The sequence below is a fragment of the Paracoccus sanguinis genome (assembly GCF_900106665.1).
Classification (GTDB): Bacteria; Pseudomonadota; Alphaproteobacteria; order Rhodobacterales; family Rhodobacteraceae; genus Paracoccus; species Paracoccus panacisoli.
The window spans coordinates 1-56,300 of sequence record NZ_FNNA01000006.1; the positions used below are offsets into that span (position 1 = coordinate 1).

Below are 56,300 nucleotides of genomic sequence, written 5' to 3' on the forward strand. Positions count from 1 at the left end.
CTTCGACAACGACGTCGAGGCGCTGACCGAGATCCGCCGGCTCTTCGACTTCCTGCCGCTGTCGAACCGCGACAAGGCCCCGACCCGGCCCTTCTTCGACGACCCGGCGCGGATCGAGGCGTCGCTCGACACGCTGATCCCCGACAACCCGAACCAGCCCTACGACATGAAGGAGCTGATCGCGAAGATCGCCGACGAGGGCGATTTCTACGAGATCCAGAAGGATTTCGCCGGCAACATCATCATCGGCTTCGTGCGGATCGAGGGGCAGACGGTCGGCGTCGTCGCCAACCAGCCGATGGTGCTGGCGGGCGTCCTCGACATCGACTCGAGCCGCAAGGCGGCACGCTTCGTGCGGTTCTGCGATGCCTTCAACATCCCGATCCTGACGCTGGTGGACGTCCCCGGCTTCCTGCCCGGCACGGCGCAGGAATACGGCGGGGTCATCAAGCACGGCGCGAAACTGCTGTTCGCCTATGGCGAGGCGACCGTGCCGAAGGTCACGGTGATCACCCGCAAGGCCTATGGAGGGGCCTATGACGTCATGGCCTCGAAGCACCTGCGCGGCGATTTCAACTATGCCTGGCCCACCGCCGAGATCGCGGTGATGGGGGCCAAGGGCGCGGTCGAGATCCTCTATCGCAGCGAGCTGGGCGACAAGGACCGGATCGCCGAGCGGACCAAGGACTATGAGGACCGCTTCGCCAACCCCTTCGTGGCGGCCGAGAAGGGCTTCATCGACGAGGTGATCCAGCCGCGCTCGACCCGCCGCCGGGTGGCCCGCGCCTTTGCCAGCCTGCGCAACAAGCAGCTGACCAACCCGTGGAAGAAGCACGACAACATCCCGCTGTGACCTGACCCGCCCCGACCGCTCTCACCCGAGGCTTCCCTGCGCGCCCTGATCCCGATGACCGTGACGCTGTTTCTTGCCCAGGCGGCCGCCCCCGTGGCGGTCGGCGCCCCCGCCGACGCCGCGCATGAGCGCGTCGAGGTGCCGTCGGGCGCCGAGGTCTGGCTGCAGGAAGAGATCACCGACCGGGTGCCGGGCATGGGCCTCGTGGCGCGGTTCCGCTTCGTCATGCCGGCGCTCGAGGACGTGGTGCCGGCGGTCGATCCGGCCGACCTCGCCGACCATCTGCCGGCCGACATGGTCGAGGGGATGCAGGACACGCGCCCGCTGAGCCCGGCCGAGCAGGCCGAGCTTGACGCGGCACTGGGGGATCTGGTGATCGAGGCGGTCCCCGACCAGGGCCACGGCGCCGGCGCCGGCGATCCGGCGTGGGGCGGCGCGGGGTCCAGCGGCATCTCGATCACCCCTGTCCTGCCGGGCGACGGGGGCGAGATCGACGCGCCGCTGCCGTCGGAGCTCGCGGCCCCCGACGCGGCCCTGCCGGGCGGCGACGGGGCGGCGGACGAGGCGGGCGGCGATCTGGCCGCCGTCGCGGGCGAGCCGGGGGCGATGGACGGTCCGGTGTTGCCGGCCGCACCGGACCTTCTGATGCAAGACCCGGTGCACCGCGACATCCAGTTCCTGTGCGAGAACTACGCCCTGCCGCGGCTCAAGGCGATGAACCCGCGGCCGACGCAGATCGTGATCTCGATGGCCTCGGCCCCGAGCCCCTTCGGCAGCTTCGACCCCGCCATCGTCCAGCTGTTCGAGGGGTTCAGCGTCCCCCGCGACCGCGAGGCCTGCGTGTGGGAGCCGATGTGATGCGCCCGTCCCCTGCCCCCTGCCCCCGCCGCTGCCCCAACCGCGTGGTCGGCCGGATCGACGATGATGCAAGCCTGCCACAGCCCGCGCCCCGCGCGGCGTGGCCCCGCTGTCGGCGACGCGCGGGCGCGGTTAGCATGCCGCGTCGGCCGCAGGTCGCGGTCACGACAGGCAACAGCCGGGGCACCCAAGCCCCGCATCACAGGAGCAGTCCATGTCCAAGAAACTCGTCCTTCTGCTGGCAGCCACCGCAGCCACCAGCGTCCTGGCCGCCTGCCAGCCGCAGCCCACGACCACCACGGTCGTCCAGCCGACCGCCGTCACCCCCGAGCCCGTGTTCCAGGGCAAGTACGGCCGCAACTGAGGCCGTCCGGCGCGGGCCATCGGGTCCGCGCCACCCCCACACCCCGGCGCCGCTGCGCCCCCTCGGCGAGGGCGCGCCATGCTGAAACACCGCGGCTTTCCCGGCCGGCTGCCGTCGTCGGACCTGCAGTTCGTCATCCGCCGCGCCAACAACAAGGGCGCGACCAAGCTGATCGCGCGCGAACGCTTCCGTGACCGCTCGCCGCTCGACCGGCGCGCCGACACGGCCTTCCTCGCCGCCCTCATCGAACATTTCGGCGACGAGCCGTTCGAGCGCGGCAACCTCGACGCGGGCCGGCTGTCCTGGCTGCTGGGGCGTGAGGTCGTCGCGGTCGGCAAGCTCGACCCGACCAGCTACGAGCAGCTCCTCCGCGTCGACCTGAAGAAGGCCGAGGCAAGCTTCCCCGAGCTCTTCGCCCCCGACACGCCCCCCGACTTCGGCTGGGACGACGACGATTTCGACGACGAGGACGATGCATGACCGTCGTCCCGCCCCGCGCCCCCGCCTGCCCGATGCCCGCTCACCCGACCCGCGCGGGCGGGATGTGCGGCTTCCCGCTGCTCGCGGTGGCTTCACCGGGTTGTCAGTTTGACGCCGGTTGCGCCCGTGACATAGTGTGCCGGAACATCAAACCGGCCCGCCAACGGGCCCAGCAGACAGGCAGATCATCATGCAGAAGTCTCTCTTCCGCCTTGCGGGCGTCGTCGTCGTGTCGGTGGCTCTCTCGGCCTGCGCCCAGCAGGGCGGCTATGGCTACAACACCGGCCTCGCGCCTGACGTGCAGCGCGCGGCGGGCGGCGCCCTCGCCGGGGCCGTCGTCGCCAAGGCCGTCGACGGCAACGTCGCGACCGGTGCGCTCATCGGCGGTGCCGCCGGTGCGCTGTGCGACGACGCCGGCGTGTGCGTCCAGTAATCGGGACGAAGCCCGCCGCGGCCTCGGCCCTGACCCTCGCGCCCGGTCCCGGTCCTGCCGGGCCGACGCGGGGGTTCACCTGATCCAACCTGCCGGTTCCATCTGGGATGCGTTCCGCGGACCCGGCCTCGAACAGAAAGACATCTCATGTCCAAGACCCTTCTTCTCGCCGGCATCTCGGCCGCCCTGCTGGCCGGCTGCACCCAGAACATCCAGCCGACCGACATGGACCGCGCCCTCATCGGCGCCGGCACCGGTGCGGTCATCGCCGACATCTCGGGCAAATCCGTCGCCAAGGGCGCCGCGATCGGCGCTGTCGGCGGCGCGCTCTGCGACGACGTGCGGCTCTGCCAATAACACCGGCCCGCGCGCCGGCTGCCTTTGCAGCGGCGCGGCCGACCTGACCTGCGCGTCGGATGCCGTCCGCGCCCTGCCACGCCGTCCCGGTCCCAGCGACCGGGGCGGCGTCTTTCGTTCGTTCTCGCGCCATCGTGGGGCCTAGATGTTCAAGAAGATCCTGATCGCCAACCGCGGGGAAATCGCCTGCCGCGTCATCAAGACCGCGCGCAAGATGGGGATCGCCACCGTCGCCGTCTATTCCGACGCGGACCGCAATGCGCTGCACGTGCGGATGGCGGACGAGGCGGTCCACATCGGCCCCTCGCCGGCCAACCAGTCCTACATCGTGATCGACAAGATCATGGACGCGATCCGCCAGACGGGCGCCGAAGCCGTCCATCCGGGATACGGTTTCCTCAGCGAAAACATGAAGTTCGCCGAGGCTCTTGAGAAAGAGGGTGTGGTCTTCATCGGCCCGCCGTCGGGCGCAATCGAGGCGATGGGCGACAAGATCACCTCGAAGAAGATCGCGCAGGAGGCCGGCGTCTCGACCGTACCGGGCTACATGGGGCTGATCGCGGACGCCGACGAGGCGGTGCGAATCTCGACCGAGATCGGCTATCCGGTGATGATCAAGGCTTCGGCCGGCGGCGGCGGCAAGGGGATGCGGATCGCCTGGAACGACCAGGAGGCGCGCGAAGGCTTCGAGTCCTCGCGCAACGAGGCCGCGAACAGCTTCGGCGACGACCGCATCTTCATCGAGAAGTTCGTCACCCAGCCGCGCCACATCGAGATCCAGGTGCTGGCCGACACCCACGGCAACTGCGTCTACCTGCACGAGCGCGAATGCTCGATCCAGCGCCGCAACCAGAAGGTCATCGAAGAGGCGCCCTCGCCCTTCCTCGACGCCGCCACCCGCAAGGCGATGGGCGAGCAGGCCTGCGCGCTGGCCAAGGCCGTGGGTTATGCCTCGGCCGGCACGGTCGAGTTCATCGTCGACGCGAACAAGAACTTCTACTTCCTTGAAATGAATACCCGTTTGCAGGTCGAGCATCCGGTGACCGAGCTCATCACCGGGGTCGATCTGGTCGAACAGATGATCCGCGTCGCGGCGGGCGAGACGCTGCCCTTCACCCAAGACGATCTGACCATCACCGGCTGGGCGATCGAGAGCCGGCTCTATGCCGAGGACCCCTATCGCAACTTCCTGCCCTCGATCGGCCGTCTGACCCGTTACCGCCCGCCGGTCGAGACCGCGGCCGGGCCGCTGCAGGCGGCGGACAAGTGGGTGCCCGCCCAGCCCGGCGACGAACCGCCCGCCGCCGCCACCGGGGTCCGCAACGACACCGGCGTCTACGAGGGTGGCGAGATCTCGGTGTTCTACGACCCGATGATCGCCAAGCTCTGCACCTGGGCGCCCGATCGCGCGCAGGCCATCGAGGCGATGCGCACCGCGCTCGACGGGTTCGAGGTTGAGGGGATCGGCCACAACCTGCCCTTCCTCAGCGCCGTGATGGACCACCCGCGCTTCGTCTCGGGCGACATCTCGACGGCCTTCATCGCCGAGGAATACCCTGAGGGGTTCCAGGGCGCGACGCTTTCCGAGCCCGAGCTCGAGCGGGTGGCGGCCGCCGCTGCCGCGATGCACCGCGTCGCCGAGATCCGGCGCACCCGGATCACCGGGCGGCTCGACAACCACGAACGCCACGTGGGCGAGAACTGGGTGGTGACGCTCGACGGGCGCGAGTTCCCGGTGCGGGTGACGGCGGACAAGGCCGGCTCGACCGTGCGCGTCAACGGGCGCGACCTGCGGGTGGAAAGCGACTGGCTGCCCGGGCAGTCGCTGGCGCGCATCCAGGTCGACGGCGCGCCGCTGGCGCTCAAGGTGGACCGCATCCCGGCCGGGCTGCGGCTCAGGACGCGAGGCGCCAACCTCAAGACCCACGTGCGCCGTCCCCGCACCGCCGAGCTCGCCCGGCTGATGCCCGAGAAGCTGCCGCCCGACACGTCGAAGTTCCTGCTCTGCCCGATGCCGGGGCTGGTGGTGAAGATCAACGTGGCCGAGGGCGACGAGGTGCAGGAGGGTCAGGCGCTGGCCACCGTCGAGGCGATGAAGATGGAGAACATCCTGCGCGCCGAGCGCCGCGGCACGGTGAAATCGGTCAACGCCGCGCCGGGCGAGAGCCTCAAGGTCGATGACGTGATCATGGAGTTCGAATGAGCGCCTGCGCGCCATGGAGCCTGCACTGGCGTCCGACGGCGCCGCGCCCGGCGGCATGAGCCTCGGCGCCACCCTTCTGGCGCCCCAGCCGCTGGCGGCGATGATCGCCGGCGGTTTCCTGGCGCTGGGGTGGGTGTTCACCCATGCGCTGACGCTGAGGCGCGACCGCGCCCAGCGGGCCGAGCGGGTGCGCGACGTGCAGGGCGCGCTCTATGCCGAGATCCGGGTCTATACCGACACGCTCGAATCCCAGCGGCTCGAGGTCTACGGGGCCGAGGTTGAGGCCCAGATCGTGAGCCAGCCGGGGTTCTTTCCGGTGATCCCGACCGAGAACAACGACCGCGTCTTTGCCGCCATCGTGGACGAGATCCACGTGCTGCCCTTCGCCGTGGTCGATCCGGTGGTGCGCTACTACAACCAGCTGTCGGTGATCGGCGCGATGATCGCCGACCTGCGGGCGCTCGACCTTGCGCGCGTGGGCCCTGAGCGGGCGGCGCGGATGTATCGCCACTACATCGAGATGAAGGTCGAGGCGATCGACCTCGGCAGCGCCGCCAAGCTGTTCCTGCACACCCACCTGACCGGCGGCAACGCCGCCGTGGCCGAGCTGGTCGCGGCGCGTGAAAAAGCCCGGCTCGTCGAGACGAAAGCCGGGCTGCAAGCATGGGTCGCGGCGCATGGCGCCACTGAGGCTGTCAGCGACGCGCGTAGCCCGGCATCGGGCCGGTCCGGCCGGTGATGGGCGGGGGATTGTAGGATGTGGTGTCCATCGCGAGCCTCCCTTGGTGGTCCTGCCGCAGATATAACCTGCCGGGGCGCGATTTTCAATCCGCCTCGGGCGCGGCGCGGCTGCGGCTGCGCCTACGGCATCACGCCCATGCGCCCGATCTCTTGCCGGCGCAGCGGGAACTTGTCGATGGCGCGGACGATCTCGCGCACGTCCCAGGGGCTGGGCTTGCGCTGCTTCACCTGCCCGTCCTTGTCGATCACCAACAGCGAGAAGCCGTTCGGCTTCAGCCGCTGGCGCCACACCGTCGCATCGGCGGGGTCGCTGTCGGCGACGACCACCACGTCGCGCTCGATCAGCGGGCCGGCCTGCGTCTCCAGCGCCACCATCTGCGCGGTGAAGGCCGGGTCGGCGGGGGTGTCGGCGAAGACGACCACCACCCGGCGGCGGAACAGCAGCTCTTCGGGCGTGATGTCGCGGGCGAGCAGGTATTCCAGCTCGACCGTGCGGTCGGGCAGCGGCACCCGGCGCGGCTCGGCCGTCCCGAGCGGCGCGTCATGCGCCGGCCGCGCTGGCGGCGCCCGCTCGACCTGCACCGGCGCGGGCGGGGGCGTGGGGGCGCCCATGGCCCAGGCACCCGCGCCGCACACCGCCACCCCACAGGCCAGCAGCGCCGGACCGGCCGCTGCGACACTCCGCGCGACCCTGCCGCGCCCCAGAAAATCCCGTATCATACCCCGGAATATAGCGACCGCGTTCGCAACGGAAAGGACCGAGCCATGACCCAAGCCAATCTCGACCAGTGGCGCGCGCTGGCCAGCAAGGAACTGAAGGGCGCCGATCCCGACAGCCTGAACTGGGAGACGCTGGAAGGCATCACCGTCAAACCGCTCTATACCGAGGCCGACACCGCGGACCTGCCGCACATGGGCAGCCTGCCGGGGATGGAGCCGTTCACCCGCGGGCCGCGGGCGACGATGTATGCCGGCCGGCCGTGGACGATCCGGCAGTACGCGGGCTTTTCCACCGCCGAGGAATCGAACGCCTTCTACCGCCGCAACCTTGCCGCCGGGCAGCAGGGCGTCTCGGTCGCCTTCGACCTCGCCACCCACCGCGGCTATGACAGCGACCACCCGCGGGTCGAGGGCGACGTGGGCAAGGCCGGCGTCGCCATCGACAGCGTCGAGGACATGAAGATCCTGTTCGACGGCATCCCGCTCGACAAGGTGTCGGTCTCGATGACCATGAACGGCGCGGTGATCCCGATCCTCGCCAACTTCATCGTCGCGGGCGAGGAACAGGGCCACAGCCGCGCGGTGCTGTCGGGGACCATCCAGAACGACATCCTCAAGGAGTTCATGGTCCGCAACACCTACATCTACCCGCCCGAGCCCTCGATGCGGATCATCGCCGACATCATCGGCTACACCGCGGCCGAGATGCCCAAGTTCAACTCGATCTCGATCTCGGGCTACCACATGCAGGAGGCCGGGGCGAACCTCGTGCAGGAGCTGGCCTACACGCTGGCCGACGGCCGCGAATACGTCCGCGCCGCGATTGCCGCGGGCATGGACGTGGACGCCTTTGCGGGTCGGCTGTCGTTCTTCTTCGCCATCGGCATGAACTTCTTCATGGAGATCGCCAAGCTGCGCGCCGCGCGCCTGCTGTGGCACCGCATCATGACCGAGTTCGGCGCCAAGAAGCAGTCGAGCCTGATGCTGCGCACCCACTGCCAGACCTCGGGCGTCAGCCTGACCGAGCTCGACCCGTACAACAACGTGATCCGCACGGCCTACGAGGCGATGAGCGCGGCGCTCGGCGGCACCCAGTCGCTGCACACCAACGCGCTGGACGAGGCGATTGCGCTGCCCACCGACTTCTCGGCCCGGATCGCCCGCAACACCCAGCTGATCCTGCAAGAGGAAACCGGGATCACCCATGTCGTCGATCCGCTGGCCGGGTCCTACTACATCGAATCGCTGACCGCCGAACTCGCCGACAAGGCCTGGGCGATCATCGAGGAGGTCGAGGCGATGGGCGGCATGACCAAGGCCGTCGCCACCGGCCAGCCCAAGCTGCGGATCGAGGAGACCGCAGCCCGCCGCCAGGCGATGATCGACCGCGGCGACGAGGTGATCGTGGGGGTCAACAAGTACCGCAAGGACAAGGAAGACCCGATCGACATCCTCGACATCGACAACATGAAGGTGCGGGCGTCGCAGATCGCCCGGCTCGAGACCATCCGCGCCACCCGCGACCAGGCCGCCTGCGACGCGGCGCTGGCCGAGGTCGAGCGGCGCGCCCGCGAGGGCGGCAACCTGCTGGAAGCCGCGGTCGAGGCGGCCCGCGCGCGGGCCAGCGTGGGAGAGATCAGCATGGCGATGGAGCAGGTCTTCGGTCGCCACCGCGCGGAGGTGAAGACATTGGCAGGGGTCTATGGCGCGGCCTACGAGGGCGACGAAGGCTTCGCCCACATCCAGAAGGACGTTGAGGCCTTCGCCGAGGCCGAGGGCCGTCGGCCCCGCATGATGGTCGTCAAGATGGGCCAGGACGGCCACGACCGCGGCGCCAAGGTCATCGCCACCGCCTTCGCCGACATCGGCTTCGACGTCGACGTGGGCCCGCTGTTCCAGACCCCCGAGGAAGCCGCGCAGGACGCCATCGACAACGACGTCCACATCGTCGGCATCTCGTCGCAGGCGGCCGGTCACAAGACGCTCGCCCCCAAGCTGATCGCGGCGCTGAAGGCGCAGGGGGCCGAGGACATCATCGTGATCTGCGGCGGCGTGATCCCGCAGCAGGACTACGCCTTCCTGCGCGACGCCGGCGTGGCCGCGATCTTCGGCCCCGGCACCAACATCCCCGCCGCGGCGCGCGAGATCATGGAGATCGTGCGCGCCAAACGGGCGGCGTGAGGGGCGCCGCCGTGGGCGCAGGCTTCGACATACTCGTCCACTCGGACTGGGGCGCCCTGCCCGCCGCGCGCTGGTCGGCGGTGGCGGCCCGCGCGGGTGACGGCTGGCGGGTCGTGCTGCTCGAGCCGGCCGGCGACCTCGCGGTGCGGTTGCCGGCGCTGAGCGCCACGGGCCGGGTGCTGGCCGGGTTCGACTTTCCCATCGGGGTGCCGGCCAGCTACGGCGCGCTGACGGGGCTCGACGGGTTCGAGGATCTGCTGGCCCGGATCGGCCGCGGCGCATGGGCCGACTGGGGCCTCGTCTGCCAAGAGGCCGGGCAGATCGCGATCCACCGGCCCTTCTATCCCCAGACCGGCGGCGTGAAGGGTACGGTGAAGAAAGCGCATCTGGAAACCGGCCTCGGCCTCACCCTCGCCGACCTTCGCCGCGGGTGCGAGGCGGGCGGCGGGGAGATCCTCTTCTGGACGCTTGGTCCGAAATCCGTCGGCAAGGCCGCAATCCACGGGCTCGAGTCCACGGTGCAGCCGCTCTGCGCTGAAGGCGCGCGCCTCTGGCCCTTCCACGGAACGCTCGCCGATCTGGCCTCGACCCGGCTGGTGCTGGCCGAGACCTATCCGGCGCTGTCCTATGCCTCGATCTGCGGGACGAAGATGGTCGACAAGGGCAATGCCCTGTCTCTGCGCCGGCTCACGGACAAGGTGATGGAATCCTGCGCCCGGCTCGGGGTCGAGCTGCCCGACCCGGTGGCGGCGCGCATCACCGCCGGCTTCGAGGTGAGCGCAGGCAGCGCCAAGGCCAACAGCGACGAGTTCGACGCCCTGATCGGCCTGCTCGGCATGATCGAGGCGCTCGGACGACCCGAGGTGATCACGCATGAGCCCGGCCCCGATGCGGTGCACTGGGAGGGCTGGATGTTGAACGGCGTGGCCTAGCCCGCTTGCCCCTTCCCCCCACCCCATGCCACCACTCCGCCCATGACCGCGGACGTCAAACAGATCATCTGCATCAAGTGGGGCACCAAGTTCGGCCCCGAATATCCCAACCGCCTGCGGGCGATGATCGCGCGCAACATCACGCCGCCGTTCCGGCTGATCTGCTTCACCGATGACGGCGCCGGGCTGCATCCCGACATCGCGGTGCGGCCCCTGCCCGATTTCGACTATCAGGCGCCGACCAACACCATCGGCAAATGGCCGAAGTCGCGGCTCTGGGGAGATCTGGGCGACATCACCGGGACGGTGCTGTTTCTCGACCTCGACGTGGTGATCGTGGGCTCGCTCGACGATTTCTTCCGTTTCGGCGATCCGGGCGACACGGTGCTGGCGACCAACCCCGCCCGGATCAAGCCGTTCGAGACGCTGGGCCAGACCTCGGTCTACCGGATGCGGGTCGGCACCCTCGCCCCGTTGCAGCGGATCTTCGCCGCCGATCCGCAGGGGATCGCCGACGAGTACCGGTTCGAGCAGCGCTTCGTCACCCGCCGCGCGCCGGGCGGGGTGCGGTTCTGGCCCAAGGGCTGGGTCGTGCATTTCCGCAGCGACTGCGTGCCGGGGATGCCGGCGCGCTACTGGCGCGAACCGCGCATCCCGGCGGGCGCGCGGATCGTGATCTTCGCCGGCAGCCTCAACCCCCCCGACGCCATCGCCGGACGGTGGAGCGAGGAGGACACCCCCCGCGACCCCGCCGACCACCTGCGCGCCGCCTTCGACGGGCGCCGGCGCGAGGGGCTGTCGCGGCACCTGCGCCACTACATCAGGCCAACCGGATGGGTCGAGCGGCTGTGGCGCGAATAGACGGCGATCCCTCGGTCTGGCACCCGCTGCCGCCCGACCTCGCGGCCGAACTCGGCTGGACGGTGGCGAGCTTCGGCCATCTCGAGGACATGCTGAAACGCGCGATCTTCGCGCTCGACCGCGACCGTCTGGCGGGCGGTATCCGCGAGCGCGACTTCCGCGACTGGCTGCGCCGGATGGATCACGTCGCCGCCGATTCGCTCGGCACGCTGATCGAGCGGCTGGAGCGGGTGCTGGGACGCGGCCCCCACCCCGCGCCGCAGCGCGACCTGATCGCGCAGATGGAGGAGATCAAGGACTGGCGCAACCTGCTCTGCCACGCCGTCTGGCGCCCGGCCGCGGGCGGCTGGCGGCCGGTCTTCGCCAACACCAGGGGCGAGCTTTACGAGGGCACGATCGACACCGCCGACCTCGCCGCGATCCGCGCCATGACGCTCGACGCCGCGCGGCGGGCGGGGCGGCTGATCGAGGGGCTGGACGAGGGCAGCGGGGCGTCGGACTGATGGGAGAAGCCGGGTGATGGGGGGACTGCGGGCGCTCGACCTGCCGCCGGTGTGGCTGGCGCTCTTCGCGCTCGCGGCCTGGGGGCTGGGGCGGCTCGCCCCGTACACCGCGCTCGCCCCGCTCGGCTGGGGGCTGGTCGCGCTGGGGGCTGGGCTGATGATCGCCGCCGCCTGGACGATGACCCGGCGCGGCGCGACGCTGCACCCGGGCCGCCCGCCCACGGCGCTCGTCACCCACGGGGTCTACGCCCGCTCGCGCAACCCGATCTACCTCGCCGACGCGATCATCCTCGCCGGGCTCTGCCTCATCTGGCAGCCGCTCGCCGCGCTGGTGCTGGTGCCGGCGTTCGCGGCCGTCATCACGCGCCGCTTCATCCGCCGCGAAGAGGCGTGGCTGGCCGCCCGCGACCCGGACGCCTTCGCCGCCTGGGCGGCGCGCACCCGGCGCTGGCTCTGAGCCGCCGCGCCTCCAGTGGGCCGCCTCCCCCGCCCCGATCCGCGACACGCGGCCCGATTGCCTTCCCCCCCGCGGCCGGGCTAACACCGCCCCGACCCGAAAGCAGAGGCACGCCATGTCCGACACCTCCCCCCCGGCCCCGCTGCGGCTTGGCATCGCCGGGCTCGGCACCGTCGGCATCGGCGTCGTCAAGATCATCCAGGCCCACACGGACCTGCTGTCGGCCCGCGCCGGGCGGCCGGTCGTCATCACCGCGATCTCGGCCCGCGACCGGCAGAAGAACCGGGACGCGGACCTGTCGGCCTATGCCTGGGTCGATCAGGCGACCGAGCTGGCCACCCGCGACGACGTGGACGTGGTGGTGGAACTGGTCGGCGGCGAGAACGGGATCGCCAAGGAGACGATCGAGCTGGCGCTCGACAACGGCAAGGACGTGGTGACGGCCAACAAGGCGCTGCTCGCCGTCCACGGCCAGGCGCTGGCCGAGCGGGCCGAGGCGAACGGCCGGCTGATCCGCTTCGAGGCCGCGGTCGCGGGCGGCATCCCGGTGATCAAGACCATCACCGAAAGCCTCGCCGGGAACCGCATCCGCCGGGTGATGGGGGTGATGAACGGCACCTGCAACTATATCCTGACCCGGATGCAGTCCGCCGGCCTGCCCTACGAGACGGTGTTCGAGGAGGCCCGCAGCCTCGGCTATCTCGAGGCCGACCCGACGCTCGACGTGGGCGGCATCGACGCAAGCCACAAGCTCGCCATCCTCGCCACGCTGGCCTTCGGCACCCGCGTGGCCTTTGACGGGGTCGAGATCGAGGGGATCGAGCGGGTCTCGATCGATGACATCAACCGCGCCGCCGACATGGGCTATCGCATCAAGCTGCTGGGCGTCGCGCAGATGACCGGGCGGGGCCTCGAACAGCGGATGTCGCCCTGCCTCGTGCCCTGTGACAGCCCGCTGGGCCAGCTCGAGGGCGGCACCAACATGGTGGTGATCGAGGGCGACGCCGTGGGCCAGATCGTCCTGCGCGGTGCCGGTGCCGGCGAAGGGCCGACCGCGAGCGCGGTCATGTCCGACATCATCGAGATCGCCCGCGGCGTGCGGATGCCGGTGTTCGGCCAGCCCGCCACCACGCTCGGCTCGCCCCAGCCGGCCCGCACCGCGGTCCCGGCGGCCTATTACCTGCGCCTGACGCTGGCCGACAAGCCGGGGGCGCTGGCCAAGGTGGCGAGCGTGCTGGGAGACGCGGGCATCTCGATCGACCGGATGCGCCAGTATGGCCACCACGCGGGCGAGGCGCCGGTGCTGATCGTCACCCACAAGACCACGCCCGAGGCCATCGATCACGCCATGCAGGTGCTGCCGAAGACCGGCGTCATCACCGGCGATCCGGTCGAGCTGCGCATCGAAGAGGTCTGAGCGGGCCTCAGCGCCCCTCGACCGCCGGCAGCAGGTGGCGCAGCCCCTGCGTGACGTCGGTCCGGACCGCGAGCCGCAGCCCCGGCTCGTCCCCCGCCCTGAGCGCTGCGAGGATGATGCGGTGGTGCCGCGGCGCCTCGTTGCGGCGCATCTTCTGATAGACCGCCCGCATGGTCGGGCCGAGTTGCAGCCAGATCGTCTCGAGCATCGCCAGCATGGCCGGGGCCTGCGCGCGCAGGTAGAGCGTGCGGTGGAAGTCGAGGTTGGCGCGGATATAGCCCACCGCGTCGTGCCCCTGCGCCGCCTCGCCGATGGCCGCGTTGATCGCCGCCAGCCGGTCGATCAGCGCAAAATGCGCCCGCGGCAGGGCGCGGGCGGCGAGTTCCGGCTCGATCAGCGCGCGCAGCGCCGCCAGCTCCTCGATCCGCTCGACCGACAGCTCGGGCGTCGCGACCCGCCCCGAGGCCGAGAGCGACAGCGCCCCTTCGGCGACCAGCCGCCGCACCGCCTCGCGCGCGGGGGTCATGCTGACCCGGCTTTCGGCGGCGATCCCGCGCAGCGTCAGCGGCTTGCCGGGCGGCAGCTCGCCCAGCATGATCCGGGTCCTGAGCGCGCGATACAGGCGCTCATGCGCGGCGGGCAGGCTGGGCGTGGCGGGGGCTGAGGCCATGATCGTCGGTTGTGATCACAGCCGCGGCGCCTGTCAATCGCCCGCCGCGGGACCGGCGCGAAACTGCCAGCGATGCAGCCCCGCGCCGTTCTGCCGCAGCCAGCAGCGGTGGGTCTCATAGTCCGGGCAGAGGCCCCGGACCGCCGCCCAGAACCGCGGCGAGTGATCCATGTGGGCGAGATGCGCGACCTCGTGCGCGGCGACGTAGTCGAGCACCTCGGGCGGCGCCATCGCCAGACGCCAGCTGTACATGAGCCGCCCATCGGCCGTGCAGCTTCCCCAGCGCGAGCGCGTGTCGCGCAGCACGAGCGCGCGGAAGCCCCGCCCCAGCGCCGCCGCATGGCGGTCGCTCGCGGCGGCGAGCCGCGCCTGCGCCAGCGCCCTAAGGAACCCCGCCGCCGCCGGCCCCGCCGGCCGCGCCGCGGGCAGCAGCAGCGCCGCGCCCTCGGCGACGGGGCGCCGCACCGCGGCGGGGGTCAGGACCAGCGCCCGCCCCTCGACCGGCAGCGCGGCGCCGAACGCGGCCACCGTCGGCGGCACGACCGTCGCCAGCGCCCCGCGCAGCCAGTCGCGGCGGCTGGTGAGGAAGGCCAGCGCCTCGGCCTCGCGCACGCCCGGCGGCAGGGTCAGCGTCACCGACCCGTCCCGGCGCGCAACCCTGAGCGTCATCCGCCGCGCCCGCGCGGTGCGGCGCAGCGTGACCTCGGTCCCGTCGAGCGCGATGATCCCGGCCACGCCGCCTCTCCCCCCGCCCCCGAAAGCCTTTGACACCCCCTGTGGGCTGTGGCAGGGGAGGCCGGATTTACCTGACCTTTGGCGAAAAGAGAACACCATGCCCAAAGAGGAATGGGGCACCAAGCGTCTGTGCCCCGTCTGCGCCGCGCGATTCTATGACCTTGGCAACGACCCCATGACCTGCCCGGCCTGCGGCAACAGTTTCTCGGTCGAGAGCCTGGCGACCGCGCGCACCCGCTCGATGATCGCCGAGAAGGCGGCCAGCCGCGACGCCGGCGACGATGACGTGATCGACGACGATCTGGACGACGCGAGCGACGCGGGCGATCTGGACGACGATCTGCTGGACGACGACGACGATGACGGCGACGTGTCGCTGGACGACATCGCCGACGTGGCCGAGCCCGAAGAGGACTGAGCCGAGGGCGCCGCATCGGCGCCCGACCCGGCCCTGAGCAAAGCCCCCTGTGCGGGGGCTTTTTTCGTTTCGGGCCAGCCGTTTGGCGGCGGGTTCGAGAAACTTGGCTGCGCCGTTCTTTTTCCGCTTGCAGCGCTCCGCGCCTGCCCCTATACGACCCCCCACGCGGGCGGCAGGTGCTGCTGCCCGGACCTCCGGTGGGGCCATAGCTCAGTTGGTAGAGCGCTTGAATGGCATTCAAGAGGTCAGGGGTTCGACTCCCCTTGGCTCCACCAATTCTCCCTGATCCGTTGGGTTCTAGAGCGGCCGTAACCGTCGAAGCGGCCCGTCAGGCCCTTCCTGCGTAGGCCAGACGGACCGCCACGCCTCCCCCTCAGCTCCGGCGCAGCCGCTCGGCCCAGCTTTCCTTGTCGGGGCCGCGGAAGTCCTCGACCGAGTTGAAGTTGCGCTGCGCGAGGTAGTGCATCTCCTTGCTCAGGCGCGCGTCCCATTCGCGCGTGGCCCGCGCGCGCAGCAGCGCCATCTGTTCGAGCAGCTCGGCGCCACCGGGGAGGCCCTCGACGTAGCGGTGGAAATACCGCGACTGGGTCTCGGCATACTCACGGGCGGCGGCGGGCTCGCGGGCGTTCAGCTGCGCCATGACCCGGAGAATCTGCCCCATCCACGCCCCGGCCGCGCCGAGCGAAAGGTCGGCGTCGCGCGGCTGGTCCGTGTTCTCGCGCGCCTCCGCGAAGGTCAGGCGGGCGTGGGCGGCCAGCGGCGCCATCGCCGCCCCGGTCGCGGCATCGCGGCCGTGCAGCGTCAGCGCCAGCTTTAGCTGCTCGCCGGGCCGGCCCGGGGGGAGGGTCAGGGCGATGAACACGTCGCGCGGCTTGCCGCGCAAAAGCGCGCCCATCGGGATCTCGACCCCGTTGCGGGCGCGGCGCGCCGTGGTGGCGCCGAGCGCCTCGGCCATCACCCCGGGGGGCAGGTCGAGCGTCAGCACGAGCGCATCCGCCGCGGTCTGCGCCGAGGCATCGACCTCGGCCGCCAGCACCGTTTCGATCTCGTCGCATTCCTCGGCGTCGAGCAGGCGGCCGCCCCCGGCCTCGGCAATGCTGCCGAGCAGCTGCTCGTCGTAGCCGTCGCCGATCCCCAGCGCCGAGGTGGTCACGCCCCGGGCCAGCAGTTCCTGCGCATGGCGGGCGAGCTCACTTGCCCCGACCACGCCCGCGTTCGCATGGCCGTCGGACAGGATGACGATCCGCGTCGCCTGCCCCGTCCGCGACGGCGACTCGGTCGCCGCGATCACGGCCTGGAACCACCCTTCCGAGAGGTTGGTGTTCCCCCCCGCCTCCATCGCTGCGATCACGCGCCGGGCGTCGCGCCGGCCGGCCTCGTCCATCTCGACCCCGGCGAGGCGCACGGTGGCGTCGCTGGCGAAGGACACGAGGGTCAGGCGGTCCTCTGCCCCGAGGCCGTCGAGCGCCCCGATCGCGGCCCGGCGGGCGGCGTCGATGCGGCCGCCGCTCATCGAACCGCTGGTGTCCAGGGCGAGCCCGAGGTTCATCGGCGGGCGGGCGACAGGGGTGGCCGCGGGGGGCGCGGTGACTCGCACCCGCAGGTAGCGGCGCGAGTCGCCCCGGTCCCAGACGAGCTGGCGGTCCAGGGCGGCGGTCATGGTGAGATCACTGGTCATGCGGCGGCTCCTTGAGGCTGCTGCGGATGAGGTCCGCGATGCGGTCGAACTGCAGCCGCACGGCGGGCGGCAGCTCGCCCGAGACGTGCAGCTCGACGTCGGGGTTGATGGTGAAGACGGTGACGGTGCGGGTCGGCGTGCGCCGGCCCGGGGCGTTGGGCAGCGCCTCGGACGACGGCTGCGCGCGGGTGTTGGCCGGGACGCGGGCCAGCCGGTTCGGGGCGTCTGGCGAGGGGCGCGGTGCGGAGGGGGCCGCGATCGAGCGCAGGTAGGCCGCGGCAGAGTTCAGCGGCCCGGGCTGGGGCGTGAGCAGGGCGGCCTGCGCCTCGATCTCGGCCTCGCTCATGGTCCACAGCCGGCGGCGGATGTCGGTGAGGCTGGCCCGGTCGAGTTCGCGCATGGCGCGGATCGCACGGGCGCGGGCCAGGTTTTCGGGCGGGTAGCCCGCCCCCCGTCCCTGCCGGAGCGGTGGCAGCAGCAGGTCCTGCGCCAGCCACGAGCGCAGGGTCCGGATCTCGACGCCCGCGGCGTCCGAGATGTCCTGCAGCGAGATTTCAGGGGTGTCTGCCATGACGGCAGAATTAGATCATACATCTTGTCATGTCAAGATGTATAATTTTGGACTGCGCATGGCAGATCGGCCCGTGGCGGGCCGGTGCCATCGGGCGCACCGTGCATGGCATAGGCGCGCACCCAGCGCGCGCCGCCGCAGGCAAGGCTCAGGCGCTCAGGCGAGCGCAGCCGCGAACACCTCGATCAGACGGGTCTTGAGGATCTTCCCCGTGGGCGCCGCCGGCAGGCTGTCGGCGCAGACGATCCGCGAGGGGCGCTTGTAGGGCGACAGCCGCGCGGCGACGAAGGCCGACAGCTCCGCCTCGCCCACCGCGCCGGGGGCGGCGAGCTGGCAGAAGGCCAGCACCTCCTCGTTCCCGCCGGGCAGGCTGCGGCCGATCACCGCCGACTGGACCACGGCCGGGTGCTCGTTCAGCGCCGCCTCGACCTCGGGGGGATAGACGTTGAAGCCGCCGCGGATGATCAGCTCGCGCGAGCGCCCGGCGATGTGCAGGTTGCCGGCCGCGTCGATCCGCCCGAGGTCGCCCGAGCAAAGGAACCCGTCGGCGTCAAAAAGCGCGGCGGTCGCCTCGGCGTTGCGGAAGTAGCCGGGGGTGACGTGCGGGCCGCGGGTCTGGATCTCGCCCACCCCGTCCGGGCCCGGATCGCGCAGCCGCAGCTCGACCCCCGGTAGCGGCGGGCCGACGCTCACGTCCGGGACGCCCGGCGGGTTGACGGTCAGCGTGACCCCGGCGGTCGTCTCGGTCATGCCGTAGCCGTTCTGCAGCGCGACGCCGTAGAAGGCCTCGGCCCGCCGCTTCCACTCGGGGTCGAGCGGCGCGGCCCCCGACGAGACGTAGCGCAGCCGCCCGCCCGGAGCGTGCGTCAGGCCGCGGGCCGCCGCCTCGGCCATGATCAGCGCGTGCATCTGCGGCACCGCGGGCAGCACCGTGGCGCCGGCAGCCAACGCGTCGAGCACGTCACCGGCCGAGAACCGCGGCGCCAGCCGCAGCTCGGCCCCGGCGATCAGGCCGGCCAGCATCATCGAGGTCAGGCCGAACACATGGGTCATCGGCAGCACGCCGAGGATGATGTCCTGCGGCCCCAGCTCGCGCATCCGCGCCGACGAATTGCCGCCGAACATCAGGTTCGCGTGGGTCAGCATCACCCCCTTGGGCGTGCCCGTCGTCCCGGTGGTGTAGAGGATCACGGCGACGTCCGGGGTCTCGGGCGGGGCCGGATCGGCGGGGGGCGTCGCGGCCAGCGCGAGCGCGCCGAGCGGCGTCGGCCACGCCTCGGCGCCGAGGCGGGCGGCGTGCTCGGCCGCGGCGGGCGAGACGTTCGTCAGGAACACCGTCAGCCGCGGGTCGGCGTGGGCGCGGATGCGGTCGAGCTCGGGCCCGGTCATGCGGGCGTTGACCGGCACCGCGACCGCCCCGAACCGCGAGGCGGCCAGCACCAGCCCGATCATCGCTGCGGCGTTCTCGGACAGGATCAGCAGCCGGTCGCCGGGGCCGAGCCCGCGGGCGGCGAGCGCCCCGGCCATCTCGGCCACCGCGGCGTCGAGGTCGGCGAACGAGATGCGGCGGCCGTCGTGATCGACGAGGGCGGTCGCCTCGGGGCGGGCGGCGGCCTGGGTGTCGAGGACGCTGTGGATCGGGGTCATCGGATCTCCTCGGTCCGTTCAGGCCTCGGGGCGGGCGCCTTGGCGCGGGTGAAGACGCCCGAGGCGGTGGCGAGCAGGGTGCCGTCGTCGGCGACCAGCTCGGCGGCGGCAAAGACGATGCGCGCGCCCTGGCGGACGATCCGGCCGGTCGCGGTGACGCCGCCGGGGCGGCCGGCGGCGACGAAGTCGGTGTTGAGCGAGAGGGTCAGGAACGGCACCCGGCCGGTGTCGTCCACCGTCAGGCTCGCCGTCGCGCCGCAGGCGTTGTCGAGCAGCATCGCCGCGATCCCGCCGTGCAGCACGCCCGAGCGGTTCAGGTGGCGGTCATCCACCACCAGCCGGCAGCGCGCCCGCCCGTCGCCCTCGCCCACGTCGAGCGTATAGCCGAGCAGGCGCTGCGCCCCCGTCTCGTCGCGGATCAGCCGGCTCATGCGGCGTCCGGGGTGGCGTCGGGGGCGGCGTCCGGGGCGGCGTCCGCGGCCGACAGCGCGATGAACCGCTCGAGATGGTGGTCGCTGTCGCCGAAGCGCGCGTCGGCGGCGATCAGGCGGCGCGCCAGGGGGGCGGCGTCGTATTCCTCGGTCATGCCGATGCCGCCGTGCAGCTGGATCATCTCTTCGGCCACCCGTCGCGCCACCCGGCCGACCAGCGACTTGGTGGCGGCGACGTGACGCGCGCGGTCGGGCGCGTCGAGATGGGCGGCGAGGTTCCACGTCGCCGAGCGCGCCTGCTCGACCTCGACCAGCAGGTCGGCCATGCGGTGCTGGATCGCCTGGAAGCTGCCGATCGGGCGGCCGAACTGCTTGCGGGTCCGCAGGTAGTCGGCGGTCAGGTCGACCGCACGCTCCATCCCGCCCAGCGCGTCGGCGCAGGTGGCGAGGATCGCGGCGGCCATCGGCCAGTCCAGCAGCGACGCATCCCCCAGCCGGCGGGCCGGCACGCCGTCCAGCGTCACCTCGGCCGCGCGCCCGCCGTCCATCAGCGGATAGCCCCGCATCGAGAGCCCCGGCGCCTCGGCCGCGACGAGCCACAGCCCGTCCGTCGCGCTGACTATCAGGTGGGTGGCGTCCTCGGCCCCCGCGACCAGCGACTTGGCGCCGCTCAGCCGGTCGGCCTCGGCCCGCGTCGCGCCGGTGCCGTGGTCGTAGCGCTGCCCCGGCTCGCCCAGGGCCACGGCGATGCGCGCGGTCCCGGCGCCCGCAGCCTCGGCCAGCTCACCCTCGCCGGCCGCGGCCAGCACGCCTGCGCCCAGCACCACGCTGTCGAGCAGCGGCGACACCGCGCCCGCGCGCCCCAGCGTGCGGAACACCGCGAGGATGTCGCGCCCCGTGCCGCCAAAGCCGCCCGCGGCCTCGTCCATCAGCGCCGCCCCGGCGCCGAGCTCATAGACGGCCGCCGTGTCCCCGCCCCGTTCGAGCGTCCGGGCCAGGCTTTCGCCCAGCATCTGCTGTTCTTCGGTGAAGTCGAAATCCATCATGCGTCCCCGTCACAGCCCCAGCAGGGACTTGGCGATGATCCCCCGCTGAATTTCGTTCGAGCCGCCGTAGATCGACAGCTTGCGGTTGTTGAGATAGGCACGCCCCGCCGCTGCCGCCTCGGGCGGGCCGGGGGGCGTCTCGTCGTTGGCGCCCTCGAGCCCCTCGGAGGGGAAGGCCAGTGCCCACGGCCCCACCGCGCGGCGGGCGAGGTCGTTGATCGCCTGCCGGATCTGGGTGCCCTTGAGCTTCAGCATCGAGCTTTCCGCCCCCGGTGCCTGTCCTGCCGCCGCCTGCGCGAGCATCCGCAGGTTGGTGGTGGCCATCGCCATCAGCTCGATCTCGACCTCGGCGATGCGGGCGGCGAACAGCGGGTTCTCGCTGAGCGGGCGGCCGTTGGCCACCTGCGCCCGCGCGATCCGCTTGAGCGCGGCGAGGCTCGCCGTGGCGAAGCCGACGCCGGCGATGTTCGTCCTTTCATGCGTCAGCAGGTACTTGGCGTAGGTCCAGCCCTTGTTCTCTTCGCCGACGAGGTTCTCGACCGGCACGCGCACCTCGTCGAAGAACACCTCGTTCACCTCTGGGGTGCCGTCCAGAAGGACGATGGGCCGCACGGTGATCCCGGGCGAGGTCATGTCGATCAGAAGGAAGCTGATCCCCTCCTGCGCCTTCGCGGCCGGGTCGGTCCGCACGAGGCAGAAGATCCAGTTGGCGTGCTGGCCGAGCGTGGTCCAGGTCTTCTGGCCGTTGACGATGTAGTGGTCGCCGTCCCGCACCGCGGTGGTGCGAACCGAGGCGAGGTCGGAGCCCGCCCCCGGCTCGGAATAGCCCTGGCACCACCAGTCGGTGCCGTCGAGGATGCGCGGCAGGAACCGCTGCTGCTGCGCCTCGGACCCGAACTTCTGCAGCACCGGCCCCAGCATGGCGATACCGAAGGGCAGCACCCGCGGGGCGTGGGCGAGCGCGCTCTCCTCCTCGAAGATGTGGCGCTGGATCGCGGTCCAGCCGGCGCCGCCGAAGCGGGTCGGCCAGTTGCCGGCCAGCCACCCCTTTTCCTGAAGGGTTGCGTGCCACTGCTCGGTCTCGGCCTTGGTCAGCTCGCGGTTCAGCCGCACCTTGTCGGCCAGATGCGCGGGCAGGCGGTCCTTGAGGAACTGCCGCACCTCGGCGCGGAACGCCTCGTCCTCGGGCGCAAGCGTCATGGTCATGGGCGTCTCCTTCAGAAAATCTCGATGAGGCCCGCGGCCCCCTGGCCGCCGCCGACGCACATCGTCACGACGCCCCATTTCGCCCCGCGCCTGCGGCCCTCGAGCAGGATGTGGCCCGCCTGGCGGGCGCCGGTCATGCCGAACGGGTGGCCGATGGCGATCGAGCCGCCGTTGACGTTGTAGCGTTCGGGGTCGATCCCCAGCCGGTCGCGGCAATAGAGCGCCTGGCTGGCGAAGGCCTCGTTCAGCTCCCACAGGTCGATGTCGTCGACGGAAAGCCCGGCGCGTTCGAGCAGCCGGGGGACGGCAAAGACCGGGCCGATACCCATCTCGTCGGGCTCGCAGCCCGCGACCGCGAAGCCGCGGAAGGCGCCGAGCGGGGTCGCGCCCTCGCGGGCCGCAGTCTCGGCCTCCATCACCACCAGCGCGGCGGCGCCGTCCGAGAGCTGACTGGCGTTGCCGGCGGTGACGAACTGCCCCTCGCCGCGCACCGGGGTCAGCGCCGCCAGCCCCTCGCGCGTGGTCGAGGGGCGGTTGCACTCGTCGGCGGCGAAGGTCACGCGCTCTTCGCGCGTCTCGCCCGACGCCTTGTCGGTGACGGCGCGCGTCACCTCGATCGGCACGATCTCGTCGGCGAAGAGCCCGGCCTCTTGTGCCGCGGCGATGTGCTGCTGGCTGCGCAGCGCATAGTCGTCCTGGTCGTCGCGGCTGACGCCGTAGCGGGCGGCGACGATGTCGGCGGTCTCGATCATCGGCAGGTAGAGGTCGGGCCGGTGCTCTTCCAGCCACGCCTCGCGCGAGTTCCGCGGCGGCGGCTGGACGAGGCTGATCGATTCGAGCCCGCCGGCGAGGATCGCCTTCGCCCCCTCGACGCGGACCATCTGCGCGGCCATCGCCAGCGCCTGCAGCCCCGAGGCGCAGAAGCGGTTCACGGTCGTGCCCGCGACGCTGACCGGCAGCCCGGCGCGCAGCACGATCTGGCGGGCGATGTTGCCGCCGGTGACGTATTCCGGGTAGCCGCAGCCCCAGATGCTGTCCTCGATCAGCGCCGGGTCGATGCCCGCGCGCGCGACCGCGATGCCGGCAACATGGCCGCCCATCGTGGCCCCGTGGGTGAGGTTCAGCGTGCCGCGTCCGGCCTTGCCGATGCCGGTGCGGGCGGTGGCGACGATGACGGCGTCCTTCATGCGGTGTCCTTTCCATGATCGGCGAAGCGGCCGCCGGTGTCGGCAAGCCGCCTGAGCAGCGGCGCCACTTGCCAGAAATGCGGGTCGTCCTCGGCGTAGCGGGCGATGTCGGCGGCGATGCGGTCCAGCCCCTGCGCGTCGGCCCAGTGCATCGGCCCGCCGAGCGCGCGGGGGAAGCCGTAGCCGTGCAGCAGCACCACGTCGATGTCGCCGGCGCGGGCGGCGATCCCCTCGTCGAGGATGCGGGCGCCCTCGTTGACCATCGCGGCCATGTAGCGCGCCTGGATCTCGTCCTGCGAGAACGGGCGCGGTGTGATCCCCAGCTCGTCGCGCACGTCCTTGAGCAGCGCCCCCATCTCGGGGTCCGGGCGGCCCTGCGGCGAGGTGTCGTCGTAGATGTAGTAGCCGCGCCCGGTCTTGCGCCCGAGCCGGCGGGACTCGGCCAGCCGGTCGGCGAAGACCGGCACCCGCTCGGCGGGGTGGCGGGTCGGGGCCTTCCGCTGCCGGGTGGCGTAGCCGATGTCGAGCCCGGCGAGGTCGCCGACCTGATAGGGCCCCATCGGGAAGCCCAGCTCGACGATGGCGGCGTCGATCTCGTAAGGCGAGGCGCCGTCCAGCACCATGTGGTCGGCGGCGGCGCGATAGACCGAGAGCATCCGGTTGCCGATGAACCCGTCGCAGACGCCCGCGCGGACGGCGATCTTCCCCATCCGCTTGGCGAGCGCAAAGCCCGTCGCGGCGACCTCGGGGGCGGTCGCGTCGGCGATGACGATCTCGAGCAGCCGCATGACGTTCGCGGGCGAGAAGAAATGCAGCCCCAGCACGTCCTGCGGGCGCCTCGTCGCCGCCGCGATCTCGTTCACGTCGAGATACGAGGTGTTGGTGGCCAGCACCGCGCCCGGCCGGCAGACGCCGTCGAGCGTGGCAAAGACCTCGCGCTTCAGCGCCATGTCCTCATAGACCGCCTCGATCACCAGATCGGCCTCGGAGAGTGCGGCGTAATCGGTGGCGGTGCGGAAGCGGTCTTTCAGCATCGCATCGCGGTCGGCGGCGGTCAGCTTGCCACGCTTGACCGCGCCGTCCTGCATCCGTGCGAGCCCCTCGGCGGCGCGGGTCGCGGCGTCGGCGTCCCGCTCGATCAGCGTCACGTCGAGCCCGGCCGAGAGCGCCGCGGCGGCGATCCCCTGCCCCATCGTGCCGCCGCCGATCACGCCGATGCGGTCGACGGCACGCGGAGTCACGCCCTTCAGGTCGGGCTGCTGCGCCGCCTGCCGCTCGGCGAAGAAGGCGTGGATGAGGGCGGCGCGCTGCGGCGTCTCCATCAGTTCGAGGAAGATGCGCCGCTCGAGCGCCATCCCCTCGTCGAAGGGCAGCGCGAGCCCCTCGGCCACCGCCTCGAGCGCCCGGCCGGGCGCCACCTGCCCGCGGGCGCTGCGGGCGAGCTTGGCGCGCAGGGTGGCGAGTTGGGCGGCGTCCACCGCGGGCGCGGGCTCGGCCGAGAGCCTTCGCGGCGCGGTGCCGGCCTCAAGCAGCGCCCGGGCCGCGGCGATCCCTGCCGCGCGAGGGTCGGTCTCGTCCGCCAGCCTGTCGATCAGCCCGAGCGTCAGCGCCTCGTCGGCGCCGATCTGGCGGCCGGAGGTCATCAGCTCGACCGCCGGCGCGACCCCGATGGCCCGCGGCAGCCGCTGGGTGCCGCCGGCGCCGGGGATCAGGCCCAGCGTCACCTCGGGCAGCCCGATCCGCGTGCCGGGCACCGCGACGCGGGCGTGGGCGCCGAGCGCGAGTTCCAGCCCGCCGCCCAGCACCGTGCCGTGCAGCGCCGCGACCACGGGCTTCGGGGCCGCTTCGAGCGCGGCGATCACCTCGGGCAGGTAGGGCGGCACCGGGGGCTTGCCGAACTCGCTGATGTCGGCCCCGGCGACGAAGGTGCGCCCGGCGCAGAACAGCACCGCGGCGCGGGCCTCGGCGTCGGCCTCGAACGCCGCGACCGCGTCGGTCAGCCCCTGCCGCACGGCGGCCGAGAGGGCGTTCACCGGCGGGTTGTCGATCTGGATGAACCCGAGGTCGCCCTCGCGGCTGTAGGTCACTGCACTCATGTCGTCGTCCTCGTCATGGTGGGCGGCTGGCCGGTCAGCCGTTCGAGCGTCTGGACCGCCTCGGCGAGCTTCGGCCCCACCTCGGCCTGCATCCGCGCGGCCTCGGCCGCATCTGGCAGGGCGCCGCAGGTGAAGACCACCGGCTCGGCCAGCTCGGCGGCACGGAACGGCGCCGAGACGGCGTTGTAGGGCGCGGGTCCGCCCGGCCCCCCCTCGGTGTAAACGAAGCCGCGGGCCAGCAGTTCGGCCTGCGCCCGGCCCCGGGTCGCGGCCAGGTCGCCGAGGGGCGCGGCCTCGCCCACGGGGAAGTCGGCCAGGACCCGCGCCAGCTCGTCCTCGGTCGCCGCCGCGATCCACGCCCGCGCCGACGAGAACCCGCGCAGCGACACGGGCTGCCCGACCTCGAGCCAGATCGAGGCCACGCGGCTCGGCCGCCAGGTGCGGATCAGCACCAGCCGCGGCCCGTCGCGCACCGCCAGCACCACCAGCGTGCCGGTGTCCTCGGCCAACCGCGTCATCAGGTCCACGGCGGGGGTGAGGAAGCTCAGCGACGCCGCCGCCACCTGCCCCACCGCCACGAGCGTCGGGCCGGGGCGGAAGCGGTCGTCGCGCTCGGACTGGACGAGGTAGCCGAGCTGCCCCAGCGTCCACGTCAGCCGCGAAACGGTGGACTTGGGCAGTCCCGCGCGCTGTGCGATCTCGGCGTTGCTCAGCCCGTCGTCACCGATGCGGAAGGCGCGCAGCACCGACAGGCCACGGGCCAGCGTGGTGGCGAAGCGGGGGTCGTCGTCGGGTCTGAGCATGGCCGTATCCTCTCGCTCACATCGCGTTGGGGATGACGAGCGAGATCCACGGTATCAGCACCAGGAGCGCCAGCACCACGAGATCCATGGCGAGGAAGCGCATCACCCCGGCGAAGATCGTGTCCACGCTGATCCCGCGCCCGGCGACGTTGCCGATGACGAAGACGTTGAGCCCCACCGGCGGCGTGATCAGCCCGATCTCGAGCAGCTTGACCACGATCACCCCGAACCAGATCAGGTTCATGTCCATCCCCTGGATCAGCGGGATGACGAACGGCAGCGTCAGCACGATGATCCCGATCGGGTCGAGGAACATCCCGAGGAACAGGTAGAGCACGACGATCGCGGCCATCAGCATGAGCGGCGGCAGCCCGGCGTCGGCGATCCACCCCGAGACCATCCCGGCCGAGCCGGTCAGCGCCACGAACGAGACGAAGATCTTGGCGCAGGCGGCGATGAGGAAGATGGCCGAGGTCTGCAGCAGGCTCTCGCGCACCGCCGACCACAGCGTGGCGAGCGTCAGGCGGCGCTGGCCGAAGCCGATGGCGACGGTCAGCACGACGCTGACGGCGGCGGCCTCGGTCGCGGTGAAGAACCCGCCGTAGATGCCGCCGATGATCGCCGCGAACAGCACCAGAGCCGGCCAGGCCGAGATCGCGGCGGCCAACCGGGCGCCGCGCGGCATCGGCGTCGGGTCGATCGGCGCGGCCGAGGGGTCGCGGCCCACCCACCACAGGATGACGATGATGTAGCCCGCGAGCGTCAAGAGCCCCGGCAGGATGCCGGCGAGGAACAGCTTGCCGATCGAGGTCTCGGTGAAGATGCCATAGAGGATGAAGAGCACCGAGGGCGGGATGAGCGACCCCAGCGTGCCGCCTGCCGCGACCGAGGCGGTGGCGAGCCGCGGGTTATAGCCCAGCCGCAGCATCTCGGGGACGCAGATGCGGCCCATCGTCGAGGCACAGGCGATGGACGAGCCCGAGATGGCCGAGAAGCCCGCGCAGCCCATGACCGAGGCGATCCCCACGCCGCCCGGCACCCGCCGCATCCAGACGTTCGCGGCGTCATAGATCCGCGTGGTGATGCCCGCGTGATAGGCGATGTTGCCCAGCGCGATGAACAGCGGGATCATCGACAGATCGTACGAGTGGATCAGCTCGAAGAAGCTGTTGACCACCAGCGAGGTCGTCGGGTTGATCGCCCGCTCGGGCGCGAAGCTGCCCGACCGGAAGGCGTAGACGAGGAACGTGCCGATGGTGGCGGTGCCGGCGAGCACGAAGGCGATCGGCACGCGCAGCGCCAGCAGCAGGATGACGAGGCCGAAGGCCACAAGTCCGATGGTCGATGCGTCCATGTCAGACGGCCTCCTCTTCGTCGTGGCGCTGTTCGGTGACGGTGCCGGTGCGGCGCAGCTCGGTCAGGTCGGCCAGCGCCACCTGCGCCAGACGCACCCACATGGCGATCAGCCCGAGCAGAAAGACCAGCCGCATCGGCCAGCGCGGCACGCCCAGCTGTCCGTCGTAGAACTCGCCCGAGGTCCAGGTCGCGTTGAGGTCGCGGGCCGAGGCGTAGATCAGCGGCAGCACCGCGATCAGCGCCACCACCCAGCCCATGACGATCAGCCGTCCGCGCCAGGCGGGCGACATCCGGTCGGTCAGGAAGGTGACGGAGATATGGGCGCGGTGCGCCGTCGCTGCCGCGAGCGGCAGCATGATGGTCGGGATCATCAGCTCGCGCACGAGGATAACCACGTCGGGCAAGGTGCGATGGGCGAATGTCCGCATCGCCACGTCGGTGGCGATCAGCGCGGTCAGCAGGAAGACCGACACCACCGCAAGTTCCAGCATGATCCGTTCGATGGCCTTCATGGCAGGCTCCTCTGCCGCTTCTCGGGTCGGAAGATCGGGTCCGGCGCGCCGGCCCGCGCAGGGCGGGCCACGGGGGCCGGACGGCGCCCTGCCGCGGTCAGGCGGCGGCAGGGGCCGATGGCGCGGGGCCCGTCGGGCGGGCCCCGGTCACGCGGTCAGCGGCTCACTTGGGTGCCCAGGGGTAGCCCTTCTCGTCGCGCAGTTTGGTGTATTCTTCGATCCCGGCCTTGTAGGACTCGACCATGCCCTTGCCGTCGAGGCCCGCGGCGTCGGCGCGCGCGATCCAGTCGTCGATGTACTTCTGCCCGCCCTCGACCAGCCGGGCGCGGTCGGCCTCGGGCAGGACGATGATCTCCTTGCCGCCGTCGCGCAGGATCTGGACCGATTCCTCGTTCGCGGCGCCGAGGATGCGGCCGAACTCGTCGGCGAGCCCCTCGCCCGCGGTCATCAGCGCGGTCTGGTTCTCGGGCGAGAGCGCATCGAAGCTCTGCTTGTTCATCAGGATGCCGAGGGCGCCGATCTGGCCCCAGTCAAGCTCGGTGTAGCTGGTGAACACCTCGTCCAGCTTCAGCGCCTTGACGAGATAGGGATAGGTCTGGGTGCAGTCGATCAGCCCGGTCTCGAGCCCCTGGTAGGCCTCGTAGACGCTCATGTCGACGGGGGTGGCGCCGAGGTCGGCGAAGACCTTGCCATAGACGCCCACGCCGCGGACCTTCAGCCCCTTGAGGTCGTCGAGCGTCTTGATGCTCTTGCCCTTGCAGCCGACCTGCACGGCCGAGGTGGTGTAGGTGCCGACATAGACGAGGTTCTGCTTGGCGAGGTTCTCGCGCACCTTCTCGTCGGTGCGCATGATCCGGTCGACGGCCTTCATGCCCACCCACGGGTCGGTGTTCGGGATCGGCAGGTCGGCCAGGCCATAGGCGATCATGTCGGCCGGGAAATAGACGCCGATGACGCTGCCGAGGTCGGCCACGCCGTCGCGCAGCGACTGCACCGCGGCCTTGTCGGAAAACAGTGCGCCGCCCCAGTTCACGTCGATCTTGAGATCGCCGTTCGAGAGCTTGCCGACCTGATCGACGAACCACTGGGTGCCCTCGGCGCGCACGCCGCGGTTCGGCCCGGCCTCGCCGTAGATCAGGGTCGTTTGGGCGCTCGCCCAGCCGGCGGTCGCGCAGAGCGCCCCGGCGAGAATCGTCGCGTGAAGCTTGTTCATGATGAAGTCCTCCCTGTTCCGTTCTATGGCACAGTGTTCCATTCAGTGGAACATTAAAAATGACGTGGCGGCATTTTCGTGGTTTGTTTACGCGCGCCCTGCCGCGCCCAGAGGGCCGGCACCCGGCACCATCACAGCCCTCGCCCCACTCACGAACCGCGGTCCCGCCCTACTCCGCGGCAGCCCCGACCCCCCCTCCCCCGCCAGATTGCAGCGTTAACGCTAACGCGTTACACCTCGATGACCCCGCACCCGGCCGGAGGAGCCGCGCATGACCCTTCACCCCGTCATCGACCGCGTCACCGACCGCATCCGCGCACGCTCGGCCGAGAGCCGCGCCGCCTATCTCGCCCGCCTCGCCCGCGCCGCCGAAGAGGGGCCGCGGCGGGCGCATCTGTCCTGCGGGAACCAGGCGCACGCCTATGCGGCGATGCCCGACAAGGCCGACCTCGCGCTGACCGCGCGCCCGAACCTGGGGATCGTCACCGCCTACAACGACATGCTGTCGGCCCATCAGCCCTACGAGCGCTTCCCCGACCTGATCCGCCGCGCCGCCCACGCCGCCGGCGCCACAGCGCAGGTCGCGGGCGGGGTGCCGGCCATGTGCGACGGGGTCACCCAGGGCCGCGCGGGGATGGAGCTGTCGCTGTTTTCCCGCGACGTGATCGCGCTCGCCGCCGGGGTGGCGATGAGCCATGACGTCTTCGACGCCGCCCTCTGGCTCGGGATCTGCGACAAGATCGTGCCGGGGCTGGTGATCGCCGCGGCGACCTTTGGTCATGTCCCGGCGGTGTTCCTGCCCGCCGGGCCGATGCCCTCGGGGCTGCCCAACGACGAAAAGGCCAAGGTGCGACAGGATTTCGCCGCCGGGCGCGTGGACCGGGCGGCGCTGATGGCGGCCGAGATGGCCTCCTATCACAGCCCCGGGACCTGCACCTTCTATGGCACCGCCAACTCCAACCAGATGCTGATGGAGTTCATGGGCCTGCAGCTGCCCGGCTCGAGCTTCGTGAACCCCAACACGCCCTTGCGCGAGGCGCTGACGGTCGCCGGGGTGACGCGGGCCGCGGCGATCACCCGGCTCGGCAACGACTATACCCCGGTCGGCGCGATCCTGGATGAGCGTGCCTTCGTCAACGGCATGGTCGGGCTGATGGCGACGGGCGGGTCCACCAACCTCGTGATCCACCTGCCGGCGATGGCGCGGGCGGCGGGGATCGCGCTCGACCTCGCGGATTTCCACGACATCAGCGCCGCCGTGCCGCTGATGGCGCGGGTCTATCCCAACGGTCTGGCCGACGTGAACCATTTCCATGCCGCGGGCGGCCTTGGCTTCCTGATCGGCCAGCTGCTTCAGACGGGGCTGCTGCACCCCGACGTGCGGACCGTGGCGGGCGACGGCCTCGACCGCTACACCGCCGAGCCGCGGCTCGACGGTGACGCGCTGACCTGGGTGCCGGGCGCGGGCGAGAGCCTCAACGACCGCATCCTGCGCCCCGCCGCCGCCCCCTTTGCGGCGACGGGCGGGCTGCACATCCTCGGCGGCAACCTCGGGCGGGCGGTGATCAAGGCCTCGGCGGTCAAGCCCGAGCTGCACGTCATCGAGGCGCCGGTGCGCGTCTTCGACGACCAGAACGCGGTCAAGGCGGCATTCCAGGCGGGCGAGTTCACCGCCGACACCGTGGTCGTGGTCCGCTTCCAGGGCCCGCGCGCCAACGGGATGCCCGAGCTGCACTCGCTCACCCCCACGCTCTCGGTGCTGCTCGACCGCGGGCTCAGGGTGGCGCTGGTCACCGACGGGCGGATGTCGGGGGCGTCGGGCAAGGTGCCCGCGGCGATCCACGTCTCGCCCGAGGCGGCGACGGGCGGGCCGCTCGCACGCCTCAGGGACGGGGACGTGGTGCGGCTCGACGCGGTGGCCGGGACGCTCGACTGCCTCGCCCCCGACTTCGCCACCCGCGAGCCGGTGACCGCCGACCTGTCGGCCAATGCCCACGGCATGGGGCGCGAGCTTTTCGCCGCCTTCCGCGCCCACGCAGCACCCGTCGAGAACGGCGCCGGGATCGTCGTCTGAACGACGAAACCGCAGGCGCTGCGGCCTGCGGTTTCTTTCCTGCCCAAATATCCTGGGGTCCGGGGCAACGCCCCGGCTTCGGCGGGGGCAAGGGCCCCCGGCGTCAGCTCACTTCAGCTTGGTCCAGGTCTGCGACTTGCAGATCAGCCCGCCGGCCACGCAGCCCGACAGCTGCATCGACTTGCCGTTCACCTGCGCCTTGCCGTTGTAGATCTTGTCGTCGGCCGGGCGCAGCACCTTGCCCTTGTAGGCACCGCCGCCGGCCGGGGCCATGCCGATCACGATCTGCTTGCCGATGTTGGGCGACTTGTAGGCTTCCTTGCCCTTGAAGGTCTTGACGATGGTGCCGCAGAAGGCGCCGCCGCAGGGGCTGATCTGCACGAAGGCCGAGGCGCCCTCGTCGGCCTGGGTCTGCCACAGCCCCTCGATCGGATCGGCGGCCATCGCGGCGGTGCCCGCCAGCGCGAACGCTGCGGCGAGAATCATGGTTTTCATAAGGTGTCCTCCCAAGGATCAAGCGCCAGGCGCTGGCGGAATCAGACGGGCAACGGCGCGATTCAGGCAAGCGTGACGTGGGGTAGCGGCGATCACTTCCTCGTCGCGCCGCGGGGCTGCCATGCCCCCTCACCAGCACCCGCGCGTCTTTCCCCGGCTCCGCGCCTGTGGCATGGACCCCCGACCCCACCGACAGCACGAGTGACGCCATGATCCTTTACCCCGCCATCGACCTCAAGGACGGGGCCTGCGTGCGGCTCTTGCGCGGCGACATGGCGGCGGCGACGGTGTTCGGCACCGACCCGGCGGCGCAGGCCCGCGCCTTCCAGGACGCCGGGGCCGAGTGGCTGCATCTGGTGGACCTCAACGGCGCCTTCGCCGGCCAGCCGGTGAACGGCGCGGCGGTCGAGGCGATCCTCGACGCCGTCACCGTTCCGGTCCAGCTCGGCGGCGGCATCCGCGACATGGCGACCATCGATGGCTGGCTGGCGCGCGGCATCGCCCGCGTCATCCTCGGCACCGTCGCGGTCGAGAACCCGGCGCTGGTCGAGGAGGCCGCCCGCGCCCACCCCGGCCGCATCGCCGTCGGCATCGACGCCCGCGGCGGCCGCGTCGCCACCCGCGGCTGGGCCGAAGATACGGAGGTCACCGCGACCGACCTGGCCCGCCGCTACGAGGACGCGGGCGTGGCCGCGATCATCTATACCGACATCGACCGCGACGGGGCGATGGGCGGCCCGAACACCGCGGCGACCGAGGCGCTGGCCCGCGCGGTCGCGGTCCCGGTCATCGCCTCGGGCGGGGTGTCGTCGCTCGCCGACCTCGTCGCGCTGCGCGACACCGGGGTGATCGCCGGGGCGATCTCGGGGCGGGCGCTCTATGACGGGGCGCTGGACCTCGGGGATGCGCTCGCGGCGCTGCGCTGACGCCGGCCCAGTCGGGCTGAGGCGCTTGGGGGGCGGGCGATCAGCTTGCCTTCCCCCGGCCCGCTGCCTAGATAGGCGCGATTCCGAACCAAAGGCGAAAACCCGTGGAAAACGTCGTCCTGACCGTGCATCTCATCCTGGCGCTCCTGCTGATCGGGGTGGTGCTGCTGCAGCGGTCCGAGGGCGGCGGGCTGGGCCTCGGCGGCGGTGGCGGCGGGGTCATGACCGGCCGGCAGGCCGCCAACGCGCTGTCGCGCGCCACCTGGATGCTGGCCACGGGCTTCCTGATCACCTCGATCGCGCTGACGGTCATCGCGGCGCGCAACTCGGCGGGCGTGTCGGTCGTCGACCGGCTGGGCGGCTCCACCGCCCCGGCGACGCCCGCACCGACCACGGGCCTGCCGACGCTGCCGACTTACGCGCCGCCGCCCGGCAGCGGCCAGCCGGTGCTGCCGCCCGGCGCCGCCGCGCCGGTGACGCCGGCCGCGCCTGCTTCGACGGCGCCCGCCACGACCGAGCCGGTCACCCCTGCCGCCACGGCGCCGGTTGCCCCGGCCCCGGCCGAACCGGCTCCGGCCCCGGCTGCGGCGGACAGCCCCGCCACCACCACCACGACCACCACCACCGTCCCGGTCACGGCGCCCACCGCGCCCTCGAACTGATCCACAACCCTTGGGGGCGGCCTCGCCCCCACCCTACCACACATCGCGGTCCGTTGCGGCAACGCGGAGAATCGGCTATAGCTCGACTCCCGTGATGGTCGCGGCTTTTGCCACGGCCTGCTTGGCTGAACCTCACGGGAGTCTCATGGCGCGTTACATCTTCATCACCGGCGGCGTGGTCTCCTCCCTCGGCAAGGGGCTGGCCTCGGCGGCGCTCGGGGCGCTGTTGCAGGCCCGCGGCTACACCGTGCGGCTGCGCAAGCTCGACCCCTATCTCAACGTCGACCCCGGCACGATGTCGCCCTTCGAGCATGGCGAGGTCTTCGTCACCGACGACGGCGCCGAAACCGACCTCGACCTCGGCCATTACGAGCGCTTCACCGGCGTCAGCGCGCGCCGCACCGACACGATCAGCGCCGGCCGGGTCTATTCCAACGTGCTGGAAAAGGAGCGCCGCGGCGAATACCTCGGCAAGACCATCCAGGTCATTCCGCACGTCACCAACGAGATCAAGGACTTCCTCGCCATCGGCGAGGACGAGGTGGATTTCCAGCTCTGCGAGATCGGCGGCACCGTCGGCGACATCGAGGGGCTGCCCTTCTTCGAGGCGATCCGCCAGTTCATGCAGGACCGCCCGCGCGGCCAGTGCATCCTGATGCATCTGACGCTGCTGCCGTGGCTCGCGGCCTCGGGCGAGCTGAAGACGAAACCCACCCAGCACTCGGTCAAGGAGCTGCGGACCATCGGCCTGCAGCCCGACGTGCTGGTCTGCCGGTCCGAGCACCCGATCCCCGACCGCGAGCGGGCCAAGATCGCGCTCTTCTGCAACGTCCGCCCCGACAGCGTGATCCCCGCCTACGACCTCAAGTCGATCTATGAGGCGCCGATGGCCTATCACCGCGCGGGCCTTGACCGGGCGGTGCTCGACGCCTTCCAGATCAGCCCCGCGCCCAAGCCCGACCTGCGCCGGTGGGAGGACGTGATGGACCGCCTGAACAACGCCGAGGGCCAGGTCCGCATCGCCATCGTCGGCAAGTACACGCAGCTCGAGGACGCCTACAAGTCGATCTCCGAGGCGCTGACCCACGGCGGGATGGCCAACCGCGTCCGCGTCCGGCCCGACTGGATCGCCGCCGAGGACATCGAGAAGGAGGGCGGGACCCACCTGCTCGACGGCTACGACGGCATCCTCGTCCCCGGCGGCTTCGGCGAGCGCGGGACCGAGGGGATGGTCGCCGCCGCCCGCTATGCGCGCGAGCGCGACGTGCCCTATCTCGGCATCTGCCTCGGGATGCAGATGGCGGTGGTCGAGGCGGCGCGCAATCTCGCCGGCATCCCCGACGCAGGCTCGGAAGAGTTCGACCACGAGGCCGGCGCCGGCCCCGACACGGGACGCTTCACCCCGGTCGTCTATCACCTCAAGGAGTGGGTGCAGGGCAACCACAAGGTCGAGCGCAAGCTGTCGGACGACAAGGGCGGCACGATGCGGCTGGGCGCCTATACCGCCGTCCTCGCCCCCGGCAGCCGGATCAGCGAGGTCTATGGCGGGGCGACCGAGATCGAGGACCGCCACCGCCATCGCTACGAGGTGGACGCCCGCTACCGCGACCAGCTCGAGTCGGCGGGGATGGTGTTCTCGGGGATGTCGCCGGACGGGCGGCTGCCCGAGGCGGTCGAGATCGAGGACCACCCGTGGTTCATCGGCGTGCAGTCCCACCCCGAGCTGAAATCGAAACCCTTCGAGCCGGCGCCGCTGTTCGCGGACTTCATCCGCGCGGCGAAGGATCAGGAGCGGATGGTGTGAGCCTGCGGCTGCGCCCCGGCCATCATGCGGCGGCGCTGCTGATCGCGGCGCTGCTGGCCGCCCCGGCGGCGCGGGCGGATGCGCCGCTCTTCATCGTCGAGCCGTCGCAGATGCCCTTCGACCTCGGCCCCGGCGCACCGGCCAACCAGCCCGCGCGGGCGGCGAACCTGCCGACGGCGGCGGGCAATTCCTCGGGCGCGCCCGGCAATTCCTCGACCACCCACGCCAACGCGCCCGACAACCCGGCGAACGGCCCCGACGGCGGGCGGGCGATCTGGGCCGGGGACGAGGTGGTGGGCTACTACACCCGCAACGGCGGGACGCTGAACCTGTTCAGCCGCAGCGGCCGCCGGGTCGCCTATCGGCCGCGGGGCGGGCACACACGGTCGCTGTTCTCGCCCGCCGGGCGCTGGTGCGGCACGGTGGCCGACAGCGCCTCGGGTGTGGCGTTCGGGCTGACCCGCACCTGCGCGCAGGCGCTGCTGGACTAGGCCGGCCGCACCGCTCCCGCGCCGGTGAGCCAGCGCGTCGCGCGCAGCCTACCCCTTCCGCCGCCCCGCCGGGGCCGCAGGCTTCCCCGCCCCGGACCGCGCCCCCGCGGCAGGGGCAGAGGGCGCCGCGCCCTCCTTCACCCGCGCCGCCAGATCCTTGGCCACACCGAACGCCCCCTTGATGCGCTCGGCGTCCGTCGACCACGCGGCCGACACCACGATCTTGTTGTCCACGATCCGCGCCGTGCCCTTGTGCTCGGTCAGGAAGGCGACGAGCCCGGCCGGGTTCGGGAACTTGTCCTGGTGGAACTGGACCGTCGCCCCCTTCGGCCCCGCGGTGAGCGAGGCGATGTTGGCGCGCTTGGCCATCGCCTTGATGCGGATCACCAGCATCAGCGTGTTCACCTCGCGCGGCAGCGGGCCGAAGCGGTCGATCAGCTCGGCCGCGAAGCCCTCGAGCTCGACCTTGGTCGTCAGCTGCGCCAGCCGGCGATAGAGGTCCAGCCGCACGTCGAGATCGGGGATGTAGCTTTCGGGGATCGTCACCGGCACCCCGAGGTTCAGCGTGGGCGCCCAGTCGTCGTCCGGCGCGCCGTCGATCTCGCCCGACTTCAGCCGCGCGATCGTCTCCTCCAGCATCGCCTGGTAGAGCTCGAACCCCACCTCCTTGATGTGGCCCGACTGTTCTTCACCGAGCAGGTTCCCCGCCCCGCGCAGGTCGAGGTCCTGGCTGGCGAGGTTGAACCCCGCCCCCAGCGAATCGATCGAGCCGAGGAACTTGAGCCGCCGGATCGCCTGCGGGGTCAGCGGGACCCGCGGCTTGGTGGTCAGATAGCAATAGGCCCGCGTCCGCGACCGCCCGACCCGGCCGCGGATCTGGTAGAGCTGCGCGAGCCCGAACATATCCGCCCGCCACACCACCATCGTGTTGGCGCGCGGAATATCGAGCCCCGATTCCACGATCGAGGTCGCCAGCAGCACGTCGTGGCTCCCGTCGTAAAAGGCGTTCATCCGCTGGTCGAGGTCGCCCGCCGCCAACTGCCCGTGCGCCACGATGACCGACACCTCGGGGACGTGCTCCTTGAGCCAGTCCTCGACGTCCGGCAGGTCGGCGAGCCGCGGGACGACGAAGAACGACTGCCCGCCGCGGTATTTCTCGCGCAAAAGCGCCTCGCGGATCGTCACGCTGTCGAACTCGGAGACGTAGGTGCGGATCGCCAGCCGGTCCACCGGCGGCGTGCCGATGATGGAGAGATCCCGCACCCCGGTCAGCGACAGTTGCAGCGTCCGCGGGATCGGCGTCGCGGTCAGCGTGAGGACGTGGATGTCGGAACGCAGCTCCTTCAGCCGCTCCTTGTGGGCGACGCCGAAATGCTGCTCTTCGTCGATGACCAGCAGGCCCAAGTCCTTGAACTTCACCTGCTTGGCCAGCACCGCATGGGTGCCCACGACGATGTCCACCGTCCCGTCGGCCAGCCCCGCGCGCGTCGCCGCCGCGTCCTTGGCGGAGACGAACCGCGACAGCGGCCGCACGCTGATCGCCGTGCCGCGGAAGCGTTCGGCGAAGCTCCGATAGTGCTGGCGGGCGAGCAGCGTCGTCGGCGCCACCACCGCCACCTGCTTGCCCTGGCTCGCGGCGAGGAAGGCCGCGCGCATGGCGACCTCGGTCTTGCCGAAGCCCACGTCGCCCACCACCAGCCGGTCCATCGGCCGCCCGGCGGCGAGGTCCTCGGCCACGTCGGCGATGGCCGCGGCCTGATCGTCGGTCTCGGTCCAGGGGAAGCGGGCGGCGAAAGCCTCCCACTCGTGGTGCTCGGGTTCCAGCACCGGGGCGGCGCGCAGCATCCGCTCGGCCGCGACCCGCATGAGACGGTCGGCGATCTGGCGGATGCGTTCCTTCAGCCGGGCCTTGCGGGCCTGCCAGGCACCGCCGCCGAGCTTGTCGAGCAGCCCCTCCTCGTGCCCATAGCGGGTCAGCAGCTCGATGTTCTCGACCGGCAGATACAGGCGGTCGCCGCCCGCATATTCCAGCGCCACGCAGTCGTGCGGCACGCCCAGCGCGCGGATCGTCTCGAGCCCCGTGTAGCGGCCGATCCCGTGCTCGACATGGACGACCAGATCGCCGGGGGTGAGGCTCTGGGTGTCGCGCAGGAAGTTGTCCGCCCGCCGGCGCTTCTTCGCCCCGCGGATCAGCCGGTCGCCCAGCACGTCCTGTTCCGAGATCACCGCCAGCGGCCCGGTCGCCTGCCCGTCCGCCACGAACCCCTCGTCCAGCGGCCAGACGGCGAGGCCGAGCGCGTTGCCCTTGGGCAGCCCGCGGATGTCGTCGATGGGGGTGCCGGTCAGCCCCTCGTCGGCCAGAAGCCCGGTCAGCCGCTCGCGCGCCCCTTCCGAGAAGCTGGCGATAACCACCGGGCGCGATTTCTGCAGGTCGCGGACATGGGCGGCCAACGCGCCAAACAGGTCCGCCTTCTCCGCCTGCCGCTGGGGCGCGAAGTTGCGCCCGACGTGCCCGCCCGCGTCCAGCACCCCCGGCCCCGGCGGGTGCGCCAGCACCGCCAGCCGGATCACCCGGTGCCGGGCCAGCCAGCGCGCCCATTCCGCGTCGTCCGCGAACATCTCGGCCGGCGCCACCGGGCGATAGGGGCTGTCGCCGCCCTTCCGCGCCAGGCTCTCGCGGCGGGCGTCATACTGCTCGGCGATGGTGTGGGCGCGGGCCTCGCGGTGCTGGTCGAGGTGGTCGTCCAGCACCAGCGTCGCCCCGGGCAGATAGTCGAAGAGGCTGTCGAGCCGTTCGTGGAACCACGGCAGCCAGTGTTCCATCCCGGCGATCTTCTGCCCGGCGCTCACCGCCTCGTACAACGGATCGTTGGCGCCGCCGCCGTATTCGGCGCGGTAGCTCTGGCGGAACCGGGCGATGGCGTCCTCGTCGAGGATCACCTCGGACATCGGCGCGATCTCGACCCGGTCGAGTGGGGCGAGGCTGCGCTGCGTCTCGGGGTCGAACTGGCGGATGCCGTCAAGGACGTCGCCGAAGAGGTCGAGCCGCACCGGCCCCGCGCCCCCCGGCGGGTAGATGTCGATGATCCCGCCGCGGATCGCATAGTCGCCCGGCTCGCTGACCGTGGGCGATTGCGAGAATCCCATGCGGACGAGGAACCCGCGCAGCGCGCTTTCGTCCAGCCGTGCGCCTTTGGTGGCGATGAAGCTCGCCCCCCGGACCGTCTCGGCCGCGGGCAGGCGCTGGATGGCGGCGTTCATGGTCGTGAGCACCACGAACGGCGGCTTGATGGCGCCGGTGGCGAGCGCCGCGAGCACCTGCAGCCGCTGCGCCATGATCTCGCCCGAGGGCGAGACGCGGTCATAGGGCGTCGTGTCCCAGGCCGGAAACTCGAGCACCGCCAGCGCCGGGGCGAAGAACCCGAGCGCCGCGCGCATGGCGGCCATGCGGCGGTCGTCGCGGGCGATGTGGACGACCGGCGCGCCGCGGGCGGCCTCGCGCGCGATGAGGGCGGCGTCAAAGCCCTCGGGCGCGCCAGAGAGGATCAGGGTTTCGGGCATGAGCGGTGAGGTAAACTGCACCGGCGCGGTGTCAAGATGGGCGGCCCCAGCGGCCCGCGGCCTAAAGCCCGTTCGGATGCAGCGCCAGCCAGCGCGTGCCCCAGATCGCGGCGAGCGCGACCGCCGCCATCGACAGCGCCATCGTGCCCCGCAGGTGCCGCACCATCACCGCCGCCGCCTCGGCCGCGGCGGGAACGGCGCCGGTCCGCCCCGCCTCGGCCTCGGCCAACACCCGGCCCAGCCGCGCGGCCAGCCGCACCCGCATCAGCGCCAGCAGCGCCATCGGCGCGACGAGCAGCGTCAGCGCCTGCGCGAACTGCCGGTCGTAGAGAAACCCCAGCCCCGCCAGCGCGCTGAGGAGGAACGCCGCGACCGCCGTGAGGATCACCCCGTCGCGCGGATCGACCCGCCAGCGCGGGATCACGAGCGACAGCCAGTCGAGCAGCAGCATCGCCTCGCCCCGGATCGCGCCCGCATCCTCGGCCGCCTCGGGCTCGCGCGTCCTGCGGTGCACGCGGCGGACTAGGTCGGTCGGCACCCCCAGGGCGCCGCGGCCGAGCCAGCTCCACAGCCCGGCCAGCACCAGCCAGTACCAGACCGAGCCGAAGGACCGCGTGTCCAGCACGGAAACCAGCCCCTCGATCCCCCGCATCCTTGCCCCTGATGTCCCTGGTCCGGCGGCCACCCTAGCCCCGCGCGGCGGGCGGCCGCAACCTGCCGGACGGAGGCGACGCCGGGTCGGCCGGGTTAAACGGATCAAATCCGACTGAACCAACGGGTCCGCTGCGTCCCGACCGCCGCCCCACCCGGGGGCACAGGCGGTTGCGGCCCGGCGCGGGATCGTGGCAGGTGTGTCAAACCCAACTCTCAGGTGCGCGTCGTCCGACCTGATGCTCATGAGGCCGCCCATGCCTGCCACGCCGATCATCGCCCCGTTCCCCGCCACTCGGCTGCGCAGGCTGCGCCGCACCCCGGCGCTGCGGGCGCTGACGGCCGAGCGGCACGTCTCGGTCGAGAACCTGATCTGGCCGATCTTCGTGACCGAGGTGGCGGGCGGCGAGGGCGAGATCCCCTCGATGCCCGGGGTCGAGCGGCTGACGCTCGACGGCGCGAAGCGCGCGGCGGTACGCGCGGCGAGCCTCGGCATCCCCGCGATCTGCATCTTCCCGCACTCGGACCCCGCGCTGAAAACCGAGGGCTGCGAGCGCGCCTGGGACCCCGAGAACATCGGCAACCGCGCCATCCGCGCCATCAAGGAGGTCGCCCCCGACCTCGCGGTGATGACCGACATCGCGCTCGACCCCTACAATATCAACGGCCACGACGGCTTCGTGCGGGACGGGGTGATCCTGAACGACGAGACGATCGAGGCGCTGGTCCGCATGGCGCTGGCGCAGGCCGAGGCGGGGGCCGACATCCTCGGGCCGTCCGACATGATGGACGGGCGGATCGGCGCGCTGCGCGGGGCGCTCGAGGCCGCCGGCCACAAGGACGTGGCGATCCTGAGCTATGCGGCGAAATACGCCTCGGGCTTCTACGGCCCGTTCCGCGACGCGGTGGGCGCATCGGGGCGGCTCGTGGGCGACAAGAAGACCTATCAGATCAACCCCGCCAACCGTGACGAGGCGCTGCGCTGCGTCGCCCGCGACCTGGCCGAGGGCGCCGACATGGTGATGGTCAAGCCGGGGATGCCCTATCTGGACATCTGCCGCGAGGTGAAGGACCAGTTCGGCGCGCCGACCTATGCCTATCAGGTGAGCGGCGAATACGCGATGCTCGAGGGCGCGATCCGGGCCGGCTGGCTCAAGCGCGAGGTGGTGGTGGAAAGCCTGCTGAGCTTCCGCCGCGCCGGCTGCGACGGGATCCTGACGTACTACGCGCCGATGGTGGCGGAGATGCTGGCTGCGGGCTGACGGACCAGTTCGGCGCGCCGACCTCCACCTATCCGGTGAGCGGCGAGGACGCGATGCTCGAGGGCGCGATCCGGACCGGCTGGCTCAAGCACGAGGTGGTGGTCGAGAGCCTGCTCAGCTTCCGCCGCGCCGGCTGCTACGGGGTCTTGACCAACTACGCGCCGATGATGCCCGAGATGCTGGCGGCGAGCTGAAGGACCAGTTCGTCGGCGCCTACCTCCACCTATCCGTTGAGCGGCGAATACGTGATGCTCGAGTGCGCAATCCGAGCCTGCTGGCGCAAGCGCGAGGTGGTGCTGGAGAGCCTGCTCAGCTTCCGCCGCGCCGGCTGCTAAGGGGTCTTGACCTACTACGCGCCGATGGTGTCCGCGATGCTTCCCGCGAGCTGAGCGGCGCTCAGCCGGCGCATCGTCCCGCTTGCCCAGTGGGGTCACTCGTGGCCCCGTCGGGCAACGCGCCCGACCGTATACAGAGACCAAGCATTGCAGGGGTTAGGGCGGCGGTGTCAGCGTGAAAGGCCCGCCGCGCCTATCCCTACGCCATTCGGCCGAACGGCCTAACCGCAGCCGAAAACCCGCCAAATTTCTTCCCTGCCCAAATATCCCGGGGTCCGGGGCAGCGCCCCGGTCCGGCATCGCCACCAAGACCGAGGGCGCCTTCGCGCCTCAGCTTCCGTGGATGATCCGAACGTAGTTCGTGGTCTCGCGATACGGCGGCACGCCGCGGTACTTGGCCACCGCGCCCGGCCCGGCGTTGTAGGCGGCGAGCGCCAGGCGCCAGTCGCCGAAGGTGTTGTACATCATCCGCAGGTAGCGGGCGCCGCCCTCGAGGTTCTGGATCGGATCACGCGGGTTCACGCCCAGCTTGGCGGCGGTGCCCGGCATGAGCTGCGCGAGCCCCGTCGCGCCCTTGTGCGACCGCGCCCCGGCATTCCAGCCCGATTCCTGCTGCACGAGGCGCAGGAACAGATCCTCGGGGACACCGTGCTTGCGGGCCATCGCCCGGGCGTGCGGCAGGTACTGGCTGCGCTGGTTGCCCGCGTAGCGCGGGATCGCCCCGCCCGAGGTCGACACCCGCCCGTCGAGGTTGATGATGGTGACCGTCTTCACCTTGCCGTTCGCGTCCGGCCGGAGCCGCTGCGAGCGCTGGTACTGCGCCGACAGCCGCGAATCCATCAGCTGGGTCTGGCGGGCGAACTGCGCCGCGCGGGACTTGGAGGATGCGCCCCCGAGCCTCAGCCCGTCGGCCTGCGCCGGGGCGGCCACCGCCACCGCGGCCAGTGCGAGCGCGGCGACCTTGGCCGCACCCGACACACCACCCCACATCCCCGTAAATGCTGCACGCATCTGATGCCCCTCGCCGGTTATCGTTTTGCAGGAACGATACCCGAAAACCGCGCCAGAACCATAGCGCCGGGCGACGCGGTTCCGCGGGGCGCCGCCGGATCGGCGGAAACTCGCCGAGTCCGGCCGCAAGCCGTTGATCTCAGAACGGAATGTCGTCGTCGAAATCGGCCCCGCCGCGGCCACCCGAGCCGGACCCGCCGGACGAGCCGCCCGACGCGCCGCCGCGGTCCGACCCCCCGCCGTAGCCGCCGTCGTAGTCGCGCCCGCCGCCGCCCGAGCCGCGGCCATAGTCACCGTCGCCGCCGTAACCGCCCCCGCCGCCCGAGCCGCCGCGCCCGTCGAGCAGCGTCATCTCGCTGCGATAGGGGCGCAGCACGACCTCGGTCGTATAGCGGTCCTGCCCCGACTGGTCCTGCCACTTCCGGGTCTCGAGCTGGCCCTCGATATAGACCTTGCTGCCCTTCTTCAGATACTGCTCGGCGATCCGGCCCAGCGGCTCCGAGAAGATCGCCACCGAGTGCCACTCGGTCCGCTCGCGCCGCTCGCCCGAGTTGCGATCCTTCCACTGCTCGGACGTGGCGATGCGCAGGTTCACCACCTTGCCGCCGTTCTGGAAACTGCGGACCTCGGGGTCCTGACCCAGATTTCCGATCAGGATGACCTTGTTGACGCTCCCTGCCATTGTGCGGCCTCCGTGTGGGTCTCGTGTTGGCTGTCTTACTGCCCCAAGCTTAACCCGGGGTAAAGTTCGCCGCGGCTCTTACCGCGCCCCTTACCGCGCGGCGGCGAGCGTCTCGGCGATCCGCGCCGGCGGCACGTCGTCGGCAACGAAGGCCTCGCCGATCCCGCGCGCGAGGATCAGTCGCAGCCGCCCGTCCACCACCTTCTTGTCCTGTCCCATCAGCCCGATCAGCGCCGCATCATCGGGCAGCGTGCCGGGGATGTCCGACAGCCGCGACGGCATCCCCATCGCGGCGAGGTGCTGGGTCACCCGCGACGGCTCTTCCTGCGCACACAGCCCCAGCCGCGCCGAGAGGTCGAAGGCCAGCGCGCAGCCGATCGCCACCCCCTCGCCGTGCAGCAGCCGGTCCGAATATCCCGTGGCGCTTTCCAGCGCATGGCCGAAGGTATGGCCGAGGTTCAGAAGCGCCCGCTCACCCTGCTCCGTCTCGTCGCGCACGACGATCCCCGCCTTCATGGCGACCGAATGGGCCACCGCGTGCTCGAGCGCCTCCGCGTCGCCCCTCAGCCCCGGCCCGTGGGTCTCGAGCCAGTCGAAGAACGCCGCGTCGCCCAGCAGACCGTATTTCACCACCTCGCCATAGCCGGCCCGGAAGTCCCGGTCGGGCAGCGTCGCCAGCGCGTCGGTGTCGGCCAGCACGAGGCTCGGCTGGTGGAACGCCCCGATCAGGTTCTTGCCCTGCGGGGCGTTGATCCCGGTCTTGCCGCCGACCGAACTGTCCACCTGCGCGAGCAGCGTCGTCGGCATCTGCACGAAGCGCACGCCCCGGCGCAGGATCGCCGCGGCGAAGCCCGCCAGATCGCCGATCACCCCGCCGCCGAGCGCGATGACGATGTCGCGCCGCTCGATCCGCTCGTCGAGCAGCCACGACACCGCGCGGCCGAGGTGATCCCAGGACTTGGTGGCCTCGCCCGCGGGCAGCGCCAGCGCCGAATGGGCGATCCCCGCCGCGTCGAGCGCCGCCTCGAGCCGCGGCAGGTGCAGCGCGGCCACCCGCGCGTCGGTGAGGATGGCAACCCGCGGCCGGGCGAGCAGCGGGGCGATCTCGTCGCCCGCGCGGTCGATCAGGCCGGGGCCGATGCGGACCTCATAGGCGCGGTCGCCAAGGGGCACGGGAACGATGCGGGTCATGCGGGCTCCAGGATCTCGGGTCGGTGGGTGCGGATCGCCTCGAGCACCCGCGCGGCGGTGTCGTCGACCGAGTTCTCGGCCCGGACCGGCACGGTGATCTCGGCCAGCGCATAGCTCGGGGCGCGCTCAGCGAGCAGCCGGGCGAGGGTGCCGCGCGGGTCGGGCGTCTGCAAGAGCGGCCGGGTCGGGCGCTGGCGCACCCGGTTCCACAGCACCCCCAGCGGCACGTCGAGCCAGACCGAGACCCCGCGCGCCGCCACCTGGGCGCGGTTCTCGGCGCTCATCCAGGCGCCGCCGCCGGTCGAGACGATGCCGGGCTTGCCGCGCAGCACGCGGGCCAGCACCTCGCTTTCGCGGGCGCGGAAGAAGGCCTCGCCGTCGCGGGCGAAGATCTCGGGGATGGTCATGGCGGCGGCGCGGACGATCTCGGCGTCGGTGTCGCGCAGGCTGACGCCCAGCCGCCGGGCGAGTTCCGCGCCGACGGCCGACTTGCCGGCCCCCATCATGCCGACCAGCACGATGCTGCGTTTCACCACCCCTGCCCCCTTCGCTGGCCGCCCGGTGCTCGCTGATGCCGCAGGGCCGGGGCGAACGCCACAGGAAATTGACCGTCTCGGGGGCGGCGGGGGCGGCGGCGCGCAGGGCACGCGGGCGCTCAAGCCTTTCCCCCCTGGCCCGGACGGGTTAGACCTCCGCCGAACGGGACGGCCCGGCCCGATTGCCCCGCGACGGGGCCGGGGAACGAAAGGATACCGCGAGCCATGCGCCTCTTGCGCGTCATCATCTTCCTGCTGCTGGCCGGGTTCGCCGGGCTGGCGGGCTATGCGTATTTCGGCGACATGGCCGCCGATCCGCAGCCGATGCGGGTGCCGGTGCAGATCGACCTCGGGTCGGGGCCGGGCGCAGCCGCGCCGGCGACGCCTCCGGCGGGCGCAGCCCCCGCCGCGGCCACGCCGGCCGAGGCCGCCGCCCTGGCCACGACCGCGCCGGCCGAGGGCACCGCCCCCGCGGCAGACGCCCCCGCGACCGCGGAAGGCGGGGCCGATGCGTCGCTGGACTGACCTCGCGCTGGCGGCGCTGCTCGGGCTGTCGCTCGGCGGCGCGGCGTCGGCGCAGGACATCGGCATCGGAATGCCCAGTTCGGCGAGCGACTGGCTCTCGGGCAAGGCCCCGCCGCGCACGCCGCCCACCGCCTGGCGCCCCGGCGACCCCCGCCCGACCGAGGCCGAGCGCCGCCGCCCCCTGCCCCCGCCCGCCCGCCCCGCGACGCGCGCCAAGGGCACCGGCGCGGGCGTCGCCGAGACGGCGGCGGTCCCGCGGGTCGGGGTCACACGGCTCTCGAACGGCAACCCGGACGCCAAGGGCGCGGTCCCGGCCGGGGCCGCGGGCCTGCCCCGGGACCTCTGGGGCGCGGCCGCCGCGGGCGACATCGCCGCGGCGCTCGGGTCTGCCCAGCCGCGGCTGGCGGCGACTCGGGCGCTGCTGGTGCGGACGCTCACCGCGCAACTCGACGCCCCCACCGGCACCCCGGGCGGCGCGGCGGGCACCGGCGATGAGGGGCGGCTGTTTCTCGCCCGCACCGACCGGCTGATCGCCCTCGGGCTCGTCCCCGAGGCCGAGGCGCTGGCCCGCGCCGCCGGCACCGGCAGTGCCGAGGGCTTCGCCCGCCGCTTCGACGCCGCCCTTTACCAGGGCGACGCGACCGAGGTCTGCCAGCTCATGGCCGACCGCCCGGGCCTCGCCCCCGACCTCGCCGCCCGCGCCTATTGCCTCGCACAGGCGGGCGACTGGCCGGCCGCGGCGCTGACCCTGCACGGGGCCCGCGACGCCGGGCTGATTCCGCCGCAGACCGTGGCGCTGCTGGAACGCTTCCTCGACGATTCGAGCGCCGATCTGGCCGATGCGCTGCCCGACCCGCGGGCCGTCTCGCCGCTGGAGTTCCGGCTCTTCGAGGCGATCGGCCAGCCGCTCGCGACGAGCCAGCTGCCCCTGCCCTTCGCCTGGTCGGACCTCGGCGGCGACGCGGGCTGGAAGGCCGAGATCGAGGCCGCCGAGCGGCTCGCCCGCGCCGGCGCCATCGACCCCGCGCGGCTCGCCGGGGCCTATGCCGAACAGAAGCCCGCGGCGTCGGGCGGAATCTGGGACCGGGCGGCGGCCTATCAGCGCCTCGACGCGGCACTCGGCGCGGGCGATGGCGCCGCGCTGGCCGAGGCCCTGCCCGACGCCGAGCGCCGCTTTGCCGAGGCCGGGCTGCTGCCCGCGCTCGCCCGGCTGGTGGCGGTGCGCCTGCCGGCCGCGGGGCTTGACGGCCCGGCCGCCGAGAGCGCGGCGCATCTGCGGCTGCTGGCCGGCGTGCCGGTGCCGGGCGCCGCGCGGCTGCCCGAGGCCGACCGGGCGCTGGTGCAACTGGCCGAAGGTCACCCGGCGGCGGCGCCTCCCGCCGCAGACGGGGACGGAGCCGACGCGGACCGCGCGGCACCCGCCGAGCCCGCAGACACCGCTCAGGCTTCGGACACCCGCCCCGCCGCCGACGGCCCCGCCCCGCCGCCCTACAGCGACCCCGCCTACGCCCCCGGCAGTCCCGGTGCAGCCTATGCCGCGGCGCTGCGGACCGCCCCCGACCCCGCCGCCCCCCCGCAGGGCCGCGGGCTGGCGCTGCTCGCCGCGCTCGCGGATGTCGAGGCCGGGCTCGACGGTGACACCGCCCGCGCCGCTGGCGGGCTCGCGGCGCTGACCCGCCTTGGCCAGCCCGAGACCGCCCGCCGCGCCGCGGTCGAGCTGCTGCTGACCGACCATCTCGGCGGCCCCCGCCGGTGACACGCCGGTGACCCCGCCGGGGCGCCCGCGCGGCGCGGCCCGCCCGCCCGTCGCGCCGGGCCCCGACACGGGCCCGCCGGATGCGCCGGACCGGCCCGGCAGCCCCGACGACCTGCGCCGCGTCGGCGCCTTCCTCGATGCCCGCGCGGCCGAGGCGGGGGCGGCGCGGAACACCGTGCTCGCCTATGCCCGCGACCTCGCCGACCTCGCGGCCTTTGCCCGCGCGCGCGGGACCTCGCTCACCACCATCACCCGCGACGGGATCGAGGCCTATCTCGCGCGGCTGACCGACCTCGGCCTGTCGCGCGCGACCCGCGCCCGCCGGCTCTCGGCGATCCGCCAGTTCACCCGCTTCGCGCTGGAAGAGGGGTGGCGCGACGACGACCCGGCGATCCGCCTGACCGGCCCCGGCCGCTCGCCCCGCCTGCCCCGCACCCTGAGCCAGGCCCAGGTCGAGACGCTGCTCGCCGCCGTCCTCGCCCACGGCGCGACCGAGGCCGAGCGGGCCCAGAACACCGCCGCGCTCGAGCTGATCTACGCCACCGGGATGCGGGTGAGCGAGCTCGTCTCGCTGCCGGTCGCGGCGCTGCGCGGCGACCCCGAGGTGATCCTGATCCGCGGCAAGGGCGGGCGCGAGCGGATGGTGCCGCTGACCCGCCCGGCGCGCGCGGCGGTGGCGCGCTGGCTCACCCTGCGCGACGCGGCCCCGGCCGAAAGCCCGCTCGGCCGGCTGGTGCGCGGCACGGGCGCGCGCTGGCTGTTCCCGGCGCGGGGGGCGGCGGGGCACATGACCCGGCAGGCGTTCCACGGGATGCTGGCGAACCTCGCCGCCAGCGCCGGCCTGCCGCCGGGCGCGGTGACGCCGCACGTGCTGCGCCACGCCTTCGCCACCCACCTGCTCGAGGGTGGGGCCGACCTGCGCGCCATCCAGACGCTGCTCGGCCACGCCGATCTTGGCACCACCGAGATCTATACCCATGTCGTCGACGCGCGGATGCGCGACCTGGTGCTGCGCCACCACCCGCTCGCCGACCCCGACGCGGCCGACGGGCCCGACGACGACCCGGACGACGCCCCGGACGACGCCTGACCCGACCGCCGCCGAGCCCCGCCCCGCAGGCCCCCGCGCGCCCCCAGCCTTGCAACCGGGACGCGCCCTGCCTATCACCCCCCGGACCCCCCCTTTCCTCGCTCTGAAAGCCGCGCCGATGCCCCTCACCCAAGCCCGCCTCGCCGATCCCGACCACTGGAGCCTCGCCAGCGCGATCCGCGTGCTCAGCATGGACGCGGTCGAGGCCGCCAACTCGGGCCACCCGGGGATGCCGATGGGCATGGCCGACGTGGCGACCGTGCTCTGGGGCAAGTACCTCAAGTTCGACGCCGCGGCGCCGAACTGGTTCGACCGCGACCGCTTCATCCTCTCGGCCGGGCACGGCTCGATGCTGCTCTATTCGCTGCTGCACCTGACCGGCTTCGACGAGATGACCCGCGAGCAGCTGCGCAACTTCCGCCAGTGGGGCGCGATCACCGCGGGGCACCCGGAATACGGCCACGCCGACGGGATCGAGACCACCACCGGCCCGCTCGGCCAGGGCTTCGCCACCGCTGTCGGCTTTGCCATGGCCGAGGCCAAGCTGCGCGCCGAGTTCGGCGAGGAGCTGTGCGATCACCGCACCTGGGTCATCGCCGGCGACGGCTGCCTGATGGAGGGGATCAGCCAGGAGGCGCTGACGCTGGCCGGGCACCTGCGGCTCGGGCGGCTGATCGTCCTCTGGGACGACAACAACATCACCATCGACGGGCCGGTGTCGCTGACCGATTCGACCGACCAGCTGGCGCGCTTCGCGGCTTCGGGCTGGCGGACCCTGTCCTGCGACGGCCATGACGCCGCCGACATCGACCGCGCGCTCGCCGCCGCGGTCGAGGATGACGGCCGCCCGGTGCTGGTCGCCTGCAAGACCACCATCGGCTACGGCTCGGCCAAGAAGGGCGGCACCTCGGGCGTCCACGGCTCGCCGCTCGGCGCCGACGAGATCCTCGCCACCCGCACCGCCTATGCGTGGGAGCATGAGGCCTTCGACATCCCCGACGACCTCGTCGCCCGCTGGCGCGAGATCGGGCGTCGCGGCTCCAAGGACCGCCAGGCGTGGGTCGCCCGCGTCGACGCGCTGCCCGCCGATCGCCGCGATGCCTTCGCCACCCGCATCTCGACCGAGGTGAACCCCGCGCTCGCCCCGGCCATCGCCGAGGTCAAGCGCAAGGCCGTCGCCGACCGGCCGAAGATCGCCACCCGCAAGGCCTCGGAACTGGTGCTCGACGCGGTGAACCCGGTCATGCCCGAGACCATCGGCGGCTCGGCCGACCTGACCGGCTCGAACAACACCAAGACCCCGGACCTCGGCGTGTTCGACGCCCAGAACCGCGCCGGGCGCTATGTCCACTGGGGCATCCGCGAGCACGGGATGGCGGCGGCGATGAACGGCCTCGCGCTGCACGGCGGCTTCCGCCCCTATGGCGGGACGTTCCTCTGCTTCACCGACTACGCGCGCGGCGCCATGCGGCTCTCGGCGCTGATGGGGGTGCCGGTCGTCTATGTGATGACCCACGATTCCATCGGCCTGGGCGAGGACGGCCCGACCCACCAGCCGGTCGAACATCTCGCCATGCTGCGCGCCACCCCGAACAGCTGGACCTTCCGCCCCGCCGATCTGGTGGAAACCGCCGAGGCGTGGGAGCTCGCGCTCTCGGCCGAGGCGACGCCGTCGGTGCTGGCGCTCTCGCGGCAGAACCTCGCGGCGGTGCGGATCGAGCACACCGACGAGAACCTGACCGCGCGGGGCGCCTATGTGCTGCGCGAGGCCTCCGCCGCCCCGCAGGCGATCCTGATGGCCTCGGGCTCCGAGGTCGAGATCGCGGTCAAGGCGGCCGAGGCGCTCGAAGCCGACGGCGTGCCCACCCGCGTCGTCTCGGTCCCCTGCATGGAGCTCTTCGCCGAGCAGCCCGAGGACTATCGCGCCGAGGTGCTGCCCGAGGGCCCGGTCCGCGTCGCCATCGAGGCCGCCGTGCGCCAGCCCTGGGACTGGCTGCTTTTGGGCGAGCGCGGCAACTGGAAGCGCGCGGCCTTCTTCGGCATGACCGGCTTCGGCGCCTCGGCCCCCGCCGACCGGCTCTACAAGGAGTTCGGGATCACCCCCGAGGATACCGTGGCGCAGGTCAAGGCGCTGTTGTGACCGCCCCGGCGCGGCGGCCGGTGCGCGCGCCGGCCGCGCGAGGGGATGGGGTGGCGGCGGGCGGTGAAGCTCAGCCGGCCGCGCCGCGCCTGTTTCGGGCGCCGGCACGGCTTGCCAGTGGTCCCCGCGACGCTGAGCCTCGCCCGGCCCATCCCGGCCGTGCGATCCTGTGCTGGCCTCGTCCCAAGCCCCCTTCGCGCGGACCCGCCACCCGTTGCGACCGCTCACACCCCCCACCCGGCGTCCTTCCTGCCCCAAAACCCCTGTGCCACTCACGCCCGAGGGTCGCCTGATGCGCCCGCTTCCCCGCGCCAAGGCGCTGATGGGGCGCGAGGCCGACGCCGTCCGCGTCCCCCTCTCCACCCCCACGCCGCAGACCCAGCGGCTGGGCATACTGATGCTGCTCGGCTCGGTGATGCTGTTCACGATGATGGACGCGCTCGGCAAGCACCTGACGCAGAGCTACCACCCGGCGCAGGTGATCTGGATGCGGATGGCGATCAACCTCGCCATCGTCCTCGCGGTGCTGGCGCCGCGGCTGCGGACCGTGGCGCGCTCGCGCTCGCCGTGGCTGCAGGTCGGGCGGGGGCTGACGCAGGTGGCCTCGATCGGGCTCTTCTTCACCGCCCTCCAGCACATCGGGCTGGCCGAGGCGACCGCGATCATGGACATCAACCCGGTGCTCATCACGCTGGGCGCGGCGGTGTTCCTGGGCGAGCGGATCGGCATCCGCAGGCTGGCCGGGGTGGCGGTCGCGCTCGCCGGTGCGCTGGTCATCATCCGCCCGGGCGCGGGCGTGCTGCACCCGGCGGCGATCCTGCCCTTCATCGCCGCCTTCACCTATGCGGCGGGGGCGATCATGACCCGGCTCGTGCGCGGCGATTCGACCGCGACCTCGATCCTCTGGTCCACCACCATCGCAACCCTCGGCGTCTCGGTCGTGGCGCCCTTCGTCTGGCAGCCGATCGCCGCCTCGGACCTCTGGGCGTTCGTCGGCATGGGGCTGCTCGGCACGGTGGCGCAGGCGCTGCTGATCCGTGCCTTCTCGCTGGCCGAGGCCGCCGCCGTCGCCCCCTTCGGCTACACCGGGCTGATCTGGGCGGGGCTCTGGGGGGCGCTCTTCTGGGGCACCTGGCCGGATGTCTGGACGCTGGTCGGGGCGGCGATGATCGTCGGCGCCGGGCTCTATGTCTGGGCCCGCGAGGCGCGCGCCATGCGCAACGCAGGCGGCTGAGCGCCATGTCGCGCCCCCCCGCACCCCCGTCGGACCGCGCCCCCGGCCCCGTGCCGGGGACGGAGGACGCGCGGACGGACGCGGGGCGCCGGGCGGCTGAGGCATCGGGCGAAGCTTCCGGGATCAGCCCGACAGGGCAGCCCCGGGCATCGTCCGGCCTCGCCCCCCACAGCCGGAAGCCTGCTGAGGGCTCGCCGTCGCCTGCAACTCCCGAATCGTCGGCTGCCATCCCCGGCACCCCGCACCAGCGCGCTTCGGTGAGCGGGCCTGCCTCAGCTCTCGCTCCCTCACCCGCCCCCGCGCCGAACGCCACGCCCACGTCCACCGGGGCCTCGCCAGACCGCACCGGCGCGCCAGCCGCCCCGCCGGAAGCGCCCATCCCCCTCCTCGACCGCCTCGCCAGCGGCGCCTTTCTCGGCCTCGTCGGCGTGCTGCGGCTCCTCCCCTATCCGCAGCGCATCGCCGCGATGGGCTGGATCTTCGCCCATATCGCCGGCCCGCTGGCCGGCTGGCGCCGCCGCATCCGCGCCAATCTCGCGCTGGCCAGCCCCGAACTGACCCGCGCCGAGGTCCGCCGCCTGACCCGCGCCGTCCCCGACAACGCCGGCCGCGCGCTGATGGAGATCTACGCCGGCACCGCGTTCACCGCGCGCGTGACCGCCACCGACCCGCTCGAGGGGCCGGGGCTGCCGGTCCTCGAACAGGCCGCGGCCGCGGGCCGGCCGGTGATCCTCGCCTGCGCGCATTTCGGCAATTACGACGCCATGCGGGCGGCGCTCGCGGCGCGGGGCTGGCCGGTGGGCGCGCTCTACCGGCCGATGAACAACCGCGCCTTCAACCGCCACTACATCCCCGCCATCGAGGCCATCGCGAAGCCCCTGTTTCCCCGCGCCGGCCGCGGCGGGCTGGCGGCGATGATCCGGTTCCTGCGGCAGGGCGGGATGCTGTGCCTCGGCTTCGACCAGTACGACCGGCACGGGGCCACGCTGCGCTTCTTCGGCCTGCCGACCGAGACGGTGCTGACCCCGGCGGAACTGGCGCTGAAATACCACGCGCCCCTCGTCCCCATCGCCGGCATCCGCCAGCCGGACGGGCTGTCCTTCCGGGTCCGCGTCGGCGCGCCGGTGCCGCCCGGCACGCCGCAGGCGATGATGCAGGCGCTGAACGACGACCTCGAATCCCTCGTCGCGGCGCATCCCGACCAGTGGTTCTGGGTCCATCGCCGCTGGAAGAACCTCGCCCCGCCGGGTTCCGGCCCCGCGGCGCCTGGCCCGCTCGAGCCACCCGGACCCGCCATTCCGGCCGATCCCGACCCCCGGTGACGCGGCGTCCCGAAACGGTTTCCCTTGCCCCCGTCAGGGGGTATAACCCCGCGACAGTTGCCCCCCGGGAACGCCGCCCAGAGACGGCCCACAGGCAGAAAGAGCAGATGAGCGACACCGAACAGACCCGCCCGCATGATGGCGACGCCGCCTTCATCCAGGCCCTCGCCGAGCTTCTCAACCGCAACGAGCTGACCGAGCTGACCGTCAAGCGCGAGTACGGCGAGAACGACAAGCTCACGGTCGAGTTGTCCAAGCACGGCAAGCAGGTCATCGTCCAGGCCGCCGCGACCCCCGCCGCCCCCGCCTATGCCCCGGCCCCCGCCGCGCCCGCGGCCGGCGCGCCCGGCTTCGCGAGCCCCGCCCCCTCAGCCGGCGCCGATCCGGCCAGCCTGCCCGGCGCGGTCACCTCGCCCATGGTCGGCACCGCCTACCTCGCCGCCGAGCCGGGGGCCGCGCCCTTCGTCACCGTCGGCCAGCAGGTCGCCGAGGGCGACACGCTGATGATCGTCGAGGCGATGAAGACCATGAACCACATCCCCGCCCCGCGCGCCGGCACCGTGCGCCGGATCATGGTCGAGGACGGCACCCCGGTCGAATACGGCACGCCGCTGATGGTCGTCGAATAAGATGTTCGACAAGATCCTGATCGCCAACCGCGGCGAGATCGCGCTGCGCGTCATCCGCGCCTGCCGCGAGATGGGCATCGCCTCGGTCGCGGTCCACTCCACCGCCGACAGCGACGCCATGCACGTCCGCATGGCCGACGAATCGATCTGCATCGGCCCGGCGCCCTCGCCCGCCTCGTATCTCAACATGCCCGCCATCGTCTCGGCCTGCGAGATCACCGGCGCGCAGGCGATCCACCCCGGCTACGGCTTCCTGTCCGAGAACGCCCAGTTCGTGCAGATGGTCGAGGATCACGGCCTGACCTTCATCGGCCCCCGGGCCGAGCACATCCGCATCATGGGCGACAAGATCACCGCGAAGGAGACCGCTCAGTCCTTGGGCATCCCGGTCGTCCCCGGCTCGGACGGCGGCGTCCCGGACGTCGAGACCGCCCGCCGGGTCGCGGCCGAGATCGGCTATCCGGTCATCATCAAGGCCACCGCCGGCGGCGGCGGCCGCGGCATGAAGGTGGCCCGCGACGACGCCGCGCTTGAGGTCGCCTTTCGCACCGCCCGGGCCGAGGCCAAGGCCGCCTTTGGCAACGACGAGGTCTATCTCGAGAAATACCTCCAGCGCCCGCGCCACATCGAGATCCAGGTGTTCGGCGACGGCAAGGGCGCCGCGGTGCACCTGGGCGAGCGCGACTGCTCGCTGCAGCGCCGCCACCAGAAGGTGCTGGAAGAGGCCCCCGGCCCGACCATCACGCCTGAGGAACGCACCCGCATCGGCACCATCTGCGCCGAGGCGATGGCCAAGCTCGGCTACGCCGGCGCCGGCACGATCGAGTTCCTCTACGAGGACGGCGAATTCTACTTCATCGAGATGAACACCCGCCTGCAGGTCGAGCATCCGGTGACCGAGGCCATCTACGGCGTCGACCTGGTGCGCGAGCAGATCCGCGTCGCCTCCGGCCAGCCGCTGAGCTTCGCGCAGGGCGACCTCTCGATCCGCGGCCACGCCATCGAGGCGCGGATCAACGCCGAGCGGCTGCCGAACTTCGCCCCCTGCCCGGGCCGGATCACCCAGTACCACGCCCCCGGCGGGCTGGGGGTGCGGATGGATTCCGCGCTCTACGACGGCTACGCGATCCCGCCGAACTACGACAGCCTGATCGGCAAGCTGATCGTCCACGGCCGCGACCGCGACGAGGCGCTCGCCCGCCTCAACCGCGCGCTGGGAGAGTTGATCGTGGACGGCGTCGACACGACGATCCCGCTGTTCCGGCGGCTCTTGCAGGACCCCGACATCCAGCGCGGCGACTACTCGATCCACTGGCTCGAGAAATGGCTCGAGACGGCCGAGTTCTGAGGCTGGCGGGCGGGGCTGCCGCGATGACCCGCCCTGCCATCTCGCCTGAGGCAAACATCCCCGGGGGGGCGCCCGGCACGGGCGCGGGGACAGCGCCCCCCGCGGCGTCGGCCCCCGGTACTTATGCCGTGACCAGCGCGGCTGCCGACCGCCAGCTCAGGCTGGTGGCCGCGCTGCGCCGCTACGGCGCGGCCCATGCCGGGTTGATGCAGGCCTTCGCGCGCCACCTCGCCCTGCACCCGACCGACGCCGCGGCGCTCTCCGAGATCCTGCTGGCCGAGGATCTCGGCGCGCCCCTCTCGCCCGCCACGCTCGCCCGCCGCATCGGCCGCTCGCGGCCTGCGACGACCGCGGTGCTCGACCGGCTCGCGGCCGAGGGGCTCGTCGCCCGCGCCCCCCATCCCCGCGACGGCCGCGCCACCGTCCTTGGCGCCGGGCCGCGGATCGGGGCCGCGATCCCGCAGTTCTTCCAGCCCCTCTCCGACGCGATGGCGGCGACGCTCGCCCCCCACGATCCGGCGCAGCTCGAGGCGCTGGTCGCGCTGGTGGGCGAGGTGACGGACTGCGTGGTCAGCCAGACCCCACCGGAAAACTAGTTCCATCGTGGAATGATTCATGCGAGGATGAGGCGCAGCGCCCCCAGAGGAGCCTCCGCATGGCCGACTTCCACAGCCTCGTCATCGACCACCTCAACATCGGCGTCTCGGACCTCGACCGCGCTCTGCCGGTCTACGAGGCGGCGCTGCGCCCGCTCGGGCTTGCGGTGTTCTTCCGCCCCGAGGCCGCCGCAGCCGAGTCCCGCACCCGCATGATCGGCTTCGGCCGGACCCCGGACCGCCCGGTGTTCTGGCTGGTGGACGCCCAGCCGCCGGGCCCCGCGACCCACATCGCCTTTGCCGCCGCGGACCGGGCGCAGGTGGATGCTTCCACGCCGCCGCGCTGGCCGCCGGCGCCACCGACAACGGCTCGCCGGGGCTGCGCTGGTACCACCCGCACTACTACGGCGCGTTCATCCGCGACCCGGACGGCCAGAACATCGAGGCCGTGTGCCACACCCCCGCCTGAGCGCAGGCTGACGGTCGAGGCTTGGCGTGGGGGCGGCGGTCCTGCCGACGCCCACGCAGAAGTAGGGCGACGAGGGCGCGCAGGCGAACGCCGCCCCACGCGTCTGCAATGGTCGACTCATCGACGCTGGCGAATGCTACGGCCGAGAGCTTCCGGGGCAAGGCCCAAGCCCCGAAGGTAACTGCACCGCCCGTATCGCCCGGTCATCCCCGCGATGCCCTGCCAGAGCGCTCGGCGAGTCCCCGCCCCGGCCCAAACCGCCAGACCACGCCCCCCTTCCCCAAGCGCGCAGATCGGCTAGGCTTCGGCCCATGCACGATCTGCCCGGCCTCTCGCCCCGCCAGCTTCTCGCCGGTTACGCCCACGGCATCTTCCCGATGGCGCTCTCGGCCGATGACCCGCGGCTGTCCTGGTACGATCCGCCGGCGCGCGGGGTGCTGCCGGTCGGCGGCGTCCACGCCTCGCGCTCGCTCAGGCGCAGCCTCGCGCGCCACGACTGGCGGGCCGAAGTCGCCGAGGATTTCGACGCCATCGTCGGCGCCTGCGCCGACCGCGCAGAGACGTGGATCAATGCGCCGCTG

At 72.3% G+C, this 56,300-nt stretch carries 54 protein-coding genes, 1 tRNA gene and 1 pseudogene (1 of these 56 running past the window's edge); 34 read left to right on the forward strand and 22 right to left on the reverse strand.

The genetic code is table 11. From position 1 onward, the window contains the following. The 8 genes from BLW17_RS14455 to BLW17_RS14485 all read left to right on the forward strand — a co-directional run. Positions 1-853, forward strand: an 853-nt coding sequence (locus BLW17_RS14455; protein ID WP_280141342.1) for an acyl-CoA carboxylase subunit beta, incomplete at its 5' end; no start/stop codon positions are given. Positions 854-907: 54 nt separating this feature from the next. Beyond that, positions 908-1,711: a DUF6497 family protein gene (locus BLW17_RS14460; protein ID WP_036737029.1), complete on the forward strand. Its 804-nt coding sequence runs from the start codon at positions 908-910 to the stop codon at positions 1,709-1,711. Positions 1,712-1,925: 214 nt separating this feature from the next. Further along, on the forward strand, positions 1,926-2,075 hold the full coding sequence (locus BLW17_RS18190; protein ID WP_168783715.1) for a hypothetical protein: 150 nt from the start codon (positions 1,926-1,928) through the stop codon (positions 2,073-2,075). Between the two features lie 78 nt (positions 2,076-2,153). Beyond that, positions 2,154-2,555, forward strand: a complete 402-nt coding sequence (locus tag BLW17_RS14465) for a hypothetical protein (protein WP_036710698.1) — start codon at positions 2,154-2,156, stop codon at positions 2,553-2,555. Between the two features lie 190 nt (positions 2,556-2,745). Next, positions 2,746-2,988 carry a hypothetical protein gene (locus tag BLW17_RS14470; protein ID WP_036704462.1) on the forward strand — a complete coding sequence of 81 codons (243 nt, stop codon included), beginning with the start codon at positions 2,746-2,748 and terminating at the stop codon, positions 2,986-2,988. A 147-nt stretch (positions 2,989-3,135) separates the two neighbouring features. Further along, the gene (locus tag BLW17_RS14475) at positions 3,136-3,345 is read left to right on the forward strand and encodes a YMGG-like glycine zipper-containing protein (protein WP_036704463.1); all 210 of its coding nucleotides are present in this window, start codon (positions 3,136-3,138) and stop codon (positions 3,343-3,345) included. Positions 3,346-3,490: 145 nt separating this feature from the next. Next, positions 3,491-5,548 (forward strand): acetyl-CoA carboxylase biotin carboxylase subunit, encoded by a 2,058-nt coding sequence (locus BLW17_RS14480; protein ID WP_036735706.1) that lies wholly within the window; start codon positions 3,491-3,493, stop codon positions 5,546-5,548. 13 nt (positions 5,549-5,561) lie between these two features. Further along, complete coding sequence (locus BLW17_RS14485; protein ID WP_036735709.1) at positions 5,562-6,287, forward strand: hypothetical protein; 726 nt, start codon at positions 5,562-5,564, stop codon at positions 6,285-6,287. Between the two features lie 122 nt (positions 6,288-6,409). Here BLW17_RS14485 and BLW17_RS14490 read toward each other — a convergent pair whose 3' ends face one another. Continuing rightward, on the reverse strand, positions 6,410-6,901 hold the full coding sequence (locus tag BLW17_RS14490; RefSeq protein WP_052176567.1) for a DUF4174 domain-containing protein: 492 nt from the start codon (positions 6,899-6,901) through the stop codon (positions 6,410-6,412). Between the two features lie 153 nt (positions 6,902-7,054). Between BLW17_RS14490 and scpA the strand changes: the two genes are divergently transcribed. The 6 genes from scpA (at position 7,055) to BLW17_RS14520 (ending at position 13,360) form a co-directional block, all read left to right on the forward strand. After that, positions 7,055-9,190, forward strand: a complete 2,136-nt coding sequence (gene scpA / locus BLW17_RS14495; protein WP_036735711.1) for a methylmalonyl-CoA mutase — start codon at positions 7,055-7,057, stop codon at positions 9,188-9,190. Then, positions 9,187-10,122 carry a hypothetical protein gene (locus BLW17_RS14500; protein WP_139306040.1) on the forward strand — a complete coding sequence of 312 codons (936 nt, stop codon included), beginning with the start codon at positions 9,187-9,189 and terminating at the stop codon, positions 10,120-10,122. The genes scpA and BLW17_RS14500 overlap by 4 nt, the downstream gene beginning before the upstream one ends. A gap of 42 nt (positions 10,123-10,164) precedes the next feature. Then, positions 10,165-10,983: a hypothetical protein gene (locus BLW17_RS14505; protein ID WP_036735713.1), complete on the forward strand. Its 819-nt coding sequence runs from the start codon at positions 10,165-10,167 to the stop codon at positions 10,981-10,983. Then, positions 10,971-11,486, forward strand: coding sequence for a hypothetical protein (locus BLW17_RS14510; protein ID WP_052176569.1), 516 nt, complete (start codon positions 10,971-10,973; stop codon positions 11,484-11,486). Before BLW17_RS14505 ends, BLW17_RS14510 begins: the two co-directional genes overlap by 13 nt. 16 nt (positions 11,487-11,502) lie before the next feature. After that, positions 11,503-11,943, forward strand: a complete 441-nt coding sequence (locus BLW17_RS14515; protein WP_052176570.1) for a methyltransferase family protein — start codon at positions 11,503-11,505, stop codon at positions 11,941-11,943. A 115-nt stretch (positions 11,944-12,058) separates the two neighbouring features. Next, positions 12,059-13,360: a homoserine dehydrogenase gene (locus BLW17_RS14520; protein ID WP_036703498.1), complete on the forward strand. Its 1,302-nt coding sequence runs from the start codon at positions 12,059-12,061 to the stop codon at positions 13,358-13,360. Between the two features lie 7 nt (positions 13,361-13,367). Here the strand turns inward: BLW17_RS14520 and BLW17_RS14525 are convergent, their stop codons facing one another. Further along, positions 13,368-14,030, reverse strand: coding sequence for a GntR family transcriptional regulator (locus BLW17_RS14525; protein WP_036703497.1), 663 nt, complete (start codon positions 14,028-14,030; stop codon positions 13,368-13,370). Between the two features lie 33 nt (positions 14,031-14,063). Beyond that, the gene (locus tag BLW17_RS14530; protein WP_231572805.1) at positions 14,064-14,765 is read right to left on the reverse strand and encodes a M48 family metallopeptidase; all 702 of its coding nucleotides are present in this window, start codon (positions 14,763-14,765) and stop codon (positions 14,064-14,066) included. Between the two features lie 97 nt (positions 14,766-14,862). Here BLW17_RS14530 and BLW17_RS14535 point away from each other — a divergent pair, with 97 nt between their 5' ends. Then, positions 14,863-15,183: a TIGR02300 family protein gene (locus BLW17_RS14535; protein ID WP_036703496.1), complete on the forward strand. Its 321-nt coding sequence runs from the start codon at positions 14,863-14,865 to the stop codon at positions 15,181-15,183. 199 nt (positions 15,184-15,382) lie between these two features. Continuing rightward, positions 15,383-15,458, forward strand: a tRNA-Ala gene (locus tag BLW17_RS14540). 98 nt (positions 15,459-15,556) lie between these two features. On the opposite strand, the gene BLW17_RS14545 is transcribed toward BLW17_RS14540, so the two are convergent. The 12 genes from BLW17_RS14545 to BLW17_RS14600 all read right to left on the reverse strand — a co-directional run bounded on the left by BLW17_RS14545 (position 15,557) and on the right by BLW17_RS14600 (position 28,929). After that, positions 15,557-16,861 (reverse strand): vWA domain-containing protein, encoded by a 1,305-nt coding sequence (locus BLW17_RS14545; protein ID WP_052176481.1) that lies wholly within the window; start codon positions 16,859-16,861, stop codon positions 15,557-15,559. After that, complete coding sequence (locus tag BLW17_RS14550; protein ID WP_036734585.1) at positions 16,851-17,432, reverse strand: MerR family transcriptional regulator; 582 nt, start codon at positions 17,430-17,432, stop codon at positions 16,851-16,853. Before BLW17_RS14550 ends, BLW17_RS14545 begins: the two co-directional genes overlap by 11 nt. Before the next feature lie 156 nt (positions 17,433-17,588). Next, complete coding sequence (locus BLW17_RS14555) at positions 17,589-19,079, reverse strand: class I adenylate-forming enzyme family protein (RefSeq protein ID WP_036734586.1); 1,491 nt, start codon at positions 19,077-19,079, stop codon at positions 17,589-17,591. After that, a complete protein-coding gene (locus BLW17_RS14560; protein ID WP_036703489.1) occupies positions 19,076-19,510 on the reverse strand; it encodes a PaaI family thioesterase in 435 nt (144 codons plus the stop codon). Before BLW17_RS14560 ends, BLW17_RS14555 begins: the two co-directional genes overlap by 4 nt. After that, a complete protein-coding gene (locus BLW17_RS14565; RefSeq protein ID WP_052176482.1) occupies positions 19,507-20,553 on the reverse strand; it encodes an acyl-CoA dehydrogenase family protein in 1,047 nt (348 codons plus the stop codon). The genes BLW17_RS14560 and BLW17_RS14565 overlap by 4 nt, the downstream gene beginning before the upstream one ends. A 12-nt stretch (positions 20,554-20,565) precedes the next feature. Further along, the gene (locus BLW17_RS14570; protein ID WP_036709346.1) at positions 20,566-21,762 is read right to left on the reverse strand and encodes an acyl-CoA dehydrogenase family protein; all 1,197 of its coding nucleotides are present in this window, start codon (positions 21,760-21,762) and stop codon (positions 20,566-20,568) included. 11 nt (positions 21,763-21,773) lie between these two features. After that, positions 21,774-22,949, reverse strand: a complete 1,176-nt coding sequence (locus tag BLW17_RS14575; RefSeq protein WP_036734588.1) for an acetyl-CoA C-acyltransferase — start codon at positions 22,947-22,949, stop codon at positions 21,774-21,776. Beyond that, positions 22,946-25,045 carry a 3-hydroxyacyl-CoA dehydrogenase NAD-binding domain-containing protein gene (locus tag BLW17_RS14580; protein ID WP_036734589.1) on the reverse strand — a complete coding sequence of 700 codons (2,100 nt, stop codon included), beginning with the start codon at positions 25,043-25,045 and terminating at the stop codon, positions 22,946-22,948. The genes BLW17_RS14575 and BLW17_RS14580 overlap by 4 nt, the downstream gene beginning before the upstream one ends. Beyond that, positions 25,042-25,848: an IclR family transcriptional regulator gene (locus BLW17_RS14585; RefSeq protein WP_036703482.1), complete on the reverse strand. Its 807-nt coding sequence runs from the start codon at positions 25,846-25,848 to the stop codon at positions 25,042-25,044. Before BLW17_RS14585 ends, BLW17_RS14580 begins: the two co-directional genes overlap by 4 nt. A 16-nt stretch (positions 25,849-25,864) precedes the next feature. Beyond that, on the reverse strand, positions 25,865-27,202 hold the full coding sequence (locus BLW17_RS14590) for a TRAP transporter large permease (RefSeq protein WP_036703479.1): 1,338 nt from the start codon (positions 27,200-27,202) through the stop codon (positions 25,865-25,867). A gap of 1 nt (position 27,203) precedes the next feature. Beyond that, positions 27,204-27,716, reverse strand: coding sequence for a TRAP transporter small permease (locus tag BLW17_RS14595; protein ID WP_036703477.1), 513 nt, complete (start codon positions 27,714-27,716; stop codon positions 27,204-27,206). Positions 27,717-27,879: 163 nt separating this feature from the next. After that, entirely contained in the window at positions 27,880-28,929 is a 1,050-nt protein-coding gene (locus tag BLW17_RS14600; RefSeq protein WP_036734590.1) for a C4-dicarboxylate TRAP transporter substrate-binding protein, read from the reverse strand. 271 nt (positions 28,930-29,200) lie between these two features. On the opposite strand from BLW17_RS14600, the gene edd reads away from it, so the two are divergent. Next, positions 29,201-31,003: a phosphogluconate dehydratase gene (edd, locus tag BLW17_RS14605; RefSeq protein WP_036734561.1), complete on the forward strand. Its 1,803-nt coding sequence runs from the start codon at positions 29,201-29,203 to the stop codon at positions 31,001-31,003. 108 nt (positions 31,004-31,111) lie between these two features. Here the strand turns inward: edd and BLW17_RS14610 are convergent, their stop codons facing one another. Beyond that, complete coding sequence (locus tag BLW17_RS14610) at positions 31,112-31,498, reverse strand: DUF2147 domain-containing protein (protein WP_036703635.1); 387 nt, start codon at positions 31,496-31,498, stop codon at positions 31,112-31,114. A 209-nt stretch (positions 31,499-31,707) separates the two neighbouring features. Between BLW17_RS14610 and hisA the strand changes: the two genes are divergently transcribed. The 4 genes from hisA to BLW17_RS14630 all read left to right on the forward strand — a co-directional run bounded on the left by hisA (position 31,708) and on the right by BLW17_RS14630 (position 35,381). Further along, complete coding sequence (gene hisA, locus BLW17_RS14615; RefSeq protein ID WP_036734563.1) at positions 31,708-32,424, forward strand: 1-(5-phosphoribosyl)-5-[(5-phosphoribosylamino)methylideneamino]imidazole-4-carboxamide isomerase; 717 nt, start codon at positions 31,708-31,710, stop codon at positions 32,422-32,424. 104 nt (positions 32,425-32,528) lie between these two features. Next, the gene (gene secG, locus BLW17_RS14620; RefSeq protein WP_052176478.1) at positions 32,529-33,086 is read left to right on the forward strand and encodes a preprotein translocase subunit SecG; all 558 of its coding nucleotides are present in this window, start codon (positions 32,529-32,531) and stop codon (positions 33,084-33,086) included. Between the two features lie 145 nt (positions 33,087-33,231). After that, a complete protein-coding gene (locus tag BLW17_RS14625) occupies positions 33,232-34,890 on the forward strand; it encodes a CTP synthase (RefSeq protein WP_036703637.1) in 1,659 nt (552 codons plus the stop codon). Further along, on the forward strand, positions 34,887-35,381 hold the full coding sequence (locus tag BLW17_RS14630; protein WP_231572802.1) for a hypothetical protein: 495 nt from the start codon (positions 34,887-34,889) through the stop codon (positions 35,379-35,381). The genes BLW17_RS14625 and BLW17_RS14630 overlap by 4 nt, the downstream gene beginning before the upstream one ends. Before the next feature lie 48 nt (positions 35,382-35,429). On the opposite strand, the gene mfd is transcribed toward BLW17_RS14630, so the two are convergent. Next, on the reverse strand, positions 35,430-38,942 hold the full coding sequence (gene mfd / locus BLW17_RS14635) for a transcription-repair coupling factor (protein ID WP_052176479.1): 3,513 nt from the start codon (positions 38,940-38,942) through the stop codon (positions 35,430-35,432). A 61-nt stretch (positions 38,943-39,003) separates the two neighbouring features. Beyond that, complete coding sequence (locus BLW17_RS14640; protein WP_036734566.1) at positions 39,004-39,594, reverse strand: hypothetical protein; 591 nt, start codon at positions 39,592-39,594, stop codon at positions 39,004-39,006. 256 nt (positions 39,595-39,850) lie between these two features. Between BLW17_RS14640 and hemB the strand changes: the two genes are divergently transcribed. The 3 genes and pseudogenes from hemB to BLW17_RS14655 form a co-directional block, all read left to right on the forward strand. Beyond that, positions 39,851-40,855, forward strand: coding sequence for a porphobilinogen synthase (gene hemB, locus BLW17_RS14645; RefSeq protein ID WP_036734569.1), 1,005 nt, complete (start codon positions 39,851-39,853; stop codon positions 40,853-40,855). Next, positions 40,852-41,049: a hypothetical protein gene (locus tag BLW17_RS18710; protein WP_269429087.1), complete on the forward strand. Its 198-nt coding sequence runs from the start codon at positions 40,852-40,854 to the stop codon at positions 41,047-41,049. The genes hemB and BLW17_RS18710 overlap by 4 nt, the downstream gene beginning before the upstream one ends. An 18-nt stretch (positions 41,050-41,067) precedes the next feature. Further along, positions 41,068-41,190: pseudogene (locus tag BLW17_RS14655) on the forward strand (porphobilinogen synthase); the annotation flags it as partial. 330 nt (positions 41,191-41,520) lie between these two features. On the opposite strand, the gene BLW17_RS14660 reads toward BLW17_RS14655, so the two are convergent. From BLW17_RS14660 to BLW17_RS14675, 4 genes are all read right to left on the reverse strand, one after another. Next, positions 41,521-42,180 (reverse strand): lytic transglycosylase domain-containing protein, encoded by a 660-nt coding sequence (locus BLW17_RS14660; RefSeq protein ID WP_036703643.1) that lies wholly within the window; start codon positions 42,178-42,180, stop codon positions 41,521-41,523. A gap of 160 nt (positions 42,181-42,340) precedes the next feature. Continuing rightward, positions 42,341-42,883, reverse strand: a complete 543-nt coding sequence (gene ssb, locus BLW17_RS14665; protein ID WP_036734572.1) for a single-stranded DNA-binding protein — start codon at positions 42,881-42,883, stop codon at positions 42,341-42,343. 90 nt (positions 42,884-42,973) lie between these two features. Next, positions 42,974-44,074 carry a 3-dehydroquinate synthase gene (aroB, locus tag BLW17_RS14670; RefSeq protein WP_036734574.1) on the reverse strand — a complete coding sequence of 367 codons (1,101 nt, stop codon included), beginning with the start codon at positions 44,072-44,074 and terminating at the stop codon, positions 42,974-42,976. Further along, the gene (locus BLW17_RS14675; RefSeq protein WP_036734582.1) at positions 44,071-44,607 is read right to left on the reverse strand and encodes a shikimate kinase; all 537 of its coding nucleotides are present in this window, start codon (positions 44,605-44,607) and stop codon (positions 44,071-44,073) included. The genes aroB and BLW17_RS14675 overlap by 4 nt, the downstream gene beginning before the upstream one ends. Before the next feature lie 228 nt (positions 44,608-44,835). Here BLW17_RS14675 and BLW17_RS14680 point away from each other — a divergent pair, with 228 nt between their 5' ends. The 10 genes from BLW17_RS14680 to aat all read left to right on the forward strand — a co-directional run. Further along, positions 44,836-45,135 carry a hypothetical protein gene (locus tag BLW17_RS14680; RefSeq protein WP_036734575.1) on the forward strand — a complete coding sequence of 100 codons (300 nt, stop codon included), beginning with the start codon at positions 44,836-44,838 and terminating at the stop codon, positions 45,133-45,135. After that, positions 45,119-46,891 carry a hypothetical protein gene (locus BLW17_RS14685; protein ID WP_074826971.1) on the forward strand — a complete coding sequence of 591 codons (1,773 nt, stop codon included), beginning with the start codon at positions 45,119-45,121 and terminating at the stop codon, positions 46,889-46,891. Before BLW17_RS14680 ends, BLW17_RS14685 begins: the two co-directional genes overlap by 17 nt. 112 nt (positions 46,892-47,003) lie before the next feature. Next, entirely contained in the window at positions 47,004-47,981 is a 978-nt protein-coding gene (locus BLW17_RS14690; protein ID WP_074826997.1) for a tyrosine recombinase, read from the forward strand. A 118-nt stretch (positions 47,982-48,099) separates the two neighbouring features. After that, the gene (gene tkt, locus BLW17_RS14695) at positions 48,100-50,121 is read left to right on the forward strand and encodes a transketolase (protein ID WP_074826973.1); all 2,022 of its coding nucleotides are present in this window, start codon (positions 48,100-48,102) and stop codon (positions 50,119-50,121) included. 292 nt (positions 50,122-50,413) lie between these two features. Further along, positions 50,414-51,355 (forward strand): DMT family transporter, encoded by a 942-nt coding sequence (locus BLW17_RS14700; RefSeq protein ID WP_052175257.1) that lies wholly within the window; start codon positions 50,414-50,416, stop codon positions 51,353-51,355. Between the two features lie 377 nt (positions 51,356-51,732). Beyond that, on the forward strand, positions 51,733-52,677 hold the full coding sequence (locus BLW17_RS18715; RefSeq protein WP_081969249.1) for a lysophospholipid acyltransferase family protein: 945 nt from the start codon (positions 51,733-51,735) through the stop codon (positions 52,675-52,677). Positions 52,678-52,784: 107 nt separating this feature from the next. Then, positions 52,785-53,306 carry an acetyl-CoA carboxylase biotin carboxyl carrier protein gene (gene accB, locus BLW17_RS14710; RefSeq protein ID WP_036736183.1) on the forward strand — a complete coding sequence of 174 codons (522 nt, stop codon included), beginning with the start codon at positions 52,785-52,787 and terminating at the stop codon, positions 53,304-53,306. A gap of 1 nt (position 53,307) precedes the next feature. Next, positions 53,308-54,654, forward strand: coding sequence for an acetyl-CoA carboxylase biotin carboxylase subunit (accC, locus tag BLW17_RS14715; RefSeq protein ID WP_036736185.1), 1,347 nt, complete (start codon positions 53,308-53,310; stop codon positions 54,652-54,654). Positions 54,655-54,782: 128 nt separating this feature from the next. After that, the gene (locus BLW17_RS14720) at positions 54,783-55,250 is read left to right on the forward strand and encodes a MarR family winged helix-turn-helix transcriptional regulator (protein ID WP_052176613.1); all 468 of its coding nucleotides are present in this window, start codon (positions 54,783-54,785) and stop codon (positions 55,248-55,250) included. Positions 55,251-56,030: 780 nt separating this feature from the next. Next, positions 56,031-56,300, forward strand: partial view of a leucyl/phenylalanyl-tRNA--protein transferase gene (gene aat, locus BLW17_RS14730; protein ID WP_036736189.1) — the beginning only. Its footprint extends 387 nt past the window's final position; 270 of the gene's 657 nt are visible here — the first part of the coding sequence; it begins with the start codon at positions 56,031-56,033; its stop codon lies off the right edge, out of view.

Coding starts and splice junctions, on each gene's coding strand:
- BLW17_RS14460 (WP_036737029.1), top strand. CDS start 908: ATGACCGTGACGCTGTTTCTTGCCCAGGCGGCCGCCCCCGTGGCGGTC.
- BLW17_RS18190 (WP_168783715.1), top strand. CDS start 1,926: ATGTCCAAGAAACTCGTCCTTCTGCTGGCAGCCACCGCAGCCACCAGC.
- BLW17_RS14465 (WP_036710698.1), top strand. CDS start 2,154: ATGCTGAAACACCGCGGCTTTCCCGGCCGGCTGCCGTCGTCGGACCTG.
- BLW17_RS14470 (WP_036704462.1), top strand. CDS start 2,746: ATGCAGAAGTCTCTCTTCCGCCTTGCGGGCGTCGTCGTCGTGTCGGTG.
- BLW17_RS14475 (WP_036704463.1), top strand. CDS start 3,136: ATGTCCAAGACCCTTCTTCTCGCCGGCATCTCGGCCGCCCTGCTGGCC.
- BLW17_RS14480 (WP_036735706.1), top strand. CDS start 3,491: ATGTTCAAGAAGATCCTGATCGCCAACCGCGGGGAAATCGCCTGCCGC.
- BLW17_RS14485 (WP_036735709.1), top strand. CDS start 5,562: ATGGAGCCTGCACTGGCGTCCGACGGCGCCGCGCCCGGCGGCATGAGC.
- BLW17_RS14490 (WP_052176567.1), bottom strand. CDS start 6,901: ATGGGCGCCCCCACGCCCCCGCCCGCGCCGGTGCAGGTCGAGCGGGCG.
- scpA (WP_036735711.1), top strand. CDS start 7,055: ATGACCCAAGCCAATCTCGACCAGTGGCGCGCGCTGGCCAGCAAGGAA.
- BLW17_RS14505 (WP_036735713.1), top strand. CDS start 10,165: ATGACCGCGGACGTCAAACAGATCATCTGCATCAAGTGGGGCACCAAG.
- BLW17_RS14515 (WP_052176570.1), top strand. CDS start 11,503: ATGGGGGGACTGCGGGCGCTCGACCTGCCGCCGGTGTGGCTGGCGCTC.
- BLW17_RS14520 (WP_036703498.1), top strand. CDS start 12,059: ATGTCCGACACCTCCCCCCCGGCCCCGCTGCGGCTTGGCATCGCCGGG.
- BLW17_RS14525 (WP_036703497.1), bottom strand. CDS start 14,030: ATGGCCTCAGCCCCCGCCACGCCCAGCCTGCCCGCCGCGCATGAGCGC.
- BLW17_RS14535 (WP_036703496.1), top strand. CDS start 14,863: ATGCCCAAAGAGGAATGGGGCACCAAGCGTCTGTGCCCCGTCTGCGCC.
- BLW17_RS14545 (WP_052176481.1), bottom strand. CDS start 16,861: ATGACCAGTGATCTCACCATGACCGCCGCCCTGGACCGCCAGCTCGTC.
- BLW17_RS14550 (WP_036734585.1), bottom strand. CDS start 17,432: ATGGCAGACACCCCTGAAATCTCGCTGCAGGACATCTCGGACGCCGCG.
- BLW17_RS14555 (WP_036734586.1), bottom strand. CDS start 19,079: ATGACCCCGATCCACAGCGTCCTCGACACCCAGGCCGCCGCCCGCCCC.
- BLW17_RS14560 (WP_036703489.1), bottom strand. CDS start 19,510: ATGAGCCGGCTGATCCGCGACGAGACGGGGGCGCAGCGCCTGCTCGGC.
- BLW17_RS14565 (WP_052176482.1), bottom strand. CDS start 20,553: ATGGATTTCGACTTCACCGAAGAACAGCAGATGCTGGGCGAAAGCCTG.
- BLW17_RS14570 (WP_036709346.1), bottom strand. CDS start 21,762: ATGACCATGACGCTTGCGCCCGAGGACGAGGCGTTCCGCGCCGAGGTG.
- BLW17_RS14575 (WP_036734588.1), bottom strand. CDS start 22,949: ATGAAGGACGCCGTCATCGTCGCCACCGCCCGCACCGGCATCGGCAAG.
- BLW17_RS14580 (WP_036734589.1), bottom strand. CDS start 25,045: ATGAGTGCAGTGACCTACAGCCGCGAGGGCGACCTCGGGTTCATCCAG.
- BLW17_RS14585 (WP_036703482.1), bottom strand. CDS start 25,848: ATGCTCAGACCCGACGACGACCCCCGCTTCGCCACCACGCTGGCCCGT.
- BLW17_RS14590 (WP_036703479.1), bottom strand. CDS start 27,202: ATGGACGCATCGACCATCGGACTTGTGGCCTTCGGCCTCGTCATCCTG.
- BLW17_RS14595 (WP_036703477.1), bottom strand. CDS start 27,716: ATGAAGGCCATCGAACGGATCATGCTGGAACTTGCGGTGGTGTCGGTC.
- BLW17_RS14600 (WP_036734590.1), bottom strand. CDS start 28,929: ATGAACAAGCTTCACGCGACGATTCTCGCCGGGGCGCTCTGCGCGACC.
- edd (WP_036734561.1), top strand. CDS start 29,201: ATGACCCTTCACCCCGTCATCGACCGCGTCACCGACCGCATCCGCGCA.
- BLW17_RS14610 (WP_036703635.1), bottom strand. CDS start 31,498: ATGAAAACCATGATTCTCGCCGCAGCGTTCGCGCTGGCGGGCACCGCC.
- hisA (WP_036734563.1), top strand. CDS start 31,708: ATGATCCTTTACCCCGCCATCGACCTCAAGGACGGGGCCTGCGTGCGG.
- BLW17_RS14625 (WP_036703637.1), top strand. CDS start 33,232: ATGGCGCGTTACATCTTCATCACCGGCGGCGTGGTCTCCTCCCTCGGC.
- mfd (WP_052176479.1), bottom strand. CDS start 38,942: ATGCCCGAAACCCTGATCCTCTCTGGCGCGCCCGAGGGCTTTGACGCC.
- BLW17_RS14640 (WP_036734566.1), bottom strand. CDS start 39,594: ATGCGGGGGATCGAGGGGCTGGTTTCCGTGCTGGACACGCGGTCCTTC.
- hemB (WP_036734569.1), top strand. CDS start 39,851: ATGCCTGCCACGCCGATCATCGCCCCGTTCCCCGCCACTCGGCTGCGC.
- BLW17_RS14660 (WP_036703643.1), bottom strand. CDS start 42,180: ATGTGGGGTGGTGTGTCGGGTGCGGCCAAGGTCGCCGCGCTCGCACTG.
- ssb (WP_036734572.1), bottom strand. CDS start 42,883: ATGGCAGGGAGCGTCAACAAGGTCATCCTGATCGGAAATCTGGGTCAG.
- aroB (WP_036734574.1), bottom strand. CDS start 44,074: ATGACCCGCATCGTTCCCGTGCCCCTTGGCGACCGCGCCTATGAGGTC.
- BLW17_RS14680 (WP_036734575.1), top strand. CDS start 44,836: ATGCGCCTCTTGCGCGTCATCATCTTCCTGCTGCTGGCCGGGTTCGCC.
- BLW17_RS14685 (WP_074826971.1), top strand. CDS start 45,119: ATGCGTCGCTGGACTGACCTCGCGCTGGCGGCGCTGCTCGGGCTGTCG.
- tkt (WP_074826973.1), top strand. CDS start 48,100: ATGCCCCTCACCCAAGCCCGCCTCGCCGATCCCGACCACTGGAGCCTC.
- BLW17_RS14700 (WP_052175257.1), top strand. CDS start 50,414: ATGCGCCCGCTTCCCCGCGCCAAGGCGCTGATGGGGCGCGAGGCCGAC.
- accB (WP_036736183.1), top strand. CDS start 52,785: ATGAGCGACACCGAACAGACCCGCCCGCATGATGGCGACGCCGCCTTC.
- accC (WP_036736185.1), top strand. CDS start 53,308: ATGTTCGACAAGATCCTGATCGCCAACCGCGGCGAGATCGCGCTGCGC.